This is a genomic window from Candidatus Poribacteria bacterium (assembly GCA_026702755.1).
GTDB lineage: Bacteria > Poribacteria > WGA-4E > WGA-4E > WGA-3G > WGA-3G.
Genome location: JAPPBX010000086.1, coordinates 1 through 41,726, shown reverse-complemented (window position 1 = coordinate 41,726; position 41,726 = coordinate 1). Strand labels below are relative to the sequence as shown.

At 48.1% G+C, this 41,726-nt stretch carries 30 protein-coding genes, 1 tRNA gene and 1 pseudogene; 6 read left to right on the top strand and 26 right to left on the bottom strand.

Translation table 11 applies throughout. The features are described 5' to 3' along the window. Nucleotides 1–21: 21 nt before the first annotated feature. From OXH39_16250 to OXH39_16240, 3 genes are all read right to left on the bottom strand, one after another. The gene (locus OXH39_16250) at nt 22–996 is read right to left on the bottom strand and encodes a hypothetical protein (GenBank protein ID MCY3552013.1); all 975 of its coding nucleotides are present in this window, start codon (nt 994–996) and stop codon (nt 22–24) included. After that, on the bottom strand, nt 993–2,021 hold the full coding sequence (locus OXH39_16245) for a spermidine/putrescine ABC transporter substrate-binding protein (GenBank protein ID MCY3552012.1): 1,029 nt from the start codon (nt 2,019–2,021) through the stop codon (nt 993–995). The genes OXH39_16250 and OXH39_16245 overlap by 4 nt, the downstream gene beginning before the upstream one ends. A 281-nt stretch (nt 2,022–2,302) precedes the next feature. Next, the gene (locus OXH39_16240; protein ID MCY3552011.1) at nt 2,303–2,668 is read right to left on the bottom strand and encodes a rhodanese-like domain-containing protein; all 366 of its coding nucleotides are present in this window, start codon (nt 2,666–2,668) and stop codon (nt 2,303–2,305) included. A 229-nt stretch (nt 2,669–2,897) separates the two neighbouring features. On the opposite strand from OXH39_16240, the gene OXH39_16235 reads away from it, so the two are divergent. Then, the gene (locus OXH39_16235) at nt 2,898–3,341 is read left to right on the top strand and encodes a hypothetical protein (GenBank protein ID MCY3552010.1); all 444 of its coding nucleotides are present in this window, start codon (nt 2,898–2,900) and stop codon (nt 3,339–3,341) included. A gap of 2 nt (nt 3,342–3,343) precedes the next feature. After that, on the top strand, nt 3,344–4,492 hold the full coding sequence (locus tag OXH39_16230) for a Gfo/Idh/MocA family oxidoreductase (protein ID MCY3552009.1): 1,149 nt from the start codon (nt 3,344–3,346) through the stop codon (nt 4,490–4,492). A gap of 96 nt (nt 4,493–4,588) precedes the next feature. Here the strand turns inward: OXH39_16230 and OXH39_16225 are convergent, their stop codons facing one another. From OXH39_16225 to OXH39_16195, 7 genes are all read right to left on the bottom strand, one after another. Then, nucleotides 4,589–6,274, bottom strand: a complete 1,686-nt coding sequence (locus OXH39_16225) for a tetratricopeptide repeat protein (GenBank protein ID MCY3552008.1) — start codon at nt 6,272–6,274, stop codon at nt 4,589–4,591. Between the two features lie 79 nt (nt 6,275–6,353). Further along, entirely contained in the window at nt 6,354–6,722 is a 369-nt protein-coding gene (locus tag OXH39_16220; protein ID MCY3552007.1) for a clan AA aspartic protease, read from the bottom strand. Beyond that, nucleotides 6,719–6,985, bottom strand: a complete 267-nt coding sequence (locus OXH39_16215) for a hypothetical protein (GenBank protein ID MCY3552006.1) — start codon at nt 6,983–6,985, stop codon at nt 6,719–6,721. The genes OXH39_16220 and OXH39_16215 overlap by 4 nt, the downstream gene beginning before the upstream one ends. A gap of 106 nt (nt 6,986–7,091) precedes the next feature. Next, nucleotides 7,092–8,885, bottom strand: coding sequence for an ATP-binding protein (locus OXH39_16210; GenBank protein MCY3552005.1), 1,794 nt, complete (start codon nt 8,883–8,885; stop codon nt 7,092–7,094). A gap of 111 nt (nt 8,886–8,996) precedes the next feature. Continuing rightward, nucleotides 8,997–9,833 (bottom strand): hypothetical protein, encoded by an 837-nt coding sequence (locus OXH39_16205; protein MCY3552004.1) that lies wholly within the window; start codon nt 9,831–9,833, stop codon nt 8,997–8,999. A gap of 206 nt (nt 9,834–10,039) precedes the next feature. Next, the gene (locus OXH39_16200) at nt 10,040–12,034 is read right to left on the bottom strand and encodes a WD40 repeat domain-containing protein (GenBank protein MCY3552003.1); all 1,995 of its coding nucleotides are present in this window, start codon (nt 12,032–12,034) and stop codon (nt 10,040–10,042) included. Between the two features lie 34 nt (nt 12,035–12,068). Then, nucleotides 12,069–14,066, bottom strand: a complete 1,998-nt coding sequence (locus OXH39_16195) for a WD40 repeat domain-containing protein (protein ID MCY3552002.1) — start codon at nt 14,064–14,066, stop codon at nt 12,069–12,071. A 526-nt stretch (nt 14,067–14,592) separates the two neighbouring features. Here OXH39_16195 and OXH39_16190 point away from each other — a divergent pair. The 4 genes and pseudogenes from OXH39_16190 to OXH39_16175 all read left to right on the top strand — a co-directional run bounded on the left by OXH39_16190 (nt 14,593) and on the right by OXH39_16175 (nt 19,767). Further along, nucleotides 14,593–16,806 (top strand): hypothetical protein, encoded by a 2,214-nt coding sequence (locus tag OXH39_16190; GenBank protein ID MCY3552001.1) that lies wholly within the window; start codon nt 14,593–14,595, stop codon nt 16,804–16,806. A 166-nt stretch (nt 16,807–16,972) separates the two neighbouring features. Next, entirely contained in the window at nt 16,973–17,800 is an 828-nt protein-coding gene (locus tag OXH39_16185) for a GNAT family N-acetyltransferase (GenBank protein ID MCY3552000.1), read from the top strand. A gap of 47 nt (nt 17,801–17,847) precedes the next feature. Further along, nucleotides 17,848–18,888 (top strand): annotated as a pseudogene (locus OXH39_16180) (GHMP kinase). Next, nucleotides 18,871–19,767: a UTP--glucose-1-phosphate uridylyltransferase gene (locus OXH39_16175; GenBank protein MCY3551999.1), complete on the top strand. Its 897-nt coding sequence runs from the start codon at nt 18,871–18,873 to the stop codon at nt 19,765–19,767. The pseudogene OXH39_16180 and the gene OXH39_16175 overlap by 18 nt, the downstream one beginning before the upstream one ends. Nucleotides 19,768–19,796: 29 nt before the next feature. Here the strand turns inward: OXH39_16175 and OXH39_16170 are convergent, their stop codons facing one another. The 16 genes from OXH39_16170 to lepA form a co-directional block, all read right to left on the bottom strand. Further along, nucleotides 19,797–23,750 (bottom strand): SpoIIE family protein phosphatase, encoded by a 3,954-nt coding sequence (locus OXH39_16170; protein MCY3551998.1) that lies wholly within the window; start codon nt 23,748–23,750, stop codon nt 19,797–19,799. Nucleotides 23,751–23,912: 162 nt separating this feature from the next. Beyond that, nucleotides 23,913–25,088: an aminotransferase class I/II-fold pyridoxal phosphate-dependent enzyme gene (locus OXH39_16165; protein MCY3551997.1), complete on the bottom strand. Its 1,176-nt coding sequence runs from the start codon at nt 25,086–25,088 to the stop codon at nt 23,913–23,915. 230 nt (nt 25,089–25,318) lie between these two features. Next, nucleotides 25,319–26,062, bottom strand: coding sequence for a phytanoyl-CoA dioxygenase family protein (locus OXH39_16160; protein ID MCY3551996.1), 744 nt, complete (start codon nt 26,060–26,062; stop codon nt 25,319–25,321). 192 nt (nt 26,063–26,254) lie between these two features. Next, nucleotides 26,255–28,267: a YCF48-related protein gene (locus tag OXH39_16155; GenBank protein ID MCY3551995.1), complete on the bottom strand. Its 2,013-nt coding sequence runs from the start codon at nt 28,265–28,267 to the stop codon at nt 26,255–26,257. Nucleotides 28,268–28,271: 4 nt separating this feature from the next. Next, on the bottom strand, nt 28,272–29,087 hold the full coding sequence (dapB, locus tag OXH39_16150) for a 4-hydroxy-tetrahydrodipicolinate reductase (protein MCY3551994.1): 816 nt from the start codon (nt 29,085–29,087) through the stop codon (nt 28,272–28,274). A gap of 71 nt (nt 29,088–29,158) precedes the next feature. Then, nucleotides 29,159–29,962, bottom strand: a complete 804-nt coding sequence (gene dapB, locus OXH39_16145; GenBank protein ID MCY3551993.1) for a 4-hydroxy-tetrahydrodipicolinate reductase — start codon at nt 29,960–29,962, stop codon at nt 29,159–29,161. 212 nt (nt 29,963–30,174) lie between these two features. After that, entirely contained in the window at nt 30,175–31,140 is a 966-nt protein-coding gene (locus OXH39_16140; GenBank protein ID MCY3551992.1) for a c-type cytochrome, read from the bottom strand. Then, the gene (locus OXH39_16135; protein MCY3551991.1) at nt 31,137–32,195 is read right to left on the bottom strand and encodes a transporter substrate-binding domain-containing protein; all 1,059 of its coding nucleotides are present in this window, start codon (nt 32,193–32,195) and stop codon (nt 31,137–31,139) included. Before OXH39_16135 ends, OXH39_16140 begins: the two co-directional genes overlap by 4 nt. Next, complete coding sequence (locus OXH39_16130) at nt 32,134–33,837, bottom strand: PQQ-dependent dehydrogenase, methanol/ethanol family (protein MCY3551990.1); 1,704 nt, start codon at nt 33,835–33,837, stop codon at nt 32,134–32,136. The genes OXH39_16135 and OXH39_16130 overlap by 62 nt, the downstream gene beginning before the upstream one ends. A 289-nt stretch (nt 33,838–34,126) precedes the next feature. Then, complete coding sequence (locus OXH39_16125) at nt 34,127–34,501, bottom strand: hypothetical protein (protein MCY3551989.1); 375 nt, start codon at nt 34,499–34,501, stop codon at nt 34,127–34,129. Nucleotides 34,502–34,991: 490 nt separating this feature from the next. After that, complete coding sequence (gene lipA / locus OXH39_16120; GenBank protein MCY3551988.1) at nt 34,992–35,891, bottom strand: lipoyl synthase; 900 nt, start codon at nt 35,889–35,891, stop codon at nt 34,992–34,994. A gap of 58 nt (nt 35,892–35,949) precedes the next feature. Continuing rightward, nucleotides 35,950–36,043 (bottom strand) — tRNA-Sec (locus tag OXH39_16115). A 98-nt stretch (nt 36,044–36,141) separates the two neighbouring features. After that, a complete protein-coding gene (selB, locus tag OXH39_16110) occupies nt 36,142–38,082 on the bottom strand; it encodes a selenocysteine-specific translation elongation factor (GenBank protein ID MCY3551987.1) in 1,941 nt (646 codons plus the stop codon). Nucleotides 38,083–38,088: 6 nt separating this feature from the next. Next, nucleotides 38,089–38,859, bottom strand: a complete 771-nt coding sequence (gene lepB, locus OXH39_16105) for a signal peptidase I (GenBank protein MCY3551986.1) — start codon at nt 38,857–38,859, stop codon at nt 38,089–38,091. Nucleotides 38,860–38,906: 47 nt separating this feature from the next. After that, nucleotides 38,907–39,713: a signal peptidase I gene (gene lepB / locus OXH39_16100; protein MCY3551985.1), complete on the bottom strand. Its 807-nt coding sequence runs from the start codon at nt 39,711–39,713 to the stop codon at nt 38,907–38,909. A gap of 72 nt (nt 39,714–39,785) precedes the next feature. After that, a complete protein-coding gene (gene lepA, locus OXH39_16095) occupies nt 39,786–41,591 on the bottom strand; it encodes a translation elongation factor 4 (protein ID MCY3551984.1) in 1,806 nt (601 codons plus the stop codon). Nucleotides 41,592–41,726 lie beyond the last annotated feature (135 nt).

Here is a 41,726-nt window from a genome sequence, read left to right as displayed (position 1 = left end):
ACGCCCGTCTACATCCCCAAGCTAAAGCATGGGGTTTTGACGGGTAGATTGATAAATCTTGTCGTTGACTGCCTCAGCACCAAACGGGCTATTTTTAGTTGGCATCGGCAGACTATCGTCCCATCTCTCTGTCTCTGGATCATAGACTTCTACTGTCTTTAAGTACCCGTCAAACCTTTCAAGCGCAACACCATAACCTCCAATGAGATAGATTTTATCATCAACGACGACCGTCGAAAAGTCAGTTCTGAGATTCGGCATGTCCGATTTCTCGCGCCAGCGGTTCGTTTTGGGGTGATACGCTTCAATGGTAGCAAGAACGGCACCCAAACCAACTGGGGGCCACCCAAACCCACCGATGACGTAAATGGTGTCCTGAACAACCGCTACCTTAACCTCATCGCGTCTTGATGGCAGCTCCGCTCGCTTTGCCCAAGTATCGCTGACAGGGTCATAGACTTCCACATGATCGAGTAGGGATGGATCCGCAAAGAGATTCTCGCCGCCAATGGCATAGATTTTGCCAGCAACCACACCAATACCGAACTGTCTACGAGGGATGGACATGTCCTGTTTTTTCTCCCATGTATCGGTTTGTGGGTCGTACACCTCAACGACTTTCAGTGTCTTCATGCGTCTGTCTATTACACGATAGCCACCGACGACATAGATTTTTCCATCCACGACTGCTGCCCCCGCATATAATCGAGGTGTCGGCATATCTGCGAGTCGCTGCCAACTGTTGTTTTTCGTGTCGTAGACCTCCACGGTTGAAAGTCCACGGGTATTACCTTTCTCGTTTTCAAAGAGGAGACCGCCGATGAGATAAATTTTCTCGTCAACGACTGCCGTTGAGAATGCCGATCTTCCGGTTGGAAGTTGAGAAACGACCTTCCATTTTTTCGCAGCAACGTTTCCTATAACTACATGGAACAGAACAAAAGCAGCTACACTCACAACAATCCAGCGTAGATGTTGAAGCGTTTTAAACATCATTTCGCTTTGATTTCCTCCCATGCGCGGTTATAGTGTCTCGTGAAGTCTCCCGCATCTTTTAGCCACTCAAGGGATTCCAAAACCTCTTGCGGTGGATAGATAAATTTGTGTTTCCGTAGGTGTTCCGGTAAATATTCTTTCGCCGTGGGGACGCATGTCCCATATTTCGTGAAAGTCGTAATCTTGGCATTGACTTCAGGGCGAAGGAGGTAATTGATGAATTGCTCGGCGAGGGATTTATGGGGTGCGGATTTCGGAATGCAGACCGCATCGATAAACTGGCTTGAGCCTTCTTTCGGAATGACATATCGGATCGTAGGTCGGGTTTCTGTTGCACGGAACGCATCACCGCTCCAGCAGTGCGCCATGACGACGTCCCCAGCGATGAGGAGTTCTTCCGCCTCGCTCTTATACTGTTTGACGAGCGGTTTCTGGGCAATGAGTTTTTCTTTCGCCGCTTTGATCTCCTTCGGATCGGTTGTGTTGAGGCTGTATCCGAGCAGTTTAAGCGCAGCACCGATTGTCTCGCGTTGATCGTCCAACATGCTGAATTGGTTCTTATATTGGGTATCCCAAAGCACCGTCCAACTATCGGGTGCTGGCGAAACAACAGCCGAATCGTAAGCGATACCCGCGGTGCCGAATGTATAGGGGATGGAATATCGGTTTTCGGTGTCGAAGTATTTGCCAAGGAATAGCGGACTGATATTTTGGAAGTTAGGGATGTTGTCGCGGTTCAATTCGGCTAATAGATTTTGCTTGATTAGGATGGACACCATGTAGTCGGACGGCATGATGATGTCGTATCCTGTCGCACCGGCTAACAACTTCGCAAGGAGGTCTTCGTTGCTGGCATAGGTATCAATGAGGACGCTCGCCCCGAATTCCTTTTCAAACCCCTCGCGGATGTCGTCGCTGACGTAACCTGCCCACGTGAAGACGTTGAGTTGTTTCTTTTGTCCATGGCTATTGCCGATAAAGAGTGCGAGAAGTATGACTGCTAAAAGGATATATCTGTTTCGCATTTTTTCTCCGTGTGGTGTTGGTCTTGTCGCTATGTTTGTGCGATAATGTGTTCGTAGTAGTGCGATTTATCGCACGTTCTAAAGGGGTTTTCTGCCTAAGAATGGATGTGTTTGTAGTAGTGCGATTTATCGCACGTTCTAAAGGTGTGTATAACGAGCAATAAATCGTTTCCTTACTACAAACCAACGGACTTACGTGCACGGAAAACAGAATCGTCTTGCGCAGTATCGGGATTTGACAAGGTTTTTTATCTGTGCTAATCTACGTACATTAGATGTGCTTATTCATCAGATTCTTCGGTTGGTAATCCTTCGGCTTTCCAACCGCGGAAACCACCCGTCAGCACTGAGACATTTTCATAGCCCATGTTTTTTAAAGTGTGTGCGGAGAGTGTCGCACGGGTGCCGCCACCGCAATATGTAACGATGTGTGTATCTGCGTCAGGGGCGACCTCATCAATATCGAGTTCGAGATAACCGCGTGGGAGTGAAACTGCATTCGGCAGATGTTCTTCGTCGTAGTCGGGTTCGTCGCGGACATCTAAGAGGATGATTGACTCTGTAGCTTCTGTAAGTTCGTCTGGTGATATGTGTCCAACATTCGCTTTCGCCTCGGAAACGAGTTGTTCAAGGGTTTTCAGTGGCATTATTTCCTCCAAAAGAGTTAAAGATTGCTGGTTGATTTTCGGGCAATTTTGGTATTGTAGGGCGCAGCTTGCAAGTCCATATTCAACAGGACAAGCCAAAATTTATTGTTACAGAATATAGCATAATATCCACAGATTCGTCAATATTTTTCAGGTTATTTTTCTGCTGTAGGAGCGACACCTACTGACCGCTGATAACTGACTGCTGACAACTAAGAAAGGAGAAAAAATGGAATTGCTCAAAAAATCTGTTCAATCTGTGATTGAGAAGGATCGGATTGGGAGTCCAGTGTTCCTTCGGTGTGTCCTTAACGTGGCAGATGACACAGCCGATCTGCTGCTATCGTTGGGAGAGGCGGCTGCGCTTGCGAATGGATGGATACCTTCAGCACCGGCGCGCGTCTATGCACAGGGAGGCGCGGAAGCCACACAGACGACGGTCATGGTTCACTATGTTGGGGGACAGATGGCACTGGTGAGTGCCAATCGGGTTGATGCTGAAACGGCAATCGACATCATGTTGGTTGGTAATAAAGGCGTTATCTACCACGAAACACCGGTAGGTAGACATTACCTGAATGCAGCCCCGCCGGAACTCGGTGGCGTAGGTGAACTGACAGAGGCTATCGTACAGTCCCTTGAAAGCGGACAACCTATAACATTGGAGGGTTAAACATGCAGCAGAACGGAAAAAAATATGGGGTTCTCCTCCTCGGTGGGAATCGGACGCATCAAGAGAATTACGCCTTGAGTTTTGCGCAGGATGCACGGTGTCGGTTGGTGGCATTCGCTGATGAACCGGACGCACCACCAGAACGGATTACGTTGGCACGTTCGCTGGCTGAATCAATGGATTTGCCGTTCATAGACCTCGACGCAGCATTGGCACGCGAGGACGTGCATATCGTGAGCCTCTGTACAGATGTGGAACGTCGCGGACGTATAGGGGCGAAATGCGCAGAAGCGGGAAAGCACGTTTATCTTGATAAGCCGATGGCACTCAACGCGGAAGATGCGAACCGAATTGTTGACGCTGTTGCGAAAAGTGGTGTCCGTAGCCAGATGTTTAGCAACATTCACAGTGCTTGGGCGCGCACCGTTCAGAGGGCGTTGACGAGTGGACGCATCGGCGAACTTCAGGCAATTCATTGTGATGTCCTGTTTTCCAAAGGGCATCCGGGCACCGCACCCGTCGGAGAAAAAAGAATCCAAAAACCGACCTTGGAACACTACAGTTTCGTTGAAGCGAAACCTGAGATGTTTGATGTCGGGGTCTACGCGGTATCTATGGTGAATTGGTTGACACAGAAGCGGGTACAGCGTGTTTTCGGTGGAACAGCGAACTATTTCTTTAAGGAACATCGCGACTGTGGTCTTGAGGACTTTGGTGCTTTAGTTCTGGACTTGGAAGATGGAATTACGGCGACGATTGTCGGTGGACGCTACGGATGGCAGAGTCACGCACAAGGTGGCATTCGGAAGGTACATCTCATCGGCACCGAGGGGACTTTGACGTTTGATGCGTCGGCGAACCGCTTGGAGGTTTTTGCCGCTGAACCAGCATTTGAACCGCCGACACCCCACCCACTGGATCCAATGGGGATGTGGAGTAGCACACAATCGGAGATCGGGATGCGCCCAAAGCAACAATGGATTGATGTCGGTAGTGATGACGATGGACCACGAGAGTTCAGCGCGTTTGTGGATTGTGTTGAGAACGGTGTTGAGAGTGAAATGAACGCCGAGTTTGCCGCGCATTCCGTAGAAATCATCTGCGCCGGATATCGTTCCGCTGCAAGCGGAGAGGCAATTGAGCTTAACTGAACCGATGTGATATTGAAAACCTCCAAGTGAAAAGTCAAGAGAATCTCACAAATTAACTGTAGCATCCAGTTCTATTTCGCTGCTTTTCAAATCTTGCTATTCCAATGTCTGAAGTACTGACTTAATATCAGATTCAAGGCTAACATTACCCACCTGTTTCGCAAGTTTCAAGGCAGTTTGAAAATCCTGCTTTGCCTCCATTATGTGATTGAGCAAGACTTTAGCAAGTCCTCGACTGTAATAGGCATAAGCAAAATCAGGATTGAGTTGTATCGCCTTATCATAGTCTTGTATAGCGGCAAAGTGTTGCCCGAGTTGAGACTTAGCAATCCCGCGACTTCGGTACGTAGAAGCAGCATCAGGTCTAAGTTGTATTGCCTTGTCATAATCTTGTATGGCGGCGAAGTATTGCCCGAGGCGTGCCTTAGTGTATCCACGGCTGTAATAGGCAATCTCATAATTTGGATTAACTTGTATTGCCTTGTCGTAATCTTGTATAGCAGCAGCATATTGTTCGAGTTGAGCTTTAACATTTCCCCTACTGTGGTAGGCCCTAGCACCTTGCGGGATGATTTGTATTACTTTGTCATAGTCTTGTATTGCAGCAAAATACTGTCCTAGTTTAACTTTGGCATCTCCCCGATCAAGATAGAAAAGGAAATCATTAGGTCTGAGTTGTATTGCCATATCATAATCTTGTATAGCGGCTGCGTATTGGTTTAGTTGTTCCTTTACATGTGCTCGACCTACGTAGGTATAGGCACTATTTGGCTTGAGTTGTATTGCTTTGTCATAATCTTGTATAGCCTCAAAGTATTGACCCAGACTATTTTTGGCACTTCCGCGACTACTGTAAATAAAAGAATCATCAGGCTTGAGTTGTATTGCTTTGTTGTAGTCTTGTATGGCGGCGGTGTATTGTCCAAGCCAACTCTTGGCACGTCCTCGATTGTAATAAATCTTGTAATTTGGATTGCGTCGAATTGCGTGGGTGTAGACTTCAATTGCATCCACATACCGCGAGAGACTCTCCATCATTTTACCTCGCAAGAAGTATGTTTCTGCGGAGATGGAATGTGTATCCCATGAAAAAGAGTGTACTCGTTTAGACTCAGCTAGCAGTGCCTTGAGGTAACGTGAGGGGATGGCAAATTGGAGGTACTGCCCACTTTCAGTGGTTACACTTTCAGTCGTTATATAAGACATCCCGATAACTTCACCCCAGCGGTTTAGCACTGGAGCTCCACTTCTTCCGGGTGCCATAGGTGCTGTCATCAGAATTCGTTCCGTGGTGTACTTATCGCGAAATCTCTTTATAATACCGTCCCAGAAATTTACGACACCTAAGGAATTGTCGGCGACATGGACAGTCTCGCCGATCTGAAGGATATCGCTATTGCCGAGTGGCAATGGTTTGACACCGTACGCCGTAACTTTTAGAAGGGCAAGATCGTTGGCTGCATCTATTGCAGTGAACCCTTCAATAGTGTAGTGTGTATCTTTATCGTCGACTTTCGCAGTGCCACTCGCTGTTCCTACAATGATGTGGTAGTTGGTGGCAATGAGATTGGATTGAACGAAAAAGCCGCTGCCGATGCTGATGATTTTGCCGGTGTTGTCCTTCATCTCTAAGGAAACAGTAGCGGCTTTCGTTTTAGCAATCTGCGTGGCGGTTTGGGCGATAGCCGTGTGAATTCCATAGAATAGAAGAAGCACTGCTGCCGTAGCCAGATACTGGACTACGAGCTGTAGTCGTTGACGTAACGGGATTTTGAATTGCATCGAGACTTCTTCTCCCTTCAATTGTAACTAATTTACGGAATGTTTGTTCTTAAGTGTTGCTGCTGGTTAAGTAATGTGTCTAAGGCAAAGGGGCAATTATTACATCTCCATTTGTTTCCACATCCAGTGTCACGCGACTTCCGTGAAGCAACGACATACCAACTAACGATTCAGCATCTGCACGTAAAACGTACGCCACACGTTCTACGCTGTGCCATATCACTTTCACACGGTATAAATTGAGGGGAACGCTGGTTCCATCAGCGAGAATCACGTCTCGCTTACCAATCAGTGGAAGATTCAGGCGATCAATTAAATCGCTTGGTAGCATCAAATAGCCAGTGAAACCTGTATCAATAACCGCCTCAATTTTTACCCGTTGTGCTAAGCCAACAACTTCCAATTCAATCACGGCTTCTCGATCCGCCCTAATTTTTCCTATAATCATTGTGCTGGATCCGAAATTCTAAAGCCAAGGCGATAGGCGGCTCCAAAGCCGATTCGCAGACCGTAAGTCATAGCCTCTGGATTTTTAGCAAGAAGGCGTTCTGTAGCGACTAAATCCTCATTGGCGATTTCATAGTTTCCTGTTTCAATATCGACCACAAAAAACTGACCTTTGTGTTGAACTTCAAGTTCTTCGCGGTACTGCTGATAGATTTCTTCGCCGCGGGCGGCGATGGTTTCAGAGGTAGCAGCAGAATATGACATGGTAATTCTCCTTCTGAAATGTTGTTATAAAACACTACACTGTGTTCATTACACATTAACATTATAACACAAAATTGGGGTGCGTGCTAAGACATGATTTTTCCCACTATCCACTAATTCCGATGGCTTCGAGTTGTGCAATCTGTTTGACCCACGATTCTCGGATTTCTGGGGAGTAGTCGTCAGGGAGTAAGGATTTTCGTGTGCAATTCACGAGGGCTTGCAAGGTTTGATAGTGTCGGATCGGTCCAATATTGGGTAGGATTCGATCTTCTGCGACAGCGATGATTTCATCAGGTGTTAGTTTATCGTTTTTGAGGAGACTGGCGGCTTCCAGATCCGAGCGCAGCGATGCGAAACTCGCAGCGGAATAATCCTCAGTCAGTTTTGCAAGTCGTTTGACTGCTTCTTCAGACAGGGGACCGGGAAGGACTTTGGCAATCGTCCAACGGAGGAAAGCCTCGCGGTCCTCGTCCTTTGGATCAAGCACGGGGATTACTATATCGCCAACTCTGCCTTCTCGCCGTAAGTCAGGTGAGAGGTTGTAGATTCGGGCGGTCATTAGGAGCCATGTAATATTGCCGCGGAGTTGCGGGTCCGACATCATCGCCTGTATTTTTCCGGTCAAACGGCGTTCTGTGCTGTGTGCATCCTTCCCGACATCGCCAAATTGCGTATCTGCTTCGTCAACGAAGATAAGCACCTTTACGAGTGCCATCAACAGCCGCCGAAGCCTTTCAAACAGCACATCTGTCTGTCCAAACCACATGCTCCGAATGTTCTTGAGGACAAGCACAGGAATGTCGAGTTCACCTGCAAGCCCCTCGAAGATAAAGGTTTTTCCGCTACCGATGGGACCACAAACGCTCATGCCGGGGATTGCATCGAGACCGGTCGAAGTGATCCGCTGAATCAACTGTGTCTGCAGAAACGCCACCAGTTTTTGGTTACCAACGATGTCTTTAAGACTGTGCTCAGGCTTTTTGAATTCTACAACGTCCTCGCCTAATTGCCCTTGGATAAATTCAGACACTTTCCCGATAACGTCCTCAGGTTCCAGTTTTTCTCCAGAATAACAGGCAGAGAGAAGCAGCTGGCGTAATGCTTGGATGGATAAACCGGCTGTGAGCATTGCAAGTTGCGCTTGCGTGCCCCAAAGGTTTAGTGGCTTCTCTACGAGTTGTGGTGTGTTATTAAACCATGAGATGAAATGTTGACGCTCTCCCATCCCCGGCGATGGGATTTCGACGGTGATGACCTGTGGCAGTCTGATAATCCGAGAACTCACAAGGCTTGCCGATTCCGTGATGAAAATGACGGTATCGTTGCCGTTCATGAAACTGGAGTCGGATATCCAATCTTGAACGATACTGACCCGATGTCTGTCTGGAAGGGACAAACTCCGAATTTCACCTTCTGGAAGCAACATGTCTGTTGCTTCAATCAGGATTATCAATTTTTCGGATAGAAACTTTTCACCTTGCGCATTTGTGGATCGGGACAACAGGCAGAACTGCCTTAGGAGTTCAAGTGCCAAGGTCGGACTGCCGATTGCATCGTTCATGTACTGCTCAAAGGAGGCATCAGGAGGGGGAGCGGCATCGAGTATGCCTTGTAACGGACCCCGTCCGTGACTTGCGTCTATGTTGAGGTTTGCATCGGTTGTGCCTCGCCATAGCTCGAAAGCACGCTTAACTTTTTCACGTTCAGCTTCTTGGGCAAACCGGATAGGTCCATTGAGCTCATAAACTATCAGAATGAACCCTGGAATGTCCCAGCTGCACGTCAAAAAGGGGATGAGTGGAATATAGTCCGTGTTATCTCCATCGCGCATAAAAAAGAGATCGTGGATATTTCCAGACAGGACGAGGCTACGGGACGTTCCCGAATTAATGAGCATTCCGGCTTCTTTCGGAAATGTGTAGTCTGGGCTTTTAACGGCTATGAGTTCTCGCCCCCTTCTGTTTGAGATGGTAACCTTCGGATGAGGTGCTGCGTCTTTTGTAGTACGTTATACTGGCAATTCAGAATCGGAATCTGTTGTTTCCTTTTTCGTCTCTGTTTCCGTTTTGGTGTCAGTCTGCTGTGCGCCGAAGATCAACGCATCAAATTCGTCGGAGGTTGAAGATGATCGCGCTGCAGCAAGGAATTCCTGTTCTTCGTTTTTTGAATCCGTACCCGCCAATTCCTGTGCAACTTTTGAACGCCCTTTCGCTTTCTCCCGGATTTCTCGCATCCGCGTCAACTCGGCAGAGGTGCCGTCCATGCTGATACCAGAGAGCATATCAGCGATTTCTTCCTGTTCTCGTGCGGTAATCAGATCCGCAACCGCTTCAGATTGTTCGGACTTGATCTTATCCAAATCGCGATGTAGATTCGTAATCTGAAGTTTATGAGATTCAATATCCGCTTGGGCACCTTCAATCTCACCTTCCAGTTCCGTAATGCGACCGGTTTTCTCCTGCAAATTGGAATTGAAATCTTGATAAGCGGTGACACATCGCGTATATTCAGCGTGCACCTTAATTTCTTCCTGGGCGAGTCCTTGACCTTGCAGTTCAGCAGCGGTCTGCTGTGCCTTCGCGATCGCTCCTGATTTTAGTTCCTCAAGTCGCTCGACTTCATCAGTCAGGTTTTTGACCGCGGATCTTTTCTGCTCAACGAGTGCAATCAGCTGACCAATTGCTTGCTTGTAGCGTTGAATATTCCCCTTCTTGTCCTTGATGATGTCCTCGTAAGCTCCTCTGACAGCTTCAGGGTTTTCCATCATTCTATCCGCAGATTCGTGTGCCCGTCCTGTCAGCGTGTACCAGATAGCCTTGAAAAATCTTGTGAATCCATTTGCCATTTTAGTTCCTCCTGTTGCGCGTTCCAGAAACGCAACCTTGTTGTATTGATTTACGAGTTATGCCAATCTCGCTTTGCCCGGTTGGCACCGCACTGTAAAACTCATCACATCGTATTTTAACATATTTTATCTAAAACTTCAAAGAAAATTTCATAACACCTTGTTTTCAATTGGTCTCTGTGGTAGATAAATTGGGTTGGACACTTTTAAGAATTTATAAACGGTTTCATATCCCAAAGCAGGACGGTGCCATCATAACTGCTACTTGCCAAGAGTTCGCCATCCTTTGAAAAAGCGAGATTTTGAACATCTGAGGTATGCCCCCAGAAGGTATGGATGTTTTCCCCAGTGGCAACCTCCCATAAACGAACGGAGACTTTGTCTGTTTTGTTCCACCAAGAACCAGAGGCAAGATACCGACCACATGGAGAAAACACAACAACACCAACAACCCAGGAGCAACTCGCAGGTAGAATCATCCCCATGCGCGGCTCTAAAGTTGCAGCATCCCATAGATGAATCCCACCGAATAACCCACCAGCCAATAAAGTGCCGCAAGGTGAAAACGCAATTGAATGGAGATTCTTTGAAGGTTTGTTACGTGACTGAGTTTGCCGCTGGATTTGTCGCATATCTCCTTTATATAGGGCAACAAAGGTGGAGTCTACAGAAGGTGAACCAAGCTGTTCACCACTCGTAACGTCCCAAAGAAATATACTCCTTCCGTCAGTCGTAGCGAATTGCTTTCCGTTCGGGTGAAAGGCTGCTGCCCGAAGCGGATCGGTATGCCCTATAAATGCATACTGCTTTTCCCAATGTTGGACACGCCACACAACAAGTTTTCCATCTATATCTCCACTGATGAGGTGTTCCCCTGACGGCGAGAACACCACGGTGGTGATTAAACTCTGATGTTCGGTGAGTTCTGCTATTCGGGTTCCGGACGTGATGTTCCAGACTTCAAGTGTTTGTCCATCCTCTCCGATGAGAGCCAACAATTCTTCACAAGGGGACAGCGCACACCTTTTGCCCCCGCATTCTGGTGGGATCGGGGGAGGTATCACCTGTTTCTGAACAACATTCCAGAAAACGACACCTTCATTCCAGTATTTGCAAACCAACATCTTGCCCGATTGATAAAAAAACAGAGAGTCGGGTACATGATGAGGCACTGTGAGCGGTGCTACTATGGTAGGGGAGCCTGCACGCCACACGCGGATATCGCAGTCAGTGAGAATTGCGAACTGCTGTCCATCCGTAGAGATACATTGTTCCGTCCTACCTTTTCCTTGATATTCAATGGTATCAAGTTTTTCACCCCGGGACGCGTTCCACATCACTACTTTGTCTTCATAAACATCGGCAACCCGTAATGCACCATCAGGGGAATAAGCGAGAATCGCCCGGGTTCCGCCGTAGTCTGTGTAAGTTGTCTCCAATATCTCTTTATCAATGTTCCACACTTGCACCTCAATATTCTCACGTGTTGTTCGATCCTGAAGGCTCGCAGCAAGAAACTGACCACAAGGTGAAAATGCGAGATCATACATATCTCCTGATTCGCGCAGCTCACCCTCTGACTTCAGATAAGCGAAGCGTTCTTTTGTTTTTAGGTTTTGAACATTAATGTTAGTCCCGCCAGAACGATAAGCGAGGAGCTCTCCATCGGGTGAAAAGCAGAGTGGGAAATAGGTAGGAGGGCGTTCACCTTCCTTAAGTGTGACTCTCACTTCAAAACTTACGAAGTGTTGACCGGTTTTTGCGCACCAGACGTAAACATCGCCGTGTCCGTAGCCGGATGCAGCGATGTATTGGCTATCCGGTGAAAAAGCAAGTCGGGAGGTGCCATCGTGCCAGCCTTGTATCTTCGCGACACGCTGCTGGGTCTCTATTTCTCGCACATTGATGATACCGTCCGCGTTGCTGGTGGCAACCCATTGCCCATCGGGTGAAAAGACGATGTTAGAAATCATGCCTCGTTCGGTTTCAAACAGTGTGACGGGCTGCATGGTGTCGAGTTCATACATCCATACCCCGACACGAGTTCCAACAGCAAGAGACGCGTTATCCGGTGAAAACGCCATGTCAAATATGAGTCCTTGTCCCAATCGGGCAATTGCGCCATCGGGGAGTTCCCAAGTTGTCACATCGCTGTTTGTCTGCGTAGACTGTATGGTTGTCTGTGAGTGTTGATTTTCCATCAAATACCCCGATTTTATTGGGGTAAGCAATACCTTAAGAACCAATAAAAGGTTTCATATCCCATAGGAGAACGGTGCCGTCAAAACTTCCACTTGCTAAGAGCGAACCGTCTGGTGAAAATGCGAGGTCCTGAATATCTGTCGGATGGCTCCAGAAGGTCGCAATATTCTCACCTGTTGAAACGTCCCATAACCGGATAGACACCTTTTCTTGTCCTTCTTGCCACCAAGAACCTGAGACAAGATAGCGTCCGCACGGCGAAAATATAACTACATTAGGTCGCTGACAAGTATCCGGTGGGATTATTGCCATACGCGTCTCATAAGTTGTCGCATCCCACAAACGTATCTCACGATGCAGCCCGCCAGTGATAAGATCGCCAGATGGAGAAAACGTGATTGAATGAAGGGTGGACTTATGGCTGTAACCTTGACTCAGGCGATTTAAGATGCGCCGGATTTGCCGCTGGTCGCCTCTATACAGAGAAACATCCGATTCCTCGGCTAAGGGAAGCGAAGCGAGCCGTTCACCCCTCTCAAAGTCCCAGACGTTGGCTGTGTGATCGCGGGATGCCGTGACAACTTGTGAACCATTCGGATGAAATGCCACTGCTGTAATCCCATTAGTATGTCCGATGAGTTCGCGCGACTCTCGCCAAGACTCAACAGTCCACACGGACAAATTTCCCTCTGTATCCCCGCTAACAAGGTGTTCACCCGTCTGTGAGAACGCAAGCGCAGTTACAATCTGTTTATGTTTAGTGAGTGTTGTAACCGGTGTTCCTGAAGCAACATTCAAGACTTCAATCGTTTCCCCATTCTCTCCAACAGTGGTAGCCAACATCTCTTCACACGGGGATAAAGCGCACTTTCCGTAAGATGTACTAAACGTTTGCTGCGCTCGTTTTTGGGCAATATCCCAGAACACAATGCCGCTTTTGCCGTCGTGTCCGCTCACCAATGTCTTGCCATCTTGCATAAAGAACAGTGTCCGAACTATGCGTGTATGCATCAGATGAGACGCTACTGTGAGCGGGGCATCCGCGTGCCATACGCGCACCTCACATGCCGTGGCGATTGCGAATTGCTGCCCATCAGACGAAAACCTGAAAGCCTTGCTGGTGCTGCCTTGATATTCAAAGTTATCAAGTTTCTCTTTTCGGGATGCGTCCCACAGGACCACTTTGCCCTTATATATGTCGGCAACCCGCAAGGTCCCATCAGGCAAGTAGGCAGGTATCAACTTATCTCCACCGTAGTTTGAATCATTCATCTCAAGGGATTCTTTATCAATATCCCACACCCGCAACTCAGTATTCTGACGGTTGGTGGATGTGTTTTGACTCCCAACAGCAGGGAACCGTCCACACGATGAAAAGGCAAGTCCTTGTATGTGTTTTCGGGGGAAATGTTTCAGAAGCGCGATATGTTCTTTCGTCTCTATATGCCGGACAGCAAGCGATATTCGACCCGAAACATAGGCGAGATACTGCCCGTCGGGTGAAAAGCAAACAGGAAAGCTGGCGGGTAGCCGTTCACCTTTTTTCGGAGTACCCGCGACTGTGAAACTTGCAACGTGCATACCCGTTTTTGTGTTCCATACATAAACGTCACCGTAAGCCCTGCCGGATGCCGCGAGGTATTGGCTATCCGGTGAGAAGGTAAGTTGGGAGATACGCTCATGCCATCCTTGTATTTTGGCGGTGCACCGTTGCGTCTCTGTCTCCCATACCTTGATGATACCGTCCCAGTTGCTGGCGGCGATCCATTGTCCATTGGGTGAAAAGGAGACAGTAGAAACCAACCCCCTTTCGGTTTCCCACAATGCAATCGGTTTCATGGTAGCAAGTTCATAGAGCCAGATCCCAATAGTAGTTGCGACTGCGAGAGATTCACCATCCGGCGAAAACGCCAAATCAGCTATTATTCCCCTGCCTAACCTGCCGATTGCTTCCTCAGGAAGTTCCCAAGTTGTCACATCTGTGTCGTCAAGGGGTCTCAGGGCAGGGATTAACGGTTTTCTATTTTCCATGAAAATATCTCCTTTTGTTGCGAATAGCCTGACAAAATTAGAATTTCTCTTGCCCCAAAGTCCACATACACAGTATTGAGAGTCGTTGGAGGTGAAAAAGAGATGTGTTGAAGAAGGATCGCTGCATGATAGGTGAAAGACATGAGCTTTTAATTGTTCGCAAAGTCGGATATTGTAATTATACGTAATATACGCGATTTTTGTCAACGTATCTGTTTGGAGGCACAGAACTATCCAATTTTCAGCAATTAATCGTCTTCTACAAAGAAGGAATTCTGCTTGACACACAGGGGATATCCAAGTAAAATGCACACTAAACCCGACTTTCAATCTTCAAGAGATGTACAGAAAACCTACAATACATAAGGCATTTTCATATTGGCTGTGGTTCATCGCGTTCAGTGTATTGGCACTGGTACTTGCCAATGTTCCGTTGTTTAACATTTTTGCTTTTGAGTTTTGCGCGGTGATGGCACTCTGTATCTCATTCGCAGGAGCGCACGTAACACTGGCGGTGATACAGCAGATGAGACGACAGCCCGATGCGCTTACCGGTCCACCGAAACAAATTGTGATGCGGTGTTTCTGGAGTGCGTTGGTGTTTAACTTGGGGTTGTTCGTGTTACCAGTCGGTATAATTTTGTTGAACGCGCTTCGTATTAAAAATTGCAATTTCGGTGAAGGATTTCTGTTTTTTTTTCTACTGTCCGTAATCAGTAGCGTGTACGCAACAACAGCCGGGATATTCTTCGGATTCTGGATTAAAAAGCGATGGTTGGCATATTTGGCGTATCTCGGCTATCTCGCTGTTTCTTCTGTTCCGATGGTCCTCAATCTAATATTTCATCCACCGGTGTTTGCGTATCATGCGACATTCGGGTATTTCCCCGGACCGATTTATGATTTTGTTATCCCGATAACAGATACATTGCTAATTGCACGCGCAGAAACGTTGTTGTGGGCACTGCTGTTTTTGGGGCTTACTGTCAGTATTTGTGAGGTGAGCAGAGACACCGGATTGATGCCACAACTAAGATGGCGTAAATTTTTCAGTCCCCTCACAAAACGTGTGTGGCTATATCTGTTAATTGTTTGCTTACTCGGTTTCCAACTCTATGCAGGGGCATTAGAAATTCGTCCAACACGCGACGATATTGCGCGAAGACTGGGGGGCTTCCATGAAACAGAACATTTTGAAATTTTCTATGCCCGTGAACTTGAAACCGAGATTGAACGCATCGCTGACGACTGCGAATTCCAATACGCGCAATTGTCTATCTATCTCATGCCTGAAGGAGACGAACTATATCAAAAGGTCCGTGCTTATGTCTATGCATCTCCTGAGCAAAAAAAGCAGTTGATTGGGGCAGGTAGTACATCTGTGGAAGACCCGTTCGGATACGGGTTTCACATTCATGCACAAGGCTTTCCGCATCCCGTTCTGAAACATGAATTGGCGCATGTTTTGACTGTGCCGTGGTCCCCATTGAAGGTGAGCCTGAAAATTGGACTTCACGAAGGGATTGCTGTTGCCGCGGATTGGAGTGAAGGTAGGCTTACAGCACATCAATGGACAAAGGCAATGCGCCAGATGGAGATTTCACCGCCATTGTCAGGCATTATGGGTGTTGGTTTTTGGGGGCATGCTGGTTCGCAGAGTTACTTGTTGGCGGGATCCTTTGTTCGGTTTCTTGTTGATACCTACGGCATAGACAAATTTAAGGGGGTTTTCCCAACCGGTAATTTTGTGCGACACTATGCGAAAGACTTACCTTCATTGGAGGCGGAGTGGATAGAATTTTTGGAAAGCGTCCCTTTACAAGACAGCGATATAGTCTACGCGAATTACCGGTTAAAACAACGCAGTGTCTTTGAACGGGTCTGTGCCCATGAGATGGCCGCGTTGCGAGAAACTGCGTGGCAGGCATACTTCCGAAAAGATTATGTCACCGCCGTGGAGACCTTTGAGACGATGCAGTCGGATGAACCGGACAATTTGAGCACGCTGCGGGGGCTAATGTACAGCGCGTATCGGATGCAGGATTATGACAAGGCGTTGTCCTTAGCGAATCACATCGCGAGTATGGACGACACCCTGTTCAGCCCAGAGGCGGTGCTGCTGAAAGGCGATATTTATTGGCTAAAGAATGAACACGAAAAAGCGGTGAGCACTTATGCCTCTCTCCAGACAGCGTATGGGACGATTGAGCGGAGGGGCATCAAACGGATGGCAGCACACTCCTATCCAGATATGGTTACTAATCAACCGAATGGAGCGATACAAGAGGATCGATCCCTCCGAGAGTTACTCCGCGTCGTCTTGGTTGAGTCCAAAGATGCAGCAGAGAAGATAGCGTATCTGTCAACATGCATTCAAACAGAGCCAGATATGTGGTTGGCGTATTTCTTAGCCAGTGACTTGCTTCATCGGGAAGGCGCGTGGCAAAGTAGTAATCAGTACCTTCGCCGTGCAGTAGCACTCTTGGAGAAGACACAGGTATCGGGTGAGATTTCTCCAGAGACCTCAGCGTTGGGGCAACTAACACCACAACAGTACCAAAGTCTTATGTTAGATGCCCAGAGGACAATAGGTATCAATGCCTATCATCTGAAAGATTATGGGGCTGCACAAAACGCATTCCGGTCAATAGCGGAGGACACATCACTCCCGTTAGGAGTCATCCTTTCAGCAAAGGATTGGATACAGCGGTGCCAATGGGCACAGCGTCGCACACTGTAAATTCTATTATATCGGTAAAATCCGAAAATATGTTTATAGTTCGTCAGGGACAAGAACCCCACCGTCGCTGGCGAGGATTGTATCCTCGCTCTTGTGCTTGGGTGTTTCCCGCCTCCTACAAAAAACTGAATTGACTTACTTAATAACTCTATAATATAATATAAGTATGGCAATCGAAGTCTCCTTTAGTGATAATGCAGATTGGGTATTGAACAAAGCAAAGGTATTCCTGCGTTCAAAGCCTGTCCATAACAATGTGATTCTTACACTTTTACACGCCCGAGTTGAGCACTTTATACCCGGTCGCTACTGGGTAGCAACGGATGGAAACGCTGTCGTCGGTGTCGCCTTTCAGTCTCCCTTGAATCTTCGCGCAATTGTCACGCCGATGGAATCCAACATAGTTCGCTCAGTGGTGGATGCAATATCAGATGCAAAGGTAAAATTGCCCGGTGTCGGTGGGGATGCCACAACGGCAGCACACTTTGCAGGGCAGTGGGCGGAGCGGCAAAAGTCAGCAGTGATTCCGTTTATGGGACAGCGCATTTATGAAGTCAATAAAGTGGAGGAACCTACTGGCGTTAAAGGACACTTGCGGAAGGCTGTCCGAGGTGATCGGGAACGCCTCATCGACTGGGTACACCATTTTTGGGCTGACACAAGTGCAGTACAAGAAAGCAAAGCGGAATCTCTTGTTGACAGGCGGCTCTCTGCCGGACAGATCTGGTTATGGGACAATGCTGGACCTGTGTCAGTAGCAGGGTTAACACCACCTGTGGAAGGTGTCGTTCGAGTACAACTGGTCTATACACCGCCGGAGAATCGAGGCAACGGGTACGCCAGCGCGTGTGTTGCCAGTCTCTCGAAACAGGTTCGTGATGAAGGACACCGGTGTATTCTCTACACCGATTTGGGTAACCCAGTTTCCAACTCTATCTATCGCCGAATCGGCTATTCTGTTGTTGCCGAAGGAATCCACTATCAATTTGCGTGACTCTGCTGATAGACAACTTTATTTTCTAAAACTTATAGGGACGCACTATGAAACTTTTTGTGCCGGGAAGAATTTGCCTGTTCGGGGAACACAGCGATTGGGCAGCAAGGTACCGGCAAAATAACTCAGAGATTGAAAAGGGTTATACATTAATAACCAGCACGAACCAAGGGGTATACGCCGAGGTTAAACCGCATCCAACGCAGCTGATTTTGAATACAACTCTCAGTGATGGTACCCGTCACGGTCCTTATAGCCTACCCATGGAGAGGAGTGCCTTGCTTGATGAGGCTGAAAAAGGCGGATTTTTCAGTTATGCCGCCGGTGTTGCATATCAAATTTTAACCAACTATCGGGTGCAGGGGCTGGAAATTGACAATTATCTCACCGATTTGCCTGTGAAAAAAGGGTTGTCTTCGAGTGCAGCCATCAGTGTATTGGTCGCGCGTGCCTTCAATCGCACTTATGATCTCAAGATGACAACACGCGGTGAAATGGAATATGCCTACCGTGGTGAGACGACGACGCCTTCGCGTTGTGGACGGATGGACCAAGGGTGTGCATACCAACGACCTATCCTGATGACTTTCGATGGCGACAATGTTGATGTCCGAGAACTCAGTGTACCGAAAGATCTGTACCTTGTGATTGTTGACCTCGGTGCTGGTAAAGATACACGTCTAATATTGAGCCAATTAAATCATTGTTATCCGTTCGCTGAGAGCGAATTAGAAAAAAATGTACAACACTACCTTGGTCCCATAAGCGCACAGATTACACAAGAGGCATATCAAGCACTCCGGGACGGAGACGCAGAAACAGTAGGCAAACTAATGACACGCGCCCAAACCGAGTTTGACAAACACCTGATTCCGGCATGTCCCTCGCAGTTGACGGCACCTGTCCTCCACAAAGTCCTCAATTATGAACCGATTCAGCCGTATATCTGGGGTGGCAAGGGGGTCGGTTCGCAAGGAGACGGATCCGCGCAATTCATTGTGAAGGATGAAGAGAGTCAGACGCGCGTTATTGAGATTATTGAACAAGATTTAGAGATGTCGTGTCTGAAGTTGGTTATCGAAGCGAGCAGCCACGTCCGAAAAGCGGTCATTCCTGCTGCTGGGTTTGGAACTCGGTTATTCCCTGCTTCAAAGGCGATGAAGAAAGAGTTGTTTCCTGTGATTGACAGTTCTGGACAGGCAAAACCAGCGATTATGGCAATCGTTGAAGAGGCGATCAGTGCTGGCATTGAGGAAGTCTGCCTCATTGTTCAGGCTGGGGATACCGAACTCTTTGAGTCGTTTTTCAAAACGCCACCGCCGATTGAACATTACAATAAACTCAGCAAAGAGAATAAGACGTATTGCGACTATCTGCTGGAATTGGGGAGCCGGGTGACATTCGTCACACAGGACGTTCAAGAAGGTTTTGGGCATGCTGTTTATTGTGCCAGAGAATGGGTTGGAAACGAACCCTTTCTATTGATGCTGGGTGACCATCTCTACGGTTCAGATGAGGAAAAATGCTGCGCGCAACAGGTCGTTGAGGCTTATGAACAGGTGGGGCACAGTGTTGTTGGACTTAAAAAGACACCGATTGAGCAGTTGTCAAACTTCGGCTGTGTCACGGGTATATGGAAAGAAGAGGATTCGCTGCTTTCGGTGACTGAGTTTTATGAAAAACCGGATGCTGAGTACGCAATGGAGCATTTGCACGTAGATGGAATGGATATAGATCAGTTCTTGACGGTGTTCGGCATCTATGTGCTTCAACCTCAGATTTTCGAGTTTCTGGAACAAAATATCACGCACAACCTGCGCGAGCGCGGCGAATTCCAGCTGACATCCTGTTTAGATGAATTGCGGAAAGCAGATGGATTTTCAGGGTATGTCGTCAAAGGCAGACGCTTTGACATCGGTCTCCCGGAGGAATACCGGCAAACGGTTATTGATTTCAGGAACGCATAGACAATCGGGCACGCAAAGGACTTTTCCAATTACGTGCCATTGCCTGTGGTGTCAGTATGTCCCGGGACTTTGATGACAACAATTGTCATATCGTCATATTGTTCCGCGTCACCGACGAAGCCTTGAACATCCGAAACGATGCTTTGAATTACTTCCGCCGCAGTGTAACTATCCGAGATTTTTGAAACTAATTCCTTTAAGCGTTCCGTTCCATACATTTCCTCATCCGTATTGAGAGCTTCAATGAGACCATCTGAATGGAAAATCAAGACATCACCCTCTTTTAAATCGAAAGTGATGGATTCATACTCGACCCTTTTCATACTGCCAAGGGGGAGGTCGCTGTTGTCGATCTCAAAGACGTTCGTGCCTCGCTTGAGAACAGGATAGGGTTGCCCACCGTTGGCATAGTCGATCTGTTTTTTGTCTTCATCAAGGATTGCGAGGTTGAGTGCGATGAAACTCGGTCCGTACATGCGGGGTGCTAACCCCCTATTGAGATCGGTGAGAATGATGTCCGCTTCAGATTTAAAACGCGCGACTTCATATAGCATCCCGTTCGTTAGCACGGCATTCATCGCGCCTCGTAATCCTTTTCCTGCGGCATCTGCCACGGCAATCGCGGTTTGCCCATTCGCAACGGTGAGGTAGTCGTAAAAGTCGCCGCCTACCTGCGTTGCGGGCACCGACATCCCCGCGACATCGAATCCCTTAGTATCGGGGGCTTCCGTAGGTAGCAATCCCATCTGGATATTCTGCGCTTCACTCAACTCATCTCGGATACGTTGCACGTCCGCCTCTTCCTTTTCACGCATTTCGTTGCGCAGCTGCACCGTATGTCGGCGATTGACGACCAAGCGTCCAACTAAAGAAAGGACGACGGTCACAAAGATGAGTGTCGGAAGGTATCTGCGCCATCGCGTCCAGAAGGGCGGTGAGATGCTAAAGTCCACTGCTGCTGCGGGTTCCGTGTAGGGTGTACCTTTACGGAACGCCTTGACGAGGAAGTTATAGTTTCCCGCTTTGAGACCTGTATACCGAATGCGCAGAATTCCATTTTGGTTTTGGAATTCCTGTGTAACGCCGCTATCCCGCAGGAGTTGTTGATTTGGCAATCCGATTGCCGAAGCGTCAGTCCACTCATTAGATCGAACGCCAGAACCGGTTTTCAAGAGAGAGAACGCCTCTGCCGAAAGGGTGGTCCACGTCGGGATATCCAGCCCGGTCAATTTAAATTCGTAAGAGAGTCCAGCACGGAGCGGACTGATGCCTTTCACATTAAAGGTCTTTGATCCGCGTGATGGTAGCGTTAAACTCGATGAGAGGTCAGTATAGGTTGTATCAGCCTCTAAAGCAGTTAACCGACAAAATGGGAGTCCCCCAATCGTCGGTGTATAGTGCGTAACGCCACCTTCGGTTGCGAACCAGAGGTCTTTGTCAGAGGACTCATGAATTTTCGAGATGTTATTATGTGCCAAACCGTTTTTCGTTGTAAGGAGGTAGAAGGTTTCGCCATCGTAGCGTAGGATGCCGCCGCCCCATGTTGCGAACCATATATTTCCACGGCTATCTTCCATCACATCTCGTACGTTGCTAACAAGAAATTCGTCTTCTTTTCTTGCGTACTTTGTGACTCTCTTCCCATCATATTGAACGGCTCCTTGAGATGTTGCTAACCAGAGGACACCTTCTTGTGAGGTTAGAGAAGTTTGAACATCGGCAAGTTCAAAATCGTCAACAGAGATGAGGGCTATGCCGTGATAGGTTTTGAGAACATCAGGGAAAAGGAAAGTTATTCGGTTATTTTCTTGCTTGGGATCCTTCCATACTGCGAGTGGGGCTGAACTGGACTCTCCGTCGAGTAGAATTGGTCCACCAAGTTCAGTGTCGCTCCAGATTATCAACTTTCCTGTTACCGCGTTAAAAAACCATTTGCTTCCCGATGCGGCTTTCAACAGCATTGTTGCTTTTAGGGGAAGGACTTCTGGCTTAATAGGACGATCTGTCGGTTTTAATTGTGCAATCGTTTTCGGATAGCGCAGGACTTTTCCGTTCTCAAAATGTACCCAGAGTCTCTCGTTGGTATCTTTGTATAAATCGGTGATGGCGGCTGCGCCGTGATCAAGCGCGTTTATTGGCTGAGGGACTGTCCCCGGACCGGTTTGTTGAAAGAGTATTCTTTGGAAGCCTGTGTCCGTGAGCTGCAGTAATCCTGTTCTGTCTGCTTTGAAGAGATGCCCACCGAAAGCCAGCCATACGTCTTTCCCTTCAATAATGTGTATATCAGTGCTGCCGCCCGACATTTCGCCGCCGGGTCCGACTTGGATTCGGATAGGAATAGACACCTGATCCACTTTTCCGCTTGCGAACCGGAAGAACGTATATGTAGCTCTTGTAGAGCCAGCGCGCGCTCTCGGTTCATCAATAAACCAGACATCTCCACCAACTTCAAATATTCTTTCAATTTCAGTTCGAGGGAACCGAGAGCGATCTATACTACTGGCGTTAACTTGGGAGTTGGGGGACGAGGTGTTTTGTGCTGAATCTACTCTGAATAGATGCGTGGTAAGTTCTGTTGTTTGCGGATTATAGCGCGTAGCACCGCCAAGAATACTAAACCAGAGATAACCTCGACTATCCTCATACACCGTTCGGACCCTATTCGTACCGAGTCCTGCATGTGTGCTAATTACAGGTGTTGGGTCAAATGCTGTTGCCCCGTTATTGTGGCCGAACCACAATTTACCGTCAACGGCTTCAAAAATCGTATGGATCGCCTCAATTCCGAGTTCGCTGTAGACGGTAGCTAAATTAAGCGTACTATCGTATTGATGTGCTCCAAGTTCATCCGTCATCCATAGGTTTCCCAAAGCATCTTCAAGTTCAAGGAACCCTGTTAGGTTTCCATGTTGTGAACCCTTCCACCACCTTGTGGTGCGTCCATCACTAAACCAAACGCGTCCTTGTTTGTCACTTCGGATTGACGCTCTCTTCCCGGTTAGTGAAGGGTTACGTGTCCTTGTGCTGCCTTGTCCCCAAGCAAGAGGGAGTACCTGTTCAAAAGTCTGCCCATCGAACCGCAAGAGAAGGTTGTAGCCACCGAACCAGAGGTTTCCATTCGGACCTTCGGCTATCGCTTCGATAGTACCAATGGTGTTTAGATTCTCCATATCGTACCGTTTGAATCCAGCACCTTGGCTGACACTCGGCATTTGGTTTTCTGTTTCATCACTTGCTTGGTCACTATCGCTGGGTTCTGGGACTTCGCGCACCCAACGCGTCTCTCGGAAACTCAAAATTACACCGGTCTGTTCTTCCGCCCCTTCATGTCCACCGAGCCAGATGGTGCCATCTTTACTTTCAAAGATGACGTTTATTGTCAAAGTCGCTGAACGAGCGAGATTCTCGCCTATAATTTCGTTTGGCTGTGCTTGTGACGGACGTTGAACGCCTGGGGTGATATACTTCGTTAGCCTCTGATTGTCGCCGACCCAAACATCGCCCTTTCGATCAACGATCAGCCAATTGCCTCTACTGATAAGGCTGACTGAAGTGCCGTCAAACCGACTGACTCTGCCTGAGGTTTCTGAAGGCACACGCGTGAGGAACCAGATATGTCCCCACTTATCTTCGGTGATGAGTCGTGTTTCGCCGAGCAGCGCACCCGCTTTTCCATCGGGCACAAGTAGGTCTTCCGAAGTGTCCGGGGACCCAATGTGGGATTCAAATGTATTCCCATCAAACCGACTGACCCCATCCTGATTGGAACCGAACCAGAGGGCGCCTCGACTGTCTTGGAAAATAACAGGAACAACTGGACCCACCAATCCATCGGCAACGGTGTAGGTTTGAACTTGCTCAACACTTCTTGCCTCAACACAAACAAAAACTGTCGCAAGGGCTACGATAAAAATTAAAGTGAGGTTTTTCGCTGTGGTTTGCAAATCCCTAAAACTCGCTGAACAAGAGTTAATGTGTGTCATAATCTTTTTTATTGCTATCGGTCTTCGACTTTCGGCTCCCGGTAGAAGAGCACTTCGCGGCTTTGATCATCAACTCGTCCGTTTGTAAATCTGGAAGCCAAGTTGATGATCAAAATCTTTTGGTTTCTGACTGCTGACACCCGAGAGCCGACGGCTATTTCTTTACTGCGAGAAATCGCGAATCCGGGAAATTGCTTCCTCAATCACTGCGTCTGGATACGTAAGTGAGATTCTGAAATAACCTTCGCTCCATTGTCCGTATCCGAGTCCCGGTGTTACAACAACGCCCGCTTCCTCAAGCAGTGCTGTCGCAAAGGCGCGGCTGGATCCGTTAAACCGCGGTGGAACGGATGCCCAAACATATATCGTCGCCTTCGGTTTCTCGATTTCCCATCCGCTATCCGTAAGCGCGTCTACCACCATATCTCGGCGCTTTTGATAAACTGCGTTTATCGCTGGTGTAATTTCGTCTACGATTGAGAGTGCCTTTGCACCGGCGAACTGGAGTGCACGGAGCGAACCGTTATCGATATTGTCTTTGACCTTCTTGACAGCATCGACAGCAATTGGATTGCCAGCGACAAATCCCAATCGCCATCCTGTCATATTGAACGCTTTGCTCAGTGAAAAGAATTCGACAGCGACCTCGGTGGCACCCTCTACTTGCAAAATACTTGGGGAGCGATACCCATCGTAAGTATTTTCGCTGTAAGCGTTGTCGTGCGCAATAAGAATGTCGTTTTGTCGTCCAAATTCTACGGCGCGCTCGAAAAAATCGAGGTCGGCAGTGGCTGTCGTGGGATTGTTTGGATAGTTGATCCAAAGGACTTTGGCGAGGCGTTTTACTTCGTCAGGAATAGCGTCAAAGTCAACATAGAAATCGTTTTCTCGCAGAATCGGCGCGTAGTAGGTCGTCGCGCTGGCAAACACGTGTCCAATGTTGTAGGTCGGATAGCCTGGACTCGCTGCGATGCCGATGTCGCCTGGATTGAGAATGCCCAGTGCCATTTTAACGATAGCGTCTTTACTACCGAGCGTTGTCACAACCTGTTCATCGGACAGTGTGACCCCGTAACGATGTTGGTAAAAGTCGAGGACTGCTTGTGGGAAATCGTCAACGGGGATGTCGCACCCGTAGCGGTGTCTGTCTGAGTCATCGGGGTTTTGGATTGCGCTACATAAGGTTTCAACAACTGGGTCTGGTGTCGGAATATCCGGGTCACCGATGCCGAGGCTAATCACATCAACGCCTCGTGCTTGTGCTGCCTGCATTTTTTGACGTAAATCTACAAAGAGATAAGGTGGAAGTTTCTCTAACCGTTCTGCGATCGTAATCATATTTTTAATTTACCTTGCGGTTAAGTAACGTTGGTTGGGGCATCACGTGCTTCTGTGCAGAGCCGCCCTCCATTTCATTACGGGCTTACGTTCTCGATTGATAAAGAAGTTATCAGCAAGGAATATTCGGACTATCAAAACCCTTTTTTAACTCGAAACTGATAACTGAAAACTTTAACCATCAACTCGTCTACAGATATTTTTGCTAAGGCGCGAGTTGATGGTTAAAACTATTTAAGATGAAGGATTGACTGTTGGGTTTCGCTGAGGCTTTCCATAACGTTAGGGCTGAAGTGCAAACCTTGACCGCCCCAATCTGGCATGTAGCCGATGCTGTAGCAGTAATAGAGCGTCCGGCGCGGGTTGCCAGAAACATTGATGACGGACCCGTGTGTGAGTGCCTCCGTAAAGATGACAGCGTCCCCTGCTTTTGCTGGGATCGGTGTCAACACTGGGTTTTCGTCGGGATGACCTCCCCAAGGTTTTGGGAAATTGCTTTTATGGGCACCCGGTATAACAGCGAAACACCCGTCTTCTACATCGCAATCCAGCATCGGAAAGACTGCTTTTGTTAAGGTTGACACCATCTCTCCGTTTTTGCAATGGTATTGACATTTCGGGATAATCGGTGTTCCGTGCATGTGTAACCCGGTATAGCCACCGCCCCACCGGTAAATCGTATACGTGTGATTGAGTCGATAGGGACCGCCGGTTACGCCTTGGATTACGTCCAACACCTCTGGAATGTCGATGAGGGCGTTAAAGACGCTATCTGCCTCCAAAATATTGGAGATATAGAGTTCCTTCTCCGTTCGTTGTGTGCCGAGGCACAGTGGAGACGGATAATCGTCAGGCGGCATATTCTCGTACTCGTCTAACACAGCGTTACACGCATCAACCACTGACTGCGGGATAACACTCTTTAGCAGAATGAAACCTTGTAAGTCAAATAGGTATTTTTGTTCGTCTGTCATGTTGCTTTTCCTTTTGTAGGGTCACCAATTGTCAGAAGAATAGTTTTCGGAGGAAGTGGTTATCAGTTGTCAGTTATCAGTCACAAGAGGTTTCTGGTAACAATTCACCTCAGTCTGGAATATTCCAAGTTTCAGGAGATTGTTACAGAGTTTCTCTTCACTGAAAACCGATAACTGACGACTGAAAACTATTCACGGAACAGCCTCATACCTGAGAATTGTTCCGTTTTGACCAACCACCCATCCGCTGTCTCTGCTGCTTATATAAATAGCCTTCAAATCTGTCCGAGTTTCTGTGTGCTGGGGTCTCCAATTTTGCCCGCCATCATTTGTGTGCAGGACAAGCCCCTCTTTTCCAACGATCCAACCTTCTGTTTCTGAGATAAAAAATACGTCGTCAAGAAAATTGGCAGTATGACTCTCTTGGCGTTGCCATGTTTTTCCGCCGTTCTCCGTATGTAGAATCAGCCCATCCATACCCAAGCTGCGTAGATCTAAACCTACGACCCATCCAATTTCTGGTGAGACGAAGGTAACGGCATCGAGGAAAAAGAATGGGTGCCGCCGACTGATAGATGACAACTTCCAATTGGTGCCGCCATCAACTGTGGAAAGCATTGTGCCATTCATCCCAACCACCCAACCGCGCTGCTTGGAAGTAAAGTGAACGTCAAAAAGATTCCAAGTCGTTCTGCTCTTTTGTCGATTCCACGTTTTCCCGCCATCATTTGTGTGGATGATTTCGCCGCCACTGCCTACACACCATCCGTTTTTTTCGTCCACGAAAAAAAGAGAGAGCAGATCCTGCTCTGTCCCTGAAGTTTGACGATGCCAAACGCTTCCGCCGTTTGCCGTGTGCAGAATCACACCAGCTTCAGCAACTGCCCATCCGACTTGTGGGGACACAAAGTGAGTCGCACCGAAACACTCCGTCGTGCGGCTGTCTTGTGCGTTCCATACAACGCCACCATCTTCGGTTCGTAGAATGGAACCTCGGTCTCCAACGACGTATCCTTCCTCAGACGAGGTGGCACAAACACCAACAAGGAGGTGGCTCGGACTTGATTGTGATTCCCATGTTACGCCACCGTTGCGAGTGTGTAGGATGGTTCCGTTTTCACCGACTGCCCAACCCAATTGTTTAGAGACGAAGTCGAGCCCCAATAGGACAGCGTCCGCACTATTGTGAAAGCGGGGACCGCCGCGTTGATGTTTCCATTTTCCTTTTCCACCAGATGAGGTGTGAAGAATCACCCCTAAGTCGCCGACAATCCAACCGTTTTGGGCATCCGCGAAGTCAATATCGTAAAGTGTAAAGGTATGTAGTGGCTCTTTGCCGAGATACTCCGGTTGTCCGTAACTGCTTTTATGACGTTCATTTGTCCCGTGTGTGATAAATTCCCAGGTTTCTCCGCCGTCAGTTGTTGCGAAAACACTCCGCCGGTCGCCGACAACCCAGCCCGTCTGTTCGTCTATAAAGTGAAGGTTGAATAGGGCATCTTCTGTCTCGAATTGGGTTTGCCAGGTCTCTCCCCCATCGGTTGTTTGATAGATGTAACCCGCATTTTCATTATGTGTTGATGTCGGTGTGTTGTAGGTGATAATCCAGCCCAGATTTTCGCTTACGAAGTGGACACCTTTCAGTGATTTTCTGTTGAACACCTTTCCATCAATCTTTGTAAACGTCTGTCCACCATCGGTTGTTTTTAGCAGTGTGCCCCAATCCCCGACGATCCACCCTGTAGCCTCGCCTATAAAAAGATCGTGCAAGTTGTTTTCTGTGCCTGTTTCGATGTGCTGCCACGTTTTGCCACCATCTGTCGTATGGATCAGAACACCGCCTTCACCGGTGCACCAACCTTCTAAGGCAGAGCGAAAGTAGACGTTTCGCAACGGTCTGCCGAAAGCACTACTGCTCTGTCTGTGCCACGTCTGTCCGCCATTTTTTGTATGGATAATGAGGCTTTCCGCACCCTCTTCATGATCAAGACTTGGAATTAGGTCTACCGCGTTGCCAACTGCCCATCCTATGTTCTCATTTACAAAATAGACATCGTATAGGTGCGAACTCCAATCACCCTCCATGACGGTTTTCCATCTGTACCGTCTCTGTTCCTTAGACGTTATATCTTCACATCCGATTATAAATAATGCAATGATGAGGACAACAGACACACAGGAAACACGCGAATGACGTTGCAACATCCGATTAGTCATGTTTCTGAGAATGAAAAAGGACTTCACTGACATCGTGTAAGCCTTTAGGCGCATTGACGACCCATCTCGCTGCACGGATCGCACCCTTGGCATACGCCTCTGGGTTATGCGCACGGTGAACAATACGCAATTGCTCACCTTCAGTTGTAAACAGTACTGTGTGATCGCCAGCAATATCACCGCCACGCACCGCATGGATACCAATCTGTTTCTTCGGTCTCGCGCCGACAATGCCGTGTCTGCCATAAATGCACACCTCTTCTAAGTCTCGCTCCAGTGATGCAGTGACCGTCTCTACTAAACGGAGTGCAGTGCCGCTCGGCGAATCCGATTTGTGATTGTGATGTGCTTCTATTACCTCAATATTATAATCATCTCCAAGAGCTTTTGCAATTAAATCGAGTGCTTGAATCATCACATTGACACCGAGGCTCATGTTCGGTGCCATCACACAACGAATCTGAGAGGTGAGTGCTTTGATGGTTGCGAGTTCATCAGAATCAAACCCGGTCGTTCCGATAACTATGGCTTTCTCTGTATTGACAACCTGTTGAAGATGCTCCAAGGTCGCTTTCGGTTTTGAAAACTCAATCACGACATCAGCGTTTTGGAGGACATCCTCAAGTTTACCCGTGATAGGGACACCTATTTCACCAATACCCGCGACAACACCAGCATCACTTCCGATGTGTGGATGCGATGGATATTGGATAGCCCCAACGAGTGCCATATCTGATTGTTGGGCGATGCCTCGTGTGATGCACCGTCCCATACGACCACAGACACCGGTAATAACTACACGAATCATTTTTTTACTATGGACCTCTCGGCACCGTTTAAGTCAGTCGGGTTGCTACTAAGAAGTTAAGGTCGTGCTTATTACTTCTCAAAAAGGACTTTACTGATGTCGTGTAAGCCTTTGGGGGCATCGACGACCCATCTCGCTGCGCGAATCGCCCCTTTGGCGAATGCCTCTGGACTGTGGGCGCGATGGACAACACTCAATTGCTCACCCTCGGTTGCGAACAGCACGGTATGGTCGCCAGCAATGTCACCGCCTCGTACCGCATGGATGCCGATCTGTTTCTTAGGTCTCGCACCGACAATGCCGTGTCTGCCGTAGACACCTACCTCGTCTAAGTCTCGATCCAATGCCGCAGCGACAGTTTCCGCTAAACGGAGTGCTGTGCCACTCGGTGAATCTGCTTTGTGGTTGTGGTGTGCCTCTATGACCTCAATATCGTAATCGTCTCCAAGAGCCTTAGCGATTAATTCAAGGGCTTGGATCATCACGTTAACACCGAGGCTCATGTTCGGTGCCATCACGCAGCGGATCTGTGAGGCGAGTGCTTTGACCGTTTCCAGCTCGTCAGGATCATATCCGGTTGTTGCGATTATCATCGCTTTGTCGGCATTGACGACTTGTCGGAGGTGTTCAATGGTTGCTTCAGGTTTGGAGAATTCGATGACGACATCAGCATTTTGAAGTAGGTCGTCGAGTTCACCTGTGATGGGGACACCGATATCGCCGATACCTGCGACGACACCCGCATCGCTCCCGATTTGTGGGTGTTCAGGATATTCAATCGCGCCGACAAGTTCCATATCGGCTTGTTGGGAGACACCTTGGATAATGAGCCGTCCCATACGTCCGCATGCCCCATTAATAATTACACGAATCATCTTTTAAATTTTCCTTGCGGTTAAATGACGTGGGTTTGAACTTTGACGGTTTTTGATATAGATCCGCCTTCCATTACATTACAGGCTACGTTTTCGGTATTATTAGAATAGTGGTCAGCCATCGACAATCGGTTTCCATCAGTAAAGAGGATGCTGTTAAACGAAAACCTCTTTGCTGAAAACTGAGAGCGAAGCGACCTGACTGCTGATGGCTATTTCAACGTGAACAGATATGCCAGAAGGTCATGCATCTGCTTTACTGAAAGAATATCAGCATAGTTTTCAGGCATAACGCCTGCTTGTGGAACGCTGGTGCTCCTTATATCTTTTTTATAGTAAGTCGTCCACAACTTCCCTGAACTATCAAGTATCTGCACAACCTCATCATTCTTACGCCCTCTGTGATCGTACAGATACCGTTTCCTGCCCGTAATTTCCTTTCCATCTTTGGTGAAAATAGTGAGCAATTCGTACGCATCAGCGATGTAGGCACGCGGATTGAGGGTGGATTCCACAATGAATTGCGGGGAACGCGTGCGCGCTATATAGGTCAAATCGGGACCTATCTCGCCGCCAGTACCAGTGGCACCTCTGCCGTGAACTGTATGGCATTTACCACAAGCATATCCGTCTGAGAAGAAGATAGTTTCTCCTGCTTTGACATCGCCCTCCATATAAGGTGTCCATTCCTCAGAAGGTTTTGTTTCCTCTACGGAAACGCCTGCGGCTTTTGCTTGTTCCGATCGGACGTAACCAACAATCATGTTAATCGCTTCGTCAGAGAGTTTACCACCGAACTTTTGCATCCGCGTTCCCGGAAGTCCGTTGAATATTGTCTGGAAGATACCGTCATCCGTCCATCCGTAAAGCCATTGCGGTTTGAAGAGGTCCGGTGCCTCCGTACCGCGTGTCTCTCCTGCATGACACCCCCAACACATTAAACGGAAATAGAAAGCGCCGTCTATAACATCTTCCTCAGTGGTGTCTTCTCTCGGTGCCGCAGGTGCCCTGTCTACCTCCAGATCTTCGGCGTTCACAGCAGAAAAAAGGAAGAAACCAACGCCTGAAAAGAGAAGGAAAACGCCGCACGCTATGCATGAGGTCGAAATTGTTCGTTCACACAGTTTAGATATAGACTGACAACACACCTTTACAAACTTGTGAGTGGCGTACATCATTTCTTTTCATCCTCCTGAAATGGAGTGAAGTAAGGTAAATGGTACTTCTCACAGAGTTCTTTGAGTTTCTCCGCGCTCCATTTCTCTTCGATGATTTTGTTAACAGCCTCTTGAAAATCTTGTGTTTTTCGTGTCGGTGTCCCTTTGCTGAAAGCGATAGAGACATTCCAACGGAAACGAGGTTCTGGTATGTACCCCTTAACAATTTCCAATTCGGGATAGACAGTGTCTGTCTGTTCTGCTTGCTGAATTCGTGAACCTTTTTCTATCAGCCAACCGGCGTTTGCCCAGACACATCCGTAAGCGACTTGTCCCTTCTTTATAGCGTCCAGAACAGCGATTTGTGAGCCGTAGACGCGGCGATTATACCCCTGCTGCCGAAGGACATCACTTGCAATAGATCCGCCTTCTGCGCCAATCATCTCTGATTTGATGTCATTCAAAGTCTTAGGCGATTGTGGGTTGTTTTTCCGCTTTACTAACACATAGCCGGTCCCGTAATACGGTTTCGAGAAGTCAACGCGCTTACCTAATTGGATGGATTCACTCATCGCGCGCTCCTCAATTGGGATGCCGATCACACAATCGCAGTGTCCCTCTAACATATCAGCGAGCAGGCTATCGCGAAGCGTGTTAAGCCAATGAAGTTCCAGCTTAACGCCAAGTCCCTCTGCCAGCAGATGTGCGATCTCAACGTCTAATCCAGGGAGTTCCGGGTTCGCATTAGAATAGGGTAGATTTCGGACATCCACACACACTGTTAAAACACCCTTTTTCCGAATCTCCTCCAATGTATTATTAGCGTTTGCGTTCGGCAATATCAAAACGAGGACTGTAAAAAGCGAGACCCACAAAGTGATATAGTGTTTCACGGGGCTATCTCCTTTTTCAACTTGCTTTGCAGTGAGAACAGCAGTAGTTCGTGTGGCACTTGCTGACGATGACAATGGCACAACGCTCTCTATCTGAAAGCCGATAACCGATGGCTGATGGCTACTCATCAAAAAGCGCGAACACAAAGAGGGTTCCACCTTGACGCGCATTAACTTCAGCATATTTCACGGCACCTGACGCTACCGCAACGTATTGGACGCCGTCAAGTTCGTAGGTAATGGGGGGTGCGAAAACACCGGAGCCGGCCTGGAAATCCCAAAGTACTTCACCGGTTTCCGCTGATAGTGCCATAAATCGTCCCTCTAAATCACCCGAAAAAACGAGACCGCCCGCTGTTGTGAGACACCCGCCCCATTGTGGAAAGTTCGTCTTGTGCCGCCATTTAATCTCACCTGTAGAAATATCGATCGCGCTAATGTGTCCCCACATCTTCATATCGCCAGCTTCGTCTCTCTCTGCTGTCATACCACTTCCGAGATAGGGCAATCCTTTCAGATAGAAAACGCGACCTTGATGAAAGGAGCCACAGAGTTCCAGCGAAGGAACGTAGAGGTAGTTTGTGAGCGGATTATAGGCTGAGGGGGACCAGTTCTTGCCGCCTTCTACACCCGGACAGACGCGAATCGTGCCTTCCTCTGAAGTAGACACACCGGGTTTGACAGTCGGACGACCGTTTTCGTCGAGTCCAGCAGACCAGTTCTGTTCGCAGTAAGGTGCCGCATATAAAAATTTGCCATTCGTTCTGTCAAGGACGTAGAAGTAACCGTTGCGATTCGCTTGCATCAACGCTTTAACTGGTGCGCCGTCAATTTCCATATCAATCAATACAGGTTCACTCACGCCGTCCCAATCCCACAGATCGTGCGGTGTCGCTTGGAAGTACCATTTGAGTTTTCCTGTATCGGCATCCAACGCGACGATGCAGTCTGTGTAGAGGTTGTCGCCCTTCCGAACGTCGCCGTTCCAGTCTGGTGCCGGATTACCCGTACCCCAGTAGACGAGATTCAATTCCGGGTCGTAGGAACCCGTGACCCAAGCGGATCCGCCGCCTGTCATCCATGAATCGCCTTCCCATGTGTCACCACCGGGTTCGTCTTTTGAAGGGACGGTGTAAAATCTCCATGCTTGTTCACCCGTTTCAGCGTAATAGGCATCAATATAACCGCGGATGCCGTACTCCGCACCTGATATACCGACAACCACTTTGTCCTTAACAACTAACGGTGCAACAGTGAGGGACTCGGCGTTGGTCAGATCGCCGACAACTCTATCCCACAACACCGTGCCGGTTTTCACATCAAGCGCGAGGAGATGGGCATCAAGTGTTGTCCAGAAGATTTTATCGCCGAGAATGGCAGCCCCTCGGTTCACCATACCGCAGCAGATCGCCAAATCGTCGGGAAGTTCATAATCGTACCGCCATATTTCCTTACCAGTTCTTGCGTTCACAGCGTAGATTGTGCTATAAGGCGTTGTGATGATCATCACGCCGTCAACGACAAGTGGGGTACATTCAAATTTATCGTAGGGTGTGCCAATTTGGAATGCCCATTTCGGAACAAGTCTGTTGACGTTTTCGGTGTTAACTTCTGTCAGTTGACTGTATCGCCAACTTCTGTAGTCCCGCCCATACATCAACCAACTTTCGGGATCGTCTTGTGCTGAAAGCAGCATCTCGTTGGTGACAGGTTGGATATCTTCTGTCCCGGCGTTGGCTGGAACCCTGCTCGGTATCGCAACAAGGACTAAGGCTACTACAAAGATGGCAAGGGTTGCTGCTTCGAGAAAAATGTACCTCTTCATATTCCACCTCCATGTTTTCCTGCTCAGACAATTGCAATTTCCTGTCGCTAAATCATATCGTGAAGAAAAAGGGTGGCATTTCACATCGTTACAAAAATAGGGGACTCAGATATTAGTTTACCAAAAATCAGATTTTATGTAAAGCGTGAAAAATTTCTCGGTAGGTTGTTTATGATGAATTATAAAAACAGATAGACACTTTCGCCACTCGGTAGGCGAGATTTTTTAACCTCACCAGCGGTGGCGATGTGTCTATTGAGGAAAGTCGGGATGTTTTTACTTGGGATCATTACCATGTCTCGGATTTGCGTCGGTAATCCATCTTATAGATAACCCCGGCACTGTTCACATAAACATAGATATGGTAGTAATCGTCGTGCCCCGTATTTGTGTCTCCTATTGTCGCTAATAGATTGATAGCAATTTCAGTTTGTGATTCAATATCGTAAACGTAAGTATGCCTATAGTTGCCTTGACCTATAGGGATTGACTGTGTTGGATCCGGATACTTCTCCAAAAATTCTTCAAAGGACTGGTTCAACCAAGGACTATAGAAGGCTTCAACATCTTGGTCATGTTGGATGGTGTGTGTCGCACATCCGATTACTGCGAATATAAGCACGCAGATGACAAACAGTATCATATATTCACATCTGGGGTTCATAGGTTCCTCCTTGTCTTGCGTAGTTGTGTAAACCTAATGGATCGCTCTACTCATGAGAAAGATTATTTCAAAATCATCATTTTCCACAGTAGTAACGTCAGTCGCGTTTCCTTCGTTTACATCTTTATTAATGTGATCTCGACGTAAGCCCGTAGGTTGGGTTGAACGGATCTTACTCAAAAGACCATGGAGACAATAGACCTTCAAAGACATCAAGAACCCTAAAATTACCGCAACACGAGTGAAACCCAACATTTCTCACGCCGATAACGTTTGGAATGTTGGGTTTCGCTATGCTTATTTCTGGAAAAGGCTGCCCGAAAGAAAGTGATTTTGCGTATAATCGCAAGAGTCCTTGGTTTTTCCCGCTCAACCTAACCTACGGTCACATCCACTACGGACATTCCACACGCCGCTGGCGATGTTTCTATCGGAAATACCCAAGCAAAAACACCTCGCTAGCGAAGGGAACGTGTAAGCCCTAATGTTATTAGTTTTGGTCTAATCTTGCTTGCTCGCCAGCGTGGTAGGAACTCCGCACTAATGGACCCGATTCTACATGTCGAAATCCCATTTCGAGTCCTGCTTCTTTGAGTTCCACAAATTCTTCGGGCGTGTAGTAGCGTTGGATCGGTAAATGGCGTGGAGAAGGGGAGAGATATTGACCTATGGTGAGAATGTCACATTCGGTATTGCGGATGTCCTGCATTGTCTCTAAGAGTTCTGTCACAGTTTCACCTAAGCCTACCATGAGTCCAGACTTTGTGAGTATCTGTGCATCCAATTGCTTACCGATTCGGAGGAGATTCAGGGTTTGTTGGTAATTTGCGTATGGACGGACACGGCGGTAGAGGCGTGAGACTGTCTCGGTGTTGTGATTGAGCACTTCTGGATGTGCTTGCACGATGACGGCGAGTGCGTCCCAATTTCCTTCAAGGTCGGGGATAAGGACTTCCACTGTGCATCCGGGGCGGTGTTTCCGCGCTTCAGCGATACATTCGGCAAAAACGCTCGCACCACCGTCTGTGAGGTCGTCTCGGTTGACTGAGGTGATAACGATGTGATTGAGTTTTAGATAACCGACTGCCTCGCCGAGCCTACGCGGTTCATCTGTATCGACGATACCACCGGGCGTGCCTTTTTTGACAGCACAAAACATGCAGCGGCGTGTGCAGACATCTCCGAGTATCATGAAGGTGGCGGTGCGGCTATTCCAACATTCACCGATGTTGGGACATCGCGCCTCTTCACAAACCGTGTGGAGCTGTAGGTCCCGCATGAGTTTTTTGAGCTCAGCGTAGTTACCACCGCTCGGCATCCGCGCCTTGATCCAGGTCGGGTGCCGTCGTTGCTGGGTTTTTGGCTCAACGAGCGGAAGTGTTTTTAGCATTTTCTAATTTAGCCCTAACAGGAGTAGTCAGGAAAGTCGCTTAGTTTGTTTTAGTCGTTGGCGGGAGAGGGTGGGAATCGAACCCACCTATCCACTTGCATGGACAAGCCGGTTTTGAAGACCGGTAGAGCCACCAGACCCTATCCTCCCCCATAATTGTGGGTGCTATGTGCACATAAACACCGTATACATTCCACACGCCGCTGGCGAGGTTTGTAACCTCGCCAGCAAGGGAGCTGCGTAAGTCCTGTTATCTTTCCTTGTGCCGCGGATGTAACCTTCGGACATTGCCATCTCGAACCGTGAGATTCTGACTGTCGCAATACTCAAGGAACGGGACAGCGTATTTTCGCGAGGTTTGTGCCGTTTCGCGGAACTCAGCGACACTTATTATATCATTTTCTCGGAGATAAGTGATGAGTAATTCCCGTGTCTCCTCAAAAACGGTTTGATGAATGAAAAAATTATCCGCTATTTTGACGAATCGTCCCAAGTTCAGGAGTGCGAAAAATGTGGATTCAATCACCTGCGGCGTGTATTCTGGAAGTGAAGTGTTGAGTTCATTGAGCGTCGGTGTGTTGATACCTGCCTCCAAGAATAGTTGCTCTAACGTCTCCTTCGCATCTTCCTCCTCTTGGGAAAACTGAATTTCGTGGGATGCCAACCGGATCAAATTTCCCTCTTTGACGAGTTGATTCTCGGCAATGAGTCGGTTCTCAAGTTTCTCAAAGCCGATTTCGTCCAATTTAAGTGCGCGACGAAGTTGCGAAACGTTTTGACCAGCAAGGAGGGGTTGGGCTTCGTGGAAATCTGCCAATGTCTCCATTATGTTTTCTTTGGCTGTTGTGGTGCGTGCAGCGTCAGAAACGAGGGGCGTTCTCCCCGATTTATCCCATCGCACAATCTTCTCGTCCGCTTCAAGGCTGTCGAAAATGGCTTTCACGTTCATCTGCGAATGTGGTAGATAGTAATATAGAAACGATTCTGGTACGCAAAGGGTGTCGCTGTTTTCTAACACAGTGTTCACTATCTGGGCATCGTTGGCTTCTTCCCACTGTGCTAAAGTGGCGATGGTTTCTGGGACGAACCGCTTATGCCGCGGCGCAAACGGATTAATAACCTCGCCGCCACCGACCGTGTATTGCGCTGAGAAATCTCGTAGAATAATTCGATCCCCTCTAAACGTGAGAATCGGTTGTTCTAAGCGGAGTTGAACTTGCACAGTGTCACCCGGTAGAATTGCTTCGTCAACCAGTAGAATCAGGCGGCAAAATATTTCACGGGTACCGAGATACGCACGCAGACGCGTCCAGTGTTCAAGTATCCTTGGAAATGATGTTAGCACTTGCAGCGACATATCAATGTTGTCGGTCACTTGTGAGAACTCAATTGGACAGAGCACATCGCCGCGTTGGATGTCTTGGGCAGAGATACCGGAAAGATTCAGTGCTGTTCTTTGTCCTGCTTGTGCAACCGGGGCAGTTTCGTTGTGCACTTGTATTCCGCGCACGCGGATAGGCTCGCCTTGCGGGAGGATCACCATCCGTTGGTCTTGGTTAATTGAGCCACCAATCAGGGTGCCTGTCACAACGACGCCAAACCCTTGCACCGTGAAAACCCTGTCAACGTATAATCTCGGAATTCCATCGTTTTCCTCTGCTTTCGTTGCGACTGTTACCTGTTCGACAATCGTCTGCTTCAGCACTTCGATACCTTCACCCGTTATCGAGGATACACTGACATTTGGGATGCCTTCAAGACTCGTTCCGACGAGCATTTCCTGTGTCATTTCGGTCGCTTCCGCCAATTCATCGGGCGTAGCCAAGTCCGATTTTGTCATCACGAGGATGCCGTTTGAAATCCCAAGCAGATCCAAGATTGCCAAATGTTCAAGGGTCTGTTCCTGAACACCTTCCTTCGCATCAACAACGAAGAGGACGATATCCATGCCATAAGCACCGGAGAGCATGCTTCTGATGAATTTCTCATGACCCGGAACATCAACAATACCGGCACGCGAACCGTCGGGAAGGTCGAAGTAGGCAAAGCCTAACTCAATGGACAAGCCGCGCTCCTGTTCTTCTTTAAGCCGGTCTGTTTCCATCCCGGTAAGTCTACCAACGAGCGCAGTTTTTCCGTGGTCAACGTGTCCTGCTGTTCCAATGATGAGGTGTCGTCTATCTTGATGCATGAGTCTTTAAGGATGTGCATGGATGAGTTTGCCAATTCGGTTGAATCGGACGTTACCTACCATCTTCCACACTTCCCACAGCTTCGCTGGGCGAGCATCGAATGACCAGTACACCATAAATGCTTGCCCCTTAATGTCATTTACATCTACAGGTCCCCAAGAACGGCTATCGCTGCTCTGGTCTCGGTTATCACCCATCGCGAATACCGTGCCTTTCGGAACAGTGAAGGGTTTCCCGTCAGGAAATTTACGCCTAAATTGATTTGTGGTTAAGCTGTAGTCTGAAAAAGCCTCTGTCTCTGGCAGATACTCCGGCTGACGGAAGGGTGGGAAATCACCCCTTCTGAAATGGCTGAAGGTTATATGTTTTGTATAATGACTATCTTCAGCTGCTTCGCCATTGATATAAAGTGTGTCGCCGCGTGTTTCAATTGTATCCCCTTCAACGGCTACGATGCGCTTGATAAAATTTCGTTCCCTGTCGTGTGGCGGGATAAAAACGAAAACGTCACCACGGGAGGGTTTATGGAAATCGAAAACTTTGATGTCCGTGCCGGGAATTTTAACGCCGTAGATAAATTTGCACACCAGAATCCGGTCTCCGATAAGAAGCGTGTCTTCCATTGAACCCGATGGGATTTTGAAAGCCTCAACAACGAAGGGACGTATAAACCCGAAAACGAGAATCAGTGCGACAACGATAACTTGCGCGTATTCCCATACAATCGTTTTCTGAAATTTTTGCCATTTAGATAATTGGGTGTCGTTATCATTCATGATATTTTGCAGCCTCTATGCGTAGAAAGCACTCTCCTTTTCCCAGTTTAGTTTACCTTGAATGTGTCCGATTCTGAGGGGATAAGTTTACCAATGCGATTAAACCGGATATTGCCTATCATCTTCCACGGTTCCCATAACTTCGCCGGACGATTGTCAAACGAAAATACAATCATAAAGGCTTGTCCTTTAATAGTATCTACAGCGACGGGTCCCCAGAAACGGCTATCGCTACTCTGGTCACGATTATCGCCCATAGCGAAAACCATGCCCTTCGGCACAGTGAACGGCTTCCCTTCAGGAAATTTTCGTCTAAACTGACTTTCGGTCAAGGTATAGTCGTCGTAATTTTCACCGGTCGGAAGATATTCAGGGTACCGGAACGGTGGGAAATCCTTTCTGAAAGGGCTGAACCTCAGATGCTTCGTATAGGTGCTGTCGTCAACGACTTCGTCGTTCACATAAAGTGTATCATCACGCGTTTCAACGGTATCTCCCTCAACGGCTACAATGCGCTTGATAAAATGTCGCTCGTCATGTGCTGGAATAAAAACGACGACATCACCGCGTGTCGGTTCGTGAAAGTCAAAAATTTTTATATCTGTGCCGGGGATCTTGACCCCATAGATAAACTTGCACAGCAGAATCTGATCGCCGACGAGGAGTGTATCTTCCATGGATCCAGAAGGGATTCTATACGCTTGAACAATAAAGGGATTTATGAAACCGAAAACAAAAATGAGTGAAACAATAATTTGCTTTATACACTCATGAACCTTTGATTTGTGGAGTCTTTTCTGTTTGGCTAATTTGGGTTCAGGGACTTGTGTGCGTTTTTGTGTATTCTTCTTCATGATAGAAACCGTCGGGTAAAACGGTGATCTCCTTTCTCCTATCTCAGGGTCTTTGTCAGTCGCGATTGTGCGCTACTCATCAGTTGCAAGCATTGCCATGAATGCTTCTTGGGGGACATCAACCTCACCGATCTGTTTGAGCCGTTTTTTGCCCTCCTTCTGTCTTTCAAGCAATTTCCGTTTCCGTGTCACATCGCCGCCGTAGCATTTCGCAGTGACGTTCTTTCGGAGTGCGCGTACTGTTTCGCGTGCAACAATCTTATTTCCAATTGCGGCTTGAACTGGAACCTCAAACATCTGCCGCGGAATTAACGCTTGCAACTTTGACACTAACACCTTTCCACGGGTTTCTGCCTCGTCTCGTGGCAAAATCGTCGAAAGCGCGTCTACAGGTTTTCCATTCAGCAGGACATCTAATTTGACAAGTTTTTCGGTTTTGTATTCCCCGATGTCATATTCTAACGAACCGTAACCGCGTGTCAACGATTTAAGTTTCGGATAGAAGTCCATTAGCATTTCACTGAGTGGAAGCTCGTAGAGCAATTGCACACGACTTGCGTCCAATTGGTTCATCCGCTTATATACACCCCGACGCTTCTGACAAAGTTCCATTGCATTTCCAATATACTCGCGCGGAACTATTATGTCAATATTGACATACGGTTCCTCAATTCGTTCGATGTCATTTGGTTCTGGGAGGTGCGCGGGGTTGTCGACCGGTACATGTCCACCCGTTTTCAGGTGGACCCGATACATCACGCTCGGGGCGGTACGGACAAGCTCAAGGCCAAATTCCCGTTCAAGGCGTTCATGAATAATCTCCATGTGAAGCAATCCGAGAAAGCCGCACCGAAATCCGAAGCCGAGCGCAACGGATGTTTCAGGCTCAAAATTGAAAGAGGAATCGTTCAGGCGTAGTCTATCGAGTGCCTCGCGCAGCGCATGAAATTGGTTCGTGTCTGCTGGGTAGAGACCACTGAATACAAGCGGTTTCATTTCTCGGTAACCCGGAAGTGGTGTCGCTGTCGGTTTTGTATGGTGTGTGATTGTATCCCCAATTTTCGCCTTGTCAATCTCTCGGATGCCCGCAATGAGATAACCGACTGCACCCGTGCGAAGTTCTGTAGTCGGTTGCATTTCTGGGGTGAAGATGCCGACCTCCTCAACTTCATAGGAGCGTCTCGTCTCCATGAGTTGAATTCTCTCTCCCAACTTCACACTGCCGTCGAAGATTCGGGTGTACATGATGACCCCGCGGTAGTTATTATAGACGGAGTCAAGCACGAGTGCCTTCAATGGGGCTTCAGTCTCACCCACGGGTGCGGGGATCCGGTTGACAATTGCTTCCAATATGGGGGGAATACCGGTTCCCATTTTCGCGCTAACGAGAAGTGCATCGTCAGCCGGAATACCGATGACCTCTTCTATCTGCCGTCTGGCTTCGTCGGGTTGTGCCGTTGGCAAGTCGATTTTATTGACGACGGGAATAATCTCAAGGTCGTTGTCAATCGCGAGATAAGCGTTTGCAAGGGTTTGTGCTTCGACACCTTGGGCGGCATCGACAATTAAGATCGCACCTTCGCACGCAGCGAGACTACGAGAGACCTCGTACGTGAAATCGACGTGTCCGGGTGTGTCAATCAGGTTGAGTTCGTAGCGGTTTCCATCGTCAGCGGGATAGTGAAGTTTGACAGCGGTTGCTTTAATGGTAATACCGCGTTCGCGTTCCAGATCCATCAAGTCAAGCACCTGTTCGCGCATATCGCGCTCAGTGAGTGTGTTCGTGTGCTCGAGAAGCCTGTCGCTCAGCGTGCTTTTCCCGTGATCGATGTGTCCTAAAATACAGAAATTCCGTATGTGTTGAAGATTCGTTGGCATGATATAGATAGTATATCACAACTTCTGTCCGATTGTCCATAAAATTTCGTTTTCAGGACAGACAATCATCAAAGCACGTGGTCGTCTTCAATAATCCCCTTCGCCTCCAAACCAGCAAGCACATTCTCAGCACAT

Bases quoted from the DNA above. Each gene is read 5' to 3' on its own strand.
- OXH39_16170 (MCY3551998.1), bottom strand. From the start codon at position 23,750: ATGACACACATTAACTCTTGTTCAGCGAGTTTTAGGGATTTGCAAACC.
- OXH39_16245 (MCY3552012.1), bottom strand. From the start codon at position 2,021: ATGCGAAACAGATATATCCTTTTAGCAGTCATACTTCTCGCACTCTTT.
- dapB (MCY3551994.1), bottom strand. From the start codon at position 29,087: ATGATTCGTGTAGTTATTACCGGTGTCTGTGGTCGTATGGGACGGTGC.
- OXH39_16160 (MCY3551996.1), bottom strand. From the start codon at position 26,062: ATGACAGACGAACAAAAATACCTATTTGACTTACAAGGTTTCATTCTG.
- OXH39_16215 (MCY3552006.1), bottom strand. From the start codon at position 6,985: ATGTCATATTCTGCTGCTACCTCTGAAACCATCGCCGCCCGCGGCGAA.
- OXH39_16185 (MCY3552000.1), top strand. From the start codon at position 16,973: ATGGCAATCGAAGTCTCCTTTAGTGATAATGCAGATTGGGTATTGAAC.
- OXH39_16250 (MCY3552013.1), bottom strand. From the start codon at position 996: ATGATGTTTAAAACGCTTCAACATCTACGCTGGATTGTTGTGAGTGTA.
- OXH39_16140 (MCY3551992.1), bottom strand. From the start codon at position 31,140: ATGATGTACGCCACTCACAAGTTTGTAAAGGTGTGTTGTCAGTCTATA.
- OXH39_16125 (MCY3551989.1), bottom strand. From the start codon at position 34,501: ATGAACCCCAGATGTGAATATATGATACTGTTTGTCATCTGCGTGCTT.
- OXH39_16190 (MCY3552001.1), top strand. From the start codon at position 14,593: ATGAGACGACAGCCCGATGCGCTTACCGGTCCACCGAAACAAATTGTG.
- OXH39_16240 (MCY3552011.1), bottom strand. From the start codon at position 2,668: ATGCCACTGAAAACCCTTGAACAACTCGTTTCCGAGGCGAAAGCGAAT.
- OXH39_16135 (MCY3551991.1), bottom strand. From the start codon at position 32,195: ATGCTGAAGTTAATGCGCGTCAAGGTGGAACCCTCTTTGTGTTCGCGC.
- OXH39_16230 (MCY3552009.1), top strand. From the start codon at position 3,344: ATGCAGCAGAACGGAAAAAAATATGGGGTTCTCCTCCTCGGTGGGAAT.
- lepB (MCY3551985.1), bottom strand. From the start codon at position 39,713: ATGAAGAAGAATACACAAAAACGCACACAAGTCCCTGAACCCAAATTA.
- OXH39_16235 (MCY3552010.1), top strand. From the start codon at position 2,898: ATGGAATTGCTCAAAAAATCTGTTCAATCTGTGATTGAGAAGGATCGG.
- OXH39_16210 (MCY3552005.1), bottom strand. From the start codon at position 8,885: ATGCTCATTAATTCGGGAACGTCCCGTAGCCTCGTCCTGTCTGGAAAT.
- OXH39_16195 (MCY3552002.1), bottom strand. From the start codon at position 14,066: ATGGAAAATAGAAAACCGTTAATCCCTGCCCTGAGACCCCTTGACGAC.
- OXH39_16200 (MCY3552003.1), bottom strand. From the start codon at position 12,034: ATGGAAAATCAACACTCACAGACAACCATACAGTCTACGCAGACAAAC.
- OXH39_16155 (MCY3551995.1), bottom strand. From the start codon at position 28,267: ATGTTGCAACGTCATTCGCGTGTTTCCTGTGTGTCTGTTGTCCTCATC.
- OXH39_16205 (MCY3552004.1), bottom strand. From the start codon at position 9,833: ATGGCAAATGGATTCACAAGATTTTTCAAGGCTATCTGGTACACGCTG.
- lepB (MCY3551986.1), bottom strand. From the start codon at position 38,859: ATGAATGATAACGACACCCAATTATCTAAATGGCAAAAATTTCAGAAA.
- selB (MCY3551987.1), bottom strand. From the start codon at position 38,082: ATGCATCAAGATAGACGACACCTCATCATTGGAACAGCAGGACACGTT.
- lepA (MCY3551984.1), bottom strand. From the start codon at position 41,591: ATGCCAACGAATCTTCAACACATACGGAATTTCTGTATTTTAGGACAC.
- OXH39_16225 (MCY3552008.1), bottom strand. From the start codon at position 6,274: ATGCAATTCAAAATCCCGTTACGTCAACGACTACAGCTCGTAGTCCAG.
- dapB (MCY3551993.1), bottom strand. From the start codon at position 29,962: ATGATTCGTGTAATTATTAATGGGGCATGCGGACGTATGGGACGGCTC.
- OXH39_16220 (MCY3552007.1), bottom strand. From the start codon at position 6,722: ATGATTATAGGAAAAATTAGGGCGGATCGAGAAGCCGTGATTGAATTG.
- OXH39_16165 (MCY3551997.1), bottom strand. From the start codon at position 25,088: ATGATTACGATCGCAGAACGGTTAGAGAAACTTCCACCTTATCTCTTT.
- lipA (MCY3551988.1), bottom strand. From the start codon at position 35,891: ATGCTAAAAACACTTCCGCTCGTTGAGCCAAAAACCCAGCAACGACGG.
- OXH39_16130 (MCY3551990.1), bottom strand. From the start codon at position 33,837: ATGAAGAGGTACATTTTTCTCGAAGCAGCAACCCTTGCCATCTTTGTA.